The sequence below is a fragment of the Pseudomonas sp. FW305-7 genome (assembly GCF_058786735.1).
Genome location: NZ_JBYSZA010000010.1, coordinates 114,419 through 171,527, shown reverse-complemented (window position 1 = coordinate 171,527; position 57,109 = coordinate 114,419). Strand labels below are relative to the sequence as shown.

The 57,109-nt window shown below is 58.7% G+C and carries 52 protein-coding genes (2 of these 52 cut by a window edge); 17 read left to right on the top strand and 35 right to left on the bottom strand.

The window, feature by feature from the left end; translation table 11 throughout:
* The 6 genes from AC3WMT_RS14855 to AC3WMT_RS14830 form a co-directional block, all read right to left on the bottom strand.
* Positions 1–667 carry the 5' portion of an SfnB family sulfur acquisition oxidoreductase gene (locus tag AC3WMT_RS14855; protein WP_103304117.1) on the bottom strand. It extends 575 nt beyond the left edge of the window, so the window shows 667 of its 1,242 coding nt (coding positions 1–667); it begins with the start codon at positions 665–667; the stop codon falls past the left edge of the window.
* A 381-nt stretch (positions 668–1,048) separates the two neighbouring features.
* The gene (locus tag AC3WMT_RS14850) at positions 1,049–1,813 is read right to left on the bottom strand and encodes a hypothetical protein (RefSeq protein WP_103304118.1); all 765 of its coding nucleotides are present in this window, start codon (positions 1,811–1,813) and stop codon (positions 1,049–1,051) included.
* Between the two features lie 473 nt (positions 1,814–2,286).
* On the bottom strand, positions 2,287–3,036 hold the full coding sequence (gene tcyN, locus AC3WMT_RS14845) for an L-cystine ABC transporter ATP-binding protein TcyN (RefSeq protein WP_103304119.1): 750 nt from the start codon (positions 3,034–3,036) through the stop codon (positions 2,287–2,289).
* Between the two features lie 4 nt (positions 3,037–3,040).
* A complete protein-coding gene (tcyL, locus tag AC3WMT_RS14840; protein ID WP_007918741.1) occupies positions 3,041–3,706 on the bottom strand; it encodes a cystine ABC transporter permease in 666 nt (221 codons plus the stop codon).
* A complete protein-coding gene (gene tcyJ / locus AC3WMT_RS14835) occupies positions 3,706–4,506 on the bottom strand; it encodes a cystine ABC transporter substrate-binding protein (protein ID WP_103304120.1) in 801 nt (266 codons plus the stop codon). The genes tcyL and tcyJ overlap by 1 nt, the downstream gene beginning before the upstream one ends.
* 365 nt (positions 4,507–4,871) lie before the next feature.
* On the bottom strand, positions 4,872–5,882 hold the full coding sequence (locus AC3WMT_RS14830) for a D-cysteine desulfhydrase (RefSeq protein WP_103304121.1): 1,011 nt from the start codon (positions 5,880–5,882) through the stop codon (positions 4,872–4,874).
* A gap of 190 nt (positions 5,883–6,072) precedes the next feature.
* Here AC3WMT_RS14830 and epsC point away from each other — a divergent pair, with 190 nt between their 5' ends.
* Positions 6,073–6,999, top strand: a complete 927-nt coding sequence (gene epsC, locus AC3WMT_RS14825) for a serine O-acetyltransferase EpsC (protein WP_103304122.1) — start codon at positions 6,073–6,075, stop codon at positions 6,997–6,999.
* A 399-nt stretch (positions 7,000–7,398) separates the two neighbouring features.
* Positions 7,399–9,360: a choline transporter BetT gene (gene betT / locus AC3WMT_RS14820; RefSeq protein WP_177431401.1), complete on the top strand. Its 1,962-nt coding sequence runs from the start codon at positions 7,399–7,401 to the stop codon at positions 9,358–9,360.
* A gap of 23 nt (positions 9,361–9,383) precedes the next feature.
* Here betT and AC3WMT_RS14815 read toward each other — a convergent pair whose 3' ends face one another.
* Both AC3WMT_RS14815 and AC3WMT_RS14810 read right to left on the bottom strand, forming a co-directional pair.
* Positions 9,384–9,644: a hypothetical protein gene (locus AC3WMT_RS14815; RefSeq protein ID WP_103304124.1), complete on the bottom strand. Its 261-nt coding sequence runs from the start codon at positions 9,642–9,644 to the stop codon at positions 9,384–9,386.
* Between the two features lie 183 nt (positions 9,645–9,827).
* Positions 9,828–10,865 (bottom strand): LacI family DNA-binding transcriptional regulator, encoded by a 1,038-nt coding sequence (locus tag AC3WMT_RS14810; protein ID WP_103304125.1) that lies wholly within the window; start codon positions 10,863–10,865, stop codon positions 9,828–9,830.
* A gap of 205 nt (positions 10,866–11,070) precedes the next feature.
* On the opposite strand from AC3WMT_RS14810, the gene AC3WMT_RS14805 reads away from it, so the two are divergent.
* From AC3WMT_RS14805 to mgrA, 3 genes are all read left to right on the top strand, one after another.
* Entirely contained in the window at positions 11,071–13,296 is a 2,226-nt protein-coding gene (locus tag AC3WMT_RS14805) for a TonB-dependent receptor (RefSeq protein ID WP_103304126.1), read from the top strand.
* A gap of 1 nt (position 13,297) precedes the next feature.
* Positions 13,298–14,620: an LLM class flavin-dependent oxidoreductase gene (locus AC3WMT_RS14800; RefSeq protein ID WP_103304127.1), complete on the top strand. Its 1,323-nt coding sequence runs from the start codon at positions 13,298–13,300 to the stop codon at positions 14,618–14,620.
* Between the two features lie 85 nt (positions 14,621–14,705).
* Positions 14,706–15,743 carry an L-glyceraldehyde 3-phosphate reductase gene (gene mgrA / locus AC3WMT_RS14795; protein WP_103304128.1) on the top strand — a complete coding sequence of 346 codons (1,038 nt, stop codon included), beginning with the start codon at positions 14,706–14,708 and terminating at the stop codon, positions 15,741–15,743.
* A 160-nt stretch (positions 15,744–15,903) separates the two neighbouring features.
* On the opposite strand, the gene tauD is transcribed toward mgrA, so the two are convergent.
* The 7 genes from tauD to AC3WMT_RS14760 form a co-directional block, all read right to left on the bottom strand.
* The gene (tauD, locus tag AC3WMT_RS14790) at positions 15,904–16,746 is read right to left on the bottom strand and encodes a taurine dioxygenase (RefSeq protein ID WP_103304129.1); all 843 of its coding nucleotides are present in this window, start codon (positions 16,744–16,746) and stop codon (positions 15,904–15,906) included.
* A 145-nt stretch (positions 16,747–16,891) separates the two neighbouring features.
* A complete protein-coding gene (gene tauC / locus AC3WMT_RS14785; RefSeq protein WP_103304130.1) occupies positions 16,892–17,725 on the bottom strand; it encodes a taurine ABC transporter permease TauC in 834 nt (277 codons plus the stop codon).
* Complete coding sequence (gene tauB / locus AC3WMT_RS14780) at positions 17,722–18,516, bottom strand: taurine ABC transporter ATP-binding subunit (RefSeq protein WP_103304131.1); 795 nt, start codon at positions 18,514–18,516, stop codon at positions 17,722–17,724. Before tauB ends, tauC begins: the two co-directional genes overlap by 4 nt.
* A 16-nt stretch (positions 18,517–18,532) precedes the next feature.
* Positions 18,533–19,510: a taurine ABC transporter substrate-binding protein gene (tauA, locus tag AC3WMT_RS14775; RefSeq protein ID WP_103304132.1), complete on the bottom strand. Its 978-nt coding sequence runs from the start codon at positions 19,508–19,510 to the stop codon at positions 18,533–18,535.
* Positions 19,511–19,838: 328 nt separating this feature from the next.
* Positions 19,839–21,422 (bottom strand): glutamate--cysteine ligase, encoded by a 1,584-nt coding sequence (gshA, locus tag AC3WMT_RS14770; RefSeq protein WP_103304133.1) that lies wholly within the window; start codon positions 21,420–21,422, stop codon positions 19,839–19,841.
* Positions 21,423–21,739: 317 nt separating this feature from the next.
* Positions 21,740–22,123 (bottom strand): PaaI family thioesterase, encoded by a 384-nt coding sequence (locus AC3WMT_RS14765; RefSeq protein WP_103304135.1) that lies wholly within the window; start codon positions 22,121–22,123, stop codon positions 21,740–21,742.
* A complete protein-coding gene (locus AC3WMT_RS14760; RefSeq protein WP_103304136.1) occupies positions 22,123–24,447 on the bottom strand; it encodes a Tex family protein in 2,325 nt (774 codons plus the stop codon). Before AC3WMT_RS14760 ends, AC3WMT_RS14765 begins: the two co-directional genes overlap by 1 nt.
* Before the next feature lie 359 nt (positions 24,448–24,806).
* Here AC3WMT_RS14760 and ompR point away from each other — a divergent pair, with 359 nt between their 5' ends.
* The gene (ompR, locus tag AC3WMT_RS14755; protein WP_016986271.1) at positions 24,807–25,547 is read left to right on the top strand and encodes an osmolarity response regulator transcription factor OmpR; all 741 of its coding nucleotides are present in this window, start codon (positions 24,807–24,809) and stop codon (positions 25,545–25,547) included.
* 113 nt (positions 25,548–25,660) lie between these two features.
* A complete protein-coding gene (locus AC3WMT_RS14750) occupies positions 25,661–26,974 on the top strand; it encodes an ATP-binding protein (RefSeq protein ID WP_103304137.1) in 1,314 nt (437 codons plus the stop codon).
* Between the two features lie 200 nt (positions 26,975–27,174).
* Here the strand turns inward: AC3WMT_RS14750 and rimK are convergent, their stop codons facing one another.
* Genes rimK through rimA form a run of 3 tightly spaced genes read right to left on the bottom strand, consistent with a single transcriptional unit; the run spans position 27,175 to position 29,352 of the window.
* Positions 27,175–28,080 carry a 30S ribosomal protein S6--L-glutamate ligase gene (gene rimK / locus AC3WMT_RS14745; protein ID WP_007949201.1) on the bottom strand — a complete coding sequence of 302 codons (906 nt, stop codon included), beginning with the start codon at positions 28,078–28,080 and terminating at the stop codon, positions 27,175–27,177.
* Positions 28,077–28,556: a retropepsin-like aspartic endopeptidase RimB gene (gene rimB / locus AC3WMT_RS14740; RefSeq protein ID WP_016986269.1), complete on the bottom strand. Its 480-nt coding sequence runs from the start codon at positions 28,554–28,556 to the stop codon at positions 28,077–28,079. The genes rimK and rimB overlap by 4 nt, the downstream gene beginning before the upstream one ends.
* Before the next feature lie 16 nt (positions 28,557–28,572).
* Complete coding sequence (rimA, locus tag AC3WMT_RS14735) at positions 28,573–29,352, bottom strand: S6 modification regulatory phosphodiesterase RimA (protein ID WP_103304138.1); 780 nt, start codon at positions 29,350–29,352, stop codon at positions 28,573–28,575.
* Between the two features lie 116 nt (positions 29,353–29,468).
* On the opposite strand from rimA, the gene AC3WMT_RS14730 reads away from it, so the two are divergent.
* A complete protein-coding gene (locus AC3WMT_RS14730; RefSeq protein WP_103304139.1) occupies positions 29,469–29,876 on the top strand; it encodes an RNA-binding S4 domain-containing protein in 408 nt (135 codons plus the stop codon).
* A 159-nt stretch (positions 29,877–30,035) separates the two neighbouring features.
* Here AC3WMT_RS14730 and AC3WMT_RS14725 read toward each other — a convergent pair whose 3' ends face one another.
* Complete coding sequence (locus AC3WMT_RS14725) at positions 30,036–30,836, bottom strand: phosphatase PAP2 family protein (protein ID WP_103304140.1); 801 nt, start codon at positions 30,834–30,836, stop codon at positions 30,036–30,038.
* 105 nt (positions 30,837–30,941) lie between these two features.
* Between AC3WMT_RS14725 and hslO the strand changes: the two genes are divergently transcribed.
* Both hslO and AC3WMT_RS14715 read left to right on the top strand, forming a co-directional pair.
* Positions 30,942–31,844, top strand: a complete 903-nt coding sequence (gene hslO, locus AC3WMT_RS14720) for an Hsp33 family molecular chaperone HslO (RefSeq protein WP_103304141.1) — start codon at positions 30,942–30,944, stop codon at positions 31,842–31,844.
* Between the two features lie 181 nt (positions 31,845–32,025).
* Complete coding sequence (locus AC3WMT_RS14715; RefSeq protein ID WP_025110978.1) at positions 32,026–33,567, top strand: phosphoenolpyruvate carboxykinase; 1,542 nt, start codon at positions 32,026–32,028, stop codon at positions 33,565–33,567.
* A 57-nt stretch (positions 33,568–33,624) separates the two neighbouring features.
* On the opposite strand, the gene AC3WMT_RS14710 is transcribed toward AC3WMT_RS14715, so the two are convergent.
* The 8 genes from AC3WMT_RS14710 to AC3WMT_RS14675 all read right to left on the bottom strand — a co-directional run bounded on the left by AC3WMT_RS14710 (position 33,625) and on the right by AC3WMT_RS14675 (position 41,262).
* Positions 33,625–36,207, bottom strand: coding sequence for a DEAD/DEAH box helicase (locus AC3WMT_RS14710; RefSeq protein ID WP_103304142.1), 2,583 nt, complete (start codon positions 36,205–36,207; stop codon positions 33,625–33,627).
* 408 nt (positions 36,208–36,615) lie between these two features.
* The gene (locus tag AC3WMT_RS14705; RefSeq protein WP_103304143.1) at positions 36,616–37,881 is read right to left on the bottom strand and encodes a type II toxin-antitoxin system HipA family toxin; all 1,266 of its coding nucleotides are present in this window, start codon (positions 37,879–37,881) and stop codon (positions 36,616–36,618) included.
* Positions 37,878–38,372, bottom strand: a complete 495-nt coding sequence (locus tag AC3WMT_RS14700) for a helix-turn-helix domain-containing protein (protein ID WP_100846585.1) — start codon at positions 38,370–38,372, stop codon at positions 37,878–37,880. Before AC3WMT_RS14700 ends, AC3WMT_RS14705 begins: the two co-directional genes overlap by 4 nt.
* 171 nt (positions 38,373–38,543) lie before the next feature.
* The gene (locus AC3WMT_RS14695) at positions 38,544–38,705 is read right to left on the bottom strand and encodes a YhfG family protein (RefSeq protein ID WP_256583542.1); all 162 of its coding nucleotides are present in this window, start codon (positions 38,703–38,705) and stop codon (positions 38,544–38,546) included.
* A 177-nt stretch (positions 38,706–38,882) separates the two neighbouring features.
* Entirely contained in the window at positions 38,883–39,182 is a 300-nt protein-coding gene (locus AC3WMT_RS14690) for a hypothetical protein (RefSeq protein WP_103304144.1), read from the bottom strand.
* 322 nt (positions 39,183–39,504) lie between these two features.
* Positions 39,505–39,687, bottom strand: a complete 183-nt coding sequence (locus tag AC3WMT_RS14685; RefSeq protein WP_103304145.1) for an antitoxin PaaA2 family protein — start codon at positions 39,685–39,687, stop codon at positions 39,505–39,507.
* Between the two features lie 47 nt (positions 39,688–39,734).
* Positions 39,735–40,877 carry a hypothetical protein gene (locus AC3WMT_RS14680; protein WP_103304146.1) on the bottom strand — a complete coding sequence of 381 codons (1,143 nt, stop codon included), beginning with the start codon at positions 40,875–40,877 and terminating at the stop codon, positions 39,735–39,737.
* Positions 40,878–40,974: 97 nt separating this feature from the next.
* The gene (locus AC3WMT_RS14675; RefSeq protein WP_103304147.1) at positions 40,975–41,262 is read right to left on the bottom strand and encodes a hypothetical protein; all 288 of its coding nucleotides are present in this window, start codon (positions 41,260–41,262) and stop codon (positions 40,975–40,977) included.
* Between the two features lie 291 nt (positions 41,263–41,553).
* Between AC3WMT_RS14675 and AC3WMT_RS14670 the strand changes: the two genes are divergently transcribed.
* The 4 genes from AC3WMT_RS14670 (at position 41,554) to AC3WMT_RS14655 (ending at position 46,234) form a co-directional block, all read left to right on the top strand.
* Complete coding sequence (locus AC3WMT_RS14670; RefSeq protein WP_103304148.1) at positions 41,554–42,057, top strand: polysaccharide deacetylase; 504 nt, start codon at positions 41,554–41,556, stop codon at positions 42,055–42,057.
* A 393-nt stretch (positions 42,058–42,450) separates the two neighbouring features.
* A complete protein-coding gene (locus AC3WMT_RS14665; protein WP_103304149.1) occupies positions 42,451–44,379 on the top strand; it encodes a RecQ family ATP-dependent DNA helicase in 1,929 nt (642 codons plus the stop codon).
* Positions 44,380–44,486: 107 nt separating this feature from the next.
* Positions 44,487–45,710 carry a 3-hydroxyacyl-CoA dehydrogenase gene (locus AC3WMT_RS14660; RefSeq protein WP_103304150.1) on the top strand — a complete coding sequence of 408 codons (1,224 nt, stop codon included), beginning with the start codon at positions 44,487–44,489 and terminating at the stop codon, positions 45,708–45,710.
* A 104-nt stretch (positions 45,711–45,814) separates the two neighbouring features.
* Positions 45,815–46,234, top strand: a complete 420-nt coding sequence (locus AC3WMT_RS14655) for an acyl-CoA thioesterase (RefSeq protein ID WP_103304151.1) — start codon at positions 45,815–45,817, stop codon at positions 46,232–46,234.
* Positions 46,235–46,289: 55 nt separating this feature from the next.
* Here the strand turns inward: AC3WMT_RS14655 and AC3WMT_RS14650 are convergent, their stop codons facing one another.
* The 4 genes from AC3WMT_RS14650 to AC3WMT_RS14635 all read right to left on the bottom strand — a co-directional run bounded on the left by AC3WMT_RS14650 (position 46,290) and on the right by AC3WMT_RS14635 (position 51,327).
* Positions 46,290–46,772 (bottom strand): glycine zipper domain-containing protein, encoded by a 483-nt coding sequence (locus AC3WMT_RS14650; protein ID WP_103304152.1) that lies wholly within the window; start codon positions 46,770–46,772, stop codon positions 46,290–46,292.
* A gap of 390 nt (positions 46,773–47,162) precedes the next feature.
* Complete coding sequence (locus tag AC3WMT_RS14645; protein ID WP_103304153.1) at positions 47,163–49,511, bottom strand: FdhF/YdeP family oxidoreductase; 2,349 nt, start codon at positions 49,509–49,511, stop codon at positions 47,163–47,165.
* Positions 49,508–50,347, bottom strand: a complete 840-nt coding sequence (gene fdhD / locus AC3WMT_RS14640) for a formate dehydrogenase accessory sulfurtransferase FdhD (protein WP_103304154.1) — start codon at positions 50,345–50,347, stop codon at positions 49,508–49,510. The genes AC3WMT_RS14645 and fdhD overlap by 4 nt, the downstream gene beginning before the upstream one ends.
* Before the next feature lie 92 nt (positions 50,348–50,439).
* Positions 50,440–51,327: a LysR family transcriptional regulator gene (locus AC3WMT_RS14635; RefSeq protein ID WP_103304155.1), complete on the bottom strand. Its 888-nt coding sequence runs from the start codon at positions 51,325–51,327 to the stop codon at positions 50,440–50,442.
* 137 nt (positions 51,328–51,464) lie between these two features.
* Here AC3WMT_RS14635 and lysM point away from each other — a divergent pair, with 137 nt between their 5' ends.
* A complete protein-coding gene (gene lysM, locus AC3WMT_RS14630; RefSeq protein ID WP_016986405.1) occupies positions 51,465–51,905 on the top strand; it encodes a peptidoglycan-binding protein LysM in 441 nt (146 codons plus the stop codon).
* Positions 51,906–52,020: 115 nt separating this feature from the next.
* Here the strand turns inward: lysM and yrfG are convergent, their stop codons facing one another.
* A complete protein-coding gene (yrfG, locus tag AC3WMT_RS14625; protein WP_103304156.1) occupies positions 52,021–52,683 on the bottom strand; it encodes a GMP/IMP nucleotidase in 663 nt (220 codons plus the stop codon).
* A gap of 88 nt (positions 52,684–52,771) precedes the next feature.
* Between yrfG and nudE the strand changes: the two genes are divergently transcribed.
* Complete coding sequence (nudE, locus tag AC3WMT_RS14620) at positions 52,772–53,341, top strand: ADP compounds hydrolase NudE (RefSeq protein ID WP_103304157.1); 570 nt, start codon at positions 52,772–52,774, stop codon at positions 53,339–53,341.
* Positions 53,342–53,348: 7 nt separating this feature from the next.
* Entirely contained in the window at positions 53,349–54,176 is an 828-nt protein-coding gene (gene cysQ / locus AC3WMT_RS14615; protein WP_103304158.1) for a 3'(2'),5'-bisphosphate nucleotidase CysQ, read from the top strand.
* A 198-nt stretch (positions 54,177–54,374) separates the two neighbouring features.
* Here the strand turns inward: cysQ and AC3WMT_RS14610 are convergent, their stop codons facing one another.
* The 3 genes in view from AC3WMT_RS14610 to AC3WMT_RS14600 are tightly spaced (each overlapping or abutting the next) and all read right to left on the bottom strand, a layout consistent with a single transcriptional unit that may run on beyond the window.
* Complete coding sequence (locus tag AC3WMT_RS14610) at positions 54,375–54,830, bottom strand: thioesterase domain-containing protein (RefSeq protein WP_103304159.1); 456 nt, start codon at positions 54,828–54,830, stop codon at positions 54,375–54,377.
* A complete protein-coding gene (locus AC3WMT_RS14605; protein ID WP_103304160.1) occupies positions 54,827–56,206 on the bottom strand; it encodes a sigma-54-dependent transcriptional regulator in 1,380 nt (459 codons plus the stop codon). The genes AC3WMT_RS14610 and AC3WMT_RS14605 overlap by 4 nt, the downstream gene beginning before the upstream one ends.
* On the bottom strand, positions 56,203–57,109 hold the 3' portion of the coding sequence (locus AC3WMT_RS14600) for a sensor histidine kinase (RefSeq protein WP_103304161.1). The gene runs 902 nt beyond the window's last position; 907 of the gene's 1,809 nt are visible here — the last part of the coding sequence; its start codon lies beyond the right edge, outside the window; its stop codon occupies positions 56,203–56,205. The genes AC3WMT_RS14605 and AC3WMT_RS14600 overlap by 4 nt, the downstream gene beginning before the upstream one ends.

Below are 57,109 nucleotides of genomic sequence, written 5' to 3'. Positions count from 1 at the left end.
TCGTGCCGCTGGCGGTGGTGCGCTGACCGAAGCCCGACCAGTCATCAACGATGCGCAAACCCGGTGTGCCGCGACGGACGAAAGCCAGCACTTGCTTGCCTTCATCGTTGAGCGCTTTGACCGCGACCCAGTGCGCGAACAGTGCGCCGGTGGAGTAGAACTTCTGCCCGTTGATCACGTAGTCATCGCCGTCGGCGGTGATTCGCGCTTTCAGTTTCAGGGTGTTTTTGGTGCCGCGTTCAGGGCCGGCATTGCCGATGCGCCAGCCTTCCAGAACGCTCTGGAACAACTGCTTTTTCTGTTCTTCAGTGGCGCTGCCGAGCACCAGATTGATGATGCCGAACTGGTTCTGCGGGATCTGACCAAGTGCCGGATCTGCTGCGGAAATGATCGCGAACACCTCGGCCAAGGTAACGAACGAAACTTGCGGGCCACCGTATTCGCGCGGAATGGCGATGCTGCCTAAACCGCTGCGGGTGAACTGTTCGATTTCCGACCACGGCAGCTTGCGCTGGCGGTCGCGTTTGGCGGCCTGCACGCGGGCGACTTGCGCCAGCTCATGGGCGGCCTCGATGGCTTGGGCGTCGTTGCGCAAGACCTGCGCGGGCAACAACAATGGGGCGATGTCCAGATCAGACTGGATGGTTGCATCTGCCAGACTGGACATCAGTGCCGCTCCTTGGCTGCACGCAATGCCCTGGCGATCTGCACTGGGGTGATTGTGTTCCGGACCATACTACCTACCTCACATCTCATGAAAAACGCCGCAAAAGTGCGGCGAACGAAAGAATGTCCGGTGGTCCGGTTCATATACCCTAAGCGTGTATTAATTTTAAATAAACTAACTTTTAGGAATATGTATAGAAGGGGCGGTGGTCTGGATGGTTAAGAATTCCAGGGCGATGGAGATAATGAGGTGAGTCAGTATTGTGGTGAGGGGATTTCTCCCCGATGGGGCGCGTACCGGCCCCAGAAAACAGGACTGCTGCGCAGTCCATCGGGGATAAATCCCCTCACCACAGAAGCTCATTTGCCACGGAAAGGGTATTCACTCTTTGTACGATTCAGCGGCTTTGAGCGCCGGCTTCAGCGGCACCTTCAAGTAAGGATTCACACAGCCGATCTTCAATGCCCTTGGCGGTGCCCAGCGAGAGTTATTGCCGACCCGGTCGAGGATGCAATACGTCACGTCCAGGCGCAGATCCTCACCTGCTTCGACAATCACTGATGGCGGTACCCAGACCTGAATCGGCAGTTCGACATCTGCTGCCGTGATCGGCGCCAGATCCATGCGTACGTCGCCCCAACGCAAGGTGATGGCGTCGCCTTCAGCCATGTTCAGGTAGGGCTCGATAGTCAGTGGCACACCGCGTTTGATCTGGTTCGGGTTCACCCCCTGACGGTGAATCGTTTCGGGAATCGTCACTGGCGCCAGTTGCTGGTTTTCGTCACCGCACAGAGCTGACGGCAGGCCGCCGGGGCATTCGAGCTTGACCTCCACCCGCGTTGCCGCCGACAGCGCCGCGCCCTGACCGACTTGCATCACCCGGTAGTGGATGCGCGCAGTGCCGCTGGCAATGAAACTCTCCGGCACCCGCAGGCTGACCGACGCACCGACGTCCTCGGGTGTGAGCACACGTGAGGCGACATAGCATTTGTTCCAGAACAGTTCGATCAGGTCGCCGCCATCCATGTCGGGGTAGGGCAGCACGTTGACCAACAGATGTCCGGCGTCGACCAGATTGATGGCGGTTTTTTGCGCTGGCGCCAGGGTCGGCGCTGCGAGTTCGGGGGTATGCGAAGTGCGGGTCATCGATTTCTCTCCTTGAAGCCTTGCAGCGAAGTCCGTTTCTGGAAGAACAAAAGGCGTGTATCAATCAGCAATAAAGTTATGAACTTGTGCTCGTGTTTAATGCTTATTGATTTGGATTAAGTAACGCCCGTTGGCGACTAGATAAGAGTGTGGGGAGAGGGGTGTCAATAGACCGTGTTAGTTAATCCGTAAATTACCGGCTAATCAGAAAGTTCCTACGATGCCGAGTCCATATGCCTAGGTTGTATGGCGAATTGAGCCACGCATCTCAGGGCTTTTCGCTGGTTTTTCCGCGAAGTTATTTGCTACCCAGTCACCCGGCCAGCAACGTCCATCAGACATGTGTTATCTGTTGCAGAACATATACGGGTTCGGTGCGGTGGATGTTTATTTGTGTATGTTTATAAGAGGGGGGAGGCGGGATAAAGATAACTTCCGTCCGTGGAAGTTGGGGTTTGGTACGTTGAAAGTTCTCAGGCGCGATTCAGAAACTTGCTGAGGAATTGTTTGGTGCGTTCTTCTTTCGGGTTGGCAAACAGCGCTTTGGCTTCGCCTTGCTCAACAATCACACCCTTGTCGAAAAACACCACGCGGTTGGCCACGTCGCGGGCGAAACCCATTTCGTGGGTGACGATCACCATGGTGCGTTTCTCCTCGGCGAGGCCGCGGATGGTCGCCAGTACTTCACCCACCAGTTCCGGATCGAGGGCCGAGGTTGGCTCGTCGAAGAGGATCACTTCCGGCTCCATCGCCAGCGCCCGGGCAATCGCCACGCGCTGTTGCTGACCGCCGGACAGACGACGCGGATAGGCGTCTTCCTTGCCGGCGAGACCGACCTTGGCCATCAGCTTCTTGCCCAGGGCAATCGCTGCGTCACGCGGCATCTTCTTGACCACGATCGGGCCTTCGATGACGTTTTCCAGGGCGGTGCGATGGGGGAACAGGTTGAAGTTCTGAAACACGAAGCCCACGTGCTGGCGCAGATTGCGCACCAGACTTTGCTGCTGATTCAACGGGCGGCTGGTATCGATCTCGATATCGCCGACCTTGATCCGGCCGCTGGTGGGTTGCTCAAGGAAATTCAGGCAGCGCAGGAACGTCGTTTTCCCCGAACCGCTGGGGCCGATGATCGCGACCACTTCGCCTTCCTTGACCTCGAGGTCGATGCCGTTGAGCACGACTTGACCCTTGAATTGCTTGGTCAGTTTTTCCACGACAATCATCGCGTCAGGACTCCTGGTCGTGCCGATTGACCCGCTCTTCCAACTTGTTCTGGAAGTGCGAAAGCACCGTGGCCAGAATCCAGTAGATCAGCGCGGCGGCAAGATACATGGTGAAGACTTCGAAAGTCCGGGCGGTAATCAACTGCGCCTGACGGAACAGCTCCGGCACCTGAATGGTGGCGGCCAGTGCCGTGTCCTTGACCAGTGAAATGAAGCTGTTGCCCAGCGGCGGCAACGCCGTGCGCATCGCTTGCGGCAGGATGGCCCGGCGCAGCGTTTGCGCGCGGGTCATGCCGATGCTCGCGGCAGCTTCCCATTGACCGCGCTCGATCGAACCGATCGCGGCACGGAGGATTTCACAGGCGTAGGCGGCCATGTTCAGCGAGAAGCCGATCAGCGCCGCTGGCAGCGGATCGAGTTCCAGACCCAGTTGCGGCAAGCCGTAATAGATCACGAACAGCTGCACCAGCAACGGCGTGCCGCGAAAGAACGACACGTAGATGCGCGCCAGCCAACTGACCGACTTGAAGCGCGACAGGCGCATCAGTGCCAGGCCGAAGCCCAGCAACAGACCGAAGAACATGCCGCCGAGGCTGAGGACTACCGTGTAGTACGCGCCCTTGAGCAGAAAGGGCGCGGAGTCCAGTGCGAGTTGGAAAGCTTCTTCCATTATTTAGTGACGTCAGCGTTGAAGTACTTCGTCGACAGCTTCGCCAGGGTGCCGTCGGCACGCAGTTCGTCGAGGGCCTTGTTCACGGCGGCCAGCAGTTCAGGCTCGCCTTTGCGCAGGGCAATACCGGATTCCTGACGGGAGAAGGCTTCACCGGCGGCGACGGTTTTCGGCGCTTTCTTGGCGTACTCAAGTGCGGCCAGACGATCGATCAGAATGGCATCGGTACGACCATTGTTCAGGTCGGCGAACTTGGTCGGATCATCATCGTAGGTACGCACGTCAGCGCCCGGCACGTTGGCGCGGACCCATTGTTCGTAGTTGGTGCCCAGGCCTACACCGACTTTCTTGCCGGACAGGTCATTGGCGGTCTTGATGTTCAGCGCGGCTTCCTTGCTCTTCAGCACCAGCGCCTGAATCCCGGAAACGGTGTACGGTTCGGAGAAGTCATACTTCTTCTTGCGCTCGTCGGAGATGGTCACCTGGTTGACGACGACGTCCAGACGCTTGGATTCCAGCGCTGCGAGGATACCGTCCCACTTGGTCGGCTGAATCTTGGCTTTGACGCCGAGTTTTTGCGCCAGCGCTTCGGAGAGTTCGACTTCGAAACCGGACAGCTTGCCGTCGGCATCGACGAAGCTGAACGGGGGGTAGGTGCCTTCCAGGCCGACGTTGATGACGCCTTTGTCCTTGATCTGTTGCAGCTGCTCACCGGCCACTGCCTGGCTGATCAGACCGGCGCTCAGTGCCAGGCCCAGCGAACCAACCAGCAGATTGCGACGTAGTGCGGAAAAATTCATGACAAGCCCCTGTGTTTTCTTATGGAAGACGCTTAAGGAAAGTTTGGCGAATCCGGGAGTTCGACGACAGCGCTATCCTGCCTTAAAGCAGCTTATGCGTCTCCCGCGAATTCCGCCTGCGGCGAGACTATAAGATGCCTGCTTTAGACTTGAAAATACTAAATTTTCGATCCTTTAGTATTATTTGGAATATGTCGCTGATCCATTGTGGTGAGGGGATTTATCCCCGACCGGCTGCGTAGCAGTCGTAAAACCATTCACATACGCCGGCAGTGGAATAAAAAGGGGGCCGCTTCGCGACCCATCGGGGCCGTGCGACGTTTCGCTAAATCCCCTCGCCACAGGAGTCTCCGCAATCGGGAGGATTAACTTGTCAGCGAATCCTTGTACGCAAACAACGCCGGCGCGCCACCGGTGTGCAGGAAGATGATCGGACCTTCTTCGAAACGCCCGCGACCAATCCCGTCCAGCAACCCGGCCATGGCCTTGCCGGTATAGACCGGATCAAGCAGCACCGCGTCCTGACTCGCCAGCAGTTTCACCGCTGCCAACGTTCCGGCATTCGGCTCGCCATAACGTGGGCCGAAGTATTCGTCCCACAGTTCGACTTTGAAGCTTTCCGGCAGCGCGACGCCGAGCAGATCCGCCGTGCGTTCGGCCAGGCCCTGAACCTTCGGCCGCTGATCTTCTTCACTGCGCGACACGGTCACGCCGATCACCGGCAGTTGCGGCAGCGCTTCGCTTAGCGCCAGCGCGAGGCCGCTGTGTGTTCCGGCGCTGCCCGAGGCCAGCACCACGGCGGCGAAGTCGAGGCCGGTGTCCTTGATCTGCTCGGCGAGTTCAAGGCCAGCGCGCACGTAACCCAGCGCGCCGAGCGCGTTGGAGCCGCCGATCGGCACCAGATACGGCTTCTTGCCGTTGCTGCGCAGGCGCACCGCGAGGGCGGCCAATTGTTCGTCGGCGTTGTCGAGGTTGTCGACCAGTTCGACCTTGGTGTCGAACAGATCCAGCAACAGCCGATTGCCGTTGCCGGTGTAATTGCTGTCGTCGGTGCCCAGCGGATTTTCCAGCAGCGCGACGCAGCCCAGGCCGAGTTTGGCGGCGAGCGCGGCGGTCTGGCGCACGTGGTTCGATTGCAGCGCGCCAGCGGTGATCAGCGTGTCGGCACCTTGGGCAAGCGCATCGGCGGCGAGGTATTCGAGTTTGCGCAGCTTGTTGCCGCCCATGGCCAGCGGCGTCAGGTCATCGCGTTTGATGTACACGTCACGGCCGAGCCAGGTGGACAGACGCTCAAGTTTTTCCAGAGGTGTCGGTTGGCCGAGCAGGTCGAGGCGGTTAAAGCGGGCAAGCTGTTGTTTGATCGGTTGTGTGGACATGGTTCCGTACTGGCGGAGGAAGATGGAAGGACTATAGGCACGCGCTTTTGCAGGGGCAACCGCGAATCGCTTATAGCCAAATGGACTGAGTCCAGCACTATCGGTTCTTAATTCGCCCTCGCAGGCATGCCGTAAAGTGGTCGCCGTTGACGCGGCCAGACAGTCCGGCCGCCCGTGAGGAGTCTTTACCGTGAGCGAACGTTCCAGCCATTGGCAATTGCAGACCATCGTCAGCCAACTGCGCGGCGCGCGGGATCAGTGGCGTGCACAAAATGGCCGGGCTTCCGGCGAGCAGGGTGGCCGCGAGTTGCCCTCGCGGGCGGCGATGGCGGAGATTCTAGAAGCGCTGTGCGGTGCTTTGTTTCCGATGCGCCTGGGGCCGGTGGATCTGCGCGAAGAGAGTGAAGACTTTTACGTCGGCCATACCCTCGACGTGGCGTTGAATGCGTTGCTGGCACAGACTCGGCTGGAGCTGCGGTATGTCGCCCGGCACAGTGCGCAGGCCGACACCGAAGTCGAGGCCCGCGCAATCCAGATCGTTCAGGATTTTGCCCTCGCCTTGCCGGGCTTGCGCACGCTGCTCGATACCGACGTGCTGGCGGCCTATCACGGTGATCCGGCGGCGCGCAGTGTCGATGAAGTGTTGCTGTGCTACCCGGGGATTCTGGCGGTGATTCACCATCGTCTGGCGCACCATTTGTACCGCGCAGGGCTGCCGTTGCTGGCGCGGATCAGCGCGGAAATTGCGCACTCGGCCACCGGCATCGACATCCATCCGGGCGCGCAGATCGGCCGTAGCTTCTTTATCGATCATGGTACGGGTGTGGTGATTGGCGAAACCGCGATCATCGGTGAGCGGGTGCGGATTTATCAGGCCGTGACCCTGGGCGCCAAGCGCTTCCCGGCGGATGAAGACGGGCAGTTGCAGAAGGGCCATCCGCGCCACCCGATTGTCGAGGATGACGTGGTGATTTATGCCGGGGCGACGATTCTCGGGCGGATCACCATTGGCAAGGGTTCGACCATTGGCGGCAACGTCTGGCTGACCAGGAGTGTGCCGGCGGGGTGCAATCTGACCCAAGCCAATTTGCAGCATGATGACGGGACGCAGAAGTAGGTTTCTGAATCTGCGTTGCAGTATCAGGCCTCATCGCGAGCAGGCTCGCTCCCACAGTGGAACGCATTCCAAGGTGGGAGCGAGCCTGCTCGCGAATGTTTTAAGGTTGTATCGAGATAATGGCCTTCCGCCAATTCTCCAGTGAACGATTCGCCCCAAACCCACGTCATACCCCTCCTTGAGCTAGCGTAGGAAAACTACCGCCTAGCCGTACGATTAGTCCTTGCGACCCCATCCATGTTTAACTTGAACGTTCATTCAAGTTAAACCGGTGGTTCGCTGCCCGCTCACAACAGGAGGCTTGCCTTTGCTGAGTCCGATCATTTCAGCCACGTTTCAAACCCTCGAGGTGCACGTTTCATGAGTGCATCGTCTACCCCCGCCAGCGGTCTGGTGCGCATGAATCCGCCGGTGTTCTACTTCGCCGCGACGGTCATTCTGTTATTTGGTCTCGTTGTCATCGCCATGCCGGAACAGGCCGGAGCCTGGCTGCTGGAAGCGCAAAACTGGGCGGCCAACACGGTCGGCTGGTACTACATGCTCGCGATGACCCTGTATCTGGTCTTCGTGGTGGTCACCGCGTTATCCGGCTACGGCAAGATAAAACTCGGTGCCGACCACGACGAGCCCGAATTCAGTTACCTGTCCTGGGCCGGCATGCTGTTCGCCGCCGGGATCAGCATCACGCTGTTTTTCTTCTGCGTCTCTGAACCGCTGACCCACATGCTCCAGCCGCCACAGGGCGAGGCGGCCACGGCGGACGCGGCGCGCCAGGCGATGCAGATTCTGTTTCTGCATTGGGGCCTGCATGGCTGGGGCGTTTTTGCCTTCGTCGGCATGGCGCTCGCCTACTTCGCTTACCGGCACAACCTGCCGCTGGCCCTGCGTTCGGCGTTGTATCCGCTGATCGGCAAGCGCATCAACGGCCCCATCGGTTATGCGGTGGACGGCTTCGGCATCATCGCCACGGTGTTTGGTCTGGGTGCCGACATGGGCTTCGGTGTGTTGCACCTCAACTCGGGCCTGGACTACCTGTTCGGCATCGCTCACACCCAGTGGATTCAGGTCGGCCTGATCACGCTGATGATGGGCGCGGCGATCATCGTTGCCGTGTCTGGCGTCGATAAAGGCGTGCGGGTGATGTCCGACATCAACATGCTGCTGGCCTGTGCGCTGCTGCTGTTCGTGTTGTTTGCCGGGCCCACCCAGCACTTGCTCAACACACTTATCCAGAACCTCGGCGACTACCTCGGCGCCTTGCCGATGAAGAGTTTCGACCTCTATGCCTACGACAAACCGAGCGACTGGCTCGGCGGCTGGACCGTGTTTTATTGGGCCTGGTGGATCGCATGGTCGCCGTTCGTGGGCCTGTTCATCGCACGGATTTCCCGTGGTCGGACCATCCGTGAGTTTGTGTTCGGCGTGCTGTTGATCCCGCTCGGTTTCACCCTGGCGTGGATGTCGATCTTCGGCAACAGCGCCCTCGATCAGGTGCTCAATCACGGCATGAGCGCCCTCGGCATGTCGGCCATCGACAACCCGTCGATGAGCATTTACCTGTTGCTGGAAACCTACCCGTGGAGCAAAACCGTCATCGCTGTGACGGTGTTCATCAGCTTCGTGTTCTTCGTGACATCTGCCGACTCGGGCACTGTGGTGCTCTCGACCTTGTCGGCCAAGGGCGGCAATCCGGACGAAGACGGGCCGAAATGGCTGCGGGTGTTCTGGGGCGCGATGACCGCGCTGATCACAAGCGCGCTGCTGTTCTCCGGCAGCATCGACGCGCTGAAATCGGCGGTGGTGCTGACTTCGCTGCCGTTCTCGCTGATTCTGCTGCTGATGATGTGGGGCCTGCACAAGGCGTTCTACCTGGAATCGCAGAAGCAGATTGCGCAACTGCATTCGCTGGCGCCGGTGTCCGGTGCGCGGCGCGGTACAGGTGGCTGGCGCCAGCGCCTGAGCCAGGCCGTGCACTTCCCGTCGCGAGACGAGGTGTACCGTTTCATGGACACCACCGTGCGCCCGGCAATCGAAGAAGTGACGGCGGTGTTCGTCGAGAAAGGCCTGAACGTGGTCACTCAGCCGGATCCGTCGCATGACAACGTCAGCCTGGAAATCGGCCATGGCGAGCAGCATCCGTTCATCTATCAAGTGCAGATGCGCGGCTACTTCACGCCGTCATTCGCGCGGGGCGGGATGGGCTCCAAACAGCTCAACAATCGCCGCTACTACCGCGCCGAAGTGCACCTGAGCGAGGGCAGTCAGGACTACGATCTGGTCGGCTACACCAAGGAACAGATCATCAACGACATCCTCGACCAGTACGAACGGCACATGCAGTTCCTGCACCTGGTGCGTTGATCTACGGCTGAGCGCCGGGCCGTTTACGACTCGGCGCTCAGCACCATGAACAACACCAGCGCCGCCAGCGGCACGCCGAATACAGCACTGCCGATCGCGATTTCCGACCCCAGCGACTGGCCGGCATGCACCACCCCCACCGCGCCATTGATCACCGTCAACGCCAGCCACAGCGCGGCGAAGCCGTAGGCCATGGTCTGACGGCTGAAGCCGATGCGCTCGCCGATGTAGAGCATCAGGGCCAGAAGGACCAGGCCGAAGAAGATGATGATGGCGGTGTGCATGGGTGTGCCTGCGGCATATGCAGTGTTTGGTCGGACGCCTTCGCGGGCAAGCCCGCTCCCACAGGGTTTGGCGTCGTTCACAATGGTTTTATTCAACGCAGAAACCTGTGGAGTGGGCTTGCTTGCGAAGGGGCCACCTCTGTGTCCTTTAGAGCATAGCCAAACTAGCCAACCCCGTATTCGTCAGGTGCTCTCGCGCTCGATGACCTGGCACTGCAGCAGATTAAGTCGTTGCACCTCCTCGGTCGGCAACACGGCAAGGCTTTCCAGCACCCGTGTCGCGGCCAGTACGCCGATCTCCAGTGCCGGGGGTTTGATGGTGCTGAGGCTTGGCAAAAGCATCTCGGCAAACGGGTAATCGCCGAAGCCGAGGACGGCGCAGTCTTCAGGGATCTTGATGCCTGCACGCTGCCCGGCGAGCAGGCCGCCGGCGGCGAGGTTGTCGTTGGCGAAGATGATCGCGTCGGGGCGTGGTGAGCTATTCATCAGCGCCTCCATGGCTTGTTTGCCTGCTTCGAATGGAGCGCGGTCGGCGTCCGGGGCGAACACCCAGGGTTCCATTGCAAATGCTCGGACAGTCGCGGCATAACCGTCGCGGCGTTCCAGCGCACTGAAGTCGCCGGGTGCGCTGTTCTGCACGAAAGCGATACGCCGATAGCCTTTGTCGTGCAGATAGCGAGCGGCGCTGACACCGACTTCAAAATGCGAAAAACCGATCTGCATCGGCCCGCGATCCGGCTGGTAATCCCATGTCTCGATCACCGGAACATCGGCCTCGGCAATCATCTTTTCGGTGCCCGCACTGTGGAAGTGACTGGTCAGCACCAACGCTGCCGGTGACCAGCCGAGAAACGCGCGCACCGCGTTTTCTTCCTGCTCGGCGCTGAAGTAACTCGAGGCCAGGAGCAGCTGATAGCCATTGCGACTGAGAGTGTCACTGAAGCCCTGAATGGTATTGGCGAAGATTGGCCCGGAGATGTTCGGGATTACCATTCCAACGATTTTCCCTCGCGCTGAGGCCAGACCGCCGGCCACCAGATTCGGCACGTAACCCAGTTCTGCGACCACCGCCGCAATGCGTTCACGACGTTCGGGCGAGACTTGCTCCGGCTGATTGAAATAACGCGATACGGTAATCGCCGACACGCCGGCCTGTCGTGCCACCGCGTTAAGGGTTACACGACCGGCGCCACGGCGTTTGCGGGGCTTCTCTTCGCTCAAGGTTCGATCCTTCTTAAAAACCAAAACGCATATAAAAGTAATTTTTCAGTATTGGACGGTCTATGTACGGCTTGCAGATACTGGAGATGGTAGCGCTAACAAAGCGCATTGTCTGCTACTCGCTCGAGCGAATGCCCAAGACACCGATTCAGGCGCTGTCGTCGCAGAACGGCAGCGGTTAAGGGCCAATTTCGAGCGGGCAAACATGCACAACATTCCTGGGGCGACACACAAACTGGCGCAATCGATTCGCGCGGCAGGCTGGCTTTTTACCGGGTTGGCGGCGCTGCCGCTGCCCAATGCATTCGCGGCTGAGAGTGCTGATCAGGAGCCGACACTCAAGTCGGTGACCGTCACGGCGACACGCCGCGAAGAGTCGCTGCAGAAGGTGCCGGTGGCGGTCTCGGTGATCGACGGCGAACAGCTGGAACGCGATAACCGCAACGGCGTGGCGAGCATCGTCCAGCAAGAGCCGTCGCTGAATTTCCGCACCGGCGCGTCGAACAAGGACACCTCGTTGTTTGTCCGCGGCGTCGGCACGATTTCCACCTCACCCGGCGTCGAGCCGACCGTGGCCACGGTGATTGATGGGGTGGTTTATGCGCGTCCCGGTCAGTCGACCCTCGACCTCCTGGATCTGGAGCGCGTCGAAGTCTTGCGCGGCCCGCAAGGCACGCTGTTCGGCAAGAACGCCTCGGCCGGGGTGCTCAACATCACCAGCAAAGCGCCGACCGCCGAGACCCACGGTTACATCGATCAGTCCTATTACAGCGGCAACGAAAGCCGCACGCGTTTCGGCATCGGCGGCAGCCTGATTCCGGACACGCTCAAGGGCTCGATCAGCACCTTGTTCGGCAGCTACGACGGCAATGTCGACAACAAACACAACGGTCAGGAGGTCAACGGCTACAACCATCGTGGCGTGCGCGGCAAACTCGAATTAACCCCGAACGATGACGTCACCTTCACCCTGATCGCCGACTACATGCAATCCCACGATGACGGCCCGAATGGTGTGGTGAGCAAGTCACTGACTCCGGCCTTCGCCAATGCGCTGAGCCCGGTCAATGCGACCAGCCACAACCGTGACATCAATACCGACACCCGCAGCCACGTCGAAGACACCAACAAAGGTTTGTCCGGCCAGCTCGACTGGCAACTGGGCGATTACACCCTGACGTCGATCACTGCGTGGCGCGGCTGGGACAACACCCAGTATCAGGACGGCGATCGTCTCGGCACGGTGACAGCAGCGTTCCCCGGCACGGCGGACAAGGGCGATCTGGCCTTCGATCAATACTCGCAGGAGCTGCGTCTGGCATCGCCAAAAGGTGAATTCCTCGAATACGTCGGCGGCCTGTTTTACATGCACGGCAAGGACGACGAAACCTATCAGCGCACGCTGACCACGACCACCAGCGTCAACCGAGGTGTGGCCGATTACAGCACCACCAGCGACAGCTACGCGGCGTTCGGTGAAGCGACGTTGAACTTCACTTCGGACTTTCGTGGCATCGCCGGTCTGCGCTATACCCACGATGATCTGGAATACGATCACCGCCGCGTCTCCACCTCGGCGACCACCGTCAGCGGCATCCAGCCGGCGACCAGCAGTTCCGGTTCGGTGGATGAGGACGGCTGGTCCGGCCGCCTCGGCGTGCAGTACGACTTGAGCGACGCAGTCACCACTTACCTGACTTACTCGCGCGGCTACAAAGGCCCGGCCTACAACGTGTTCTTCAACATGCAGCCGCGTGACACCGAAGCACTCAAGCCGGAAACCTCCAACACCTGGGAGGCCGGTATCAAAGCGACAAGCTGGAACAATCGCCTGACCACCAACCTCGCGGTTTTCCACAGCGATTACGACAACTATCAGGCCAATTTTTTCGACACGGTGGCCGGGCAAGTGGTGACGCGCCTGATCAACGCCGGCAGCGTCAGCACCGAAGGTGTCGAACTCGATTACGCGTTGCAGGCCACCCAGCAACTGAAGCTCTCCGGCGCGCTGGCCTACACCCGGGCGCGCATCGACGAGTTCGCCTGCCCGGCGGGCGCGGCGGCGTCGTGCAATGTCAACGGCAAGCCGCTGCCGTTCAGCCCGGACTGGAAAAGCTACGTGCGCGCCGACTACAGCATCCCGCTGGATAACGGCCTGGATATCGAACTCGGCACCGATTACAGCTGGCAAAGCGAAGTGCAGTACGACATCAGCCAGAACCCCGACACCAAACAGGGCGCCTACGGCCTGTGGAACGCCAGCATCGCCCTGGCCGATTACACCAATGGCTGGCGCGTGGCGCTGCTCGGCAAAAACCTCACCGACAAGTCGTATTCGCCACTGCTCGCCAGCGGCGGCAACTACATCTACCGCGCCGTGCCACGGGATGACGAGCGCTACTTCGGCGTGCAACTGCGCAAGGATTTCTAAGATGAGCAGACAGCTGAAGCTTGGAGCGTTCCTCATGGCCACCGGGCACCACGTTGCCGCGTGGCGTCATCCGGATGTGCCGGCCAATGCCGGTCTCGATTTCGCCCATTACAAACGGCTGGCGCAGATTGCCGAGGCGGCGAAATTCGATGCGCTGTTCGTTGCCGACAGCGTCGCCGCGCCGACCCAGGACATCGCCAGTCGCATGGCGCGCTCGGATCACTTCGAGCCACTGACGTTACTTTCGGCATTGAGTGCGGTGACCGAGCACATAGGCCTGATCGCCACGGCCACCACCAGCTACAACGAGCCGTACCATGTGGCGCGTAAATTTGCTTCACTGGATCATTTGTCGGGTGGGCGAGCGGGGTGGAATCTGGTGACTTCGGATAACGCCGCCGAAGCTCTGAATTTCGGTCGCGAGGAGCACATCGGCCACGCCGAACGCTACAGTCGCGCCCGTGAATTTCATCAGGTGGTGACCGGGCTCTGGGACAGTTGGGAGGATGATGCCTTTCACCGCGACAAGGCCAGCGGTGCGTATTACGACCCGGAAAAGCTCCACGTGCTCGATCACGTCGGCGAGCACTTTCGCGTCAAAGGTCCGCTGAACGTCGCACGCTCACCTCAGGGGCAACCGGTGATTGTGCAGGCAGGCTCCTCCGAAACCGGGCGTGAACTGGCGGCGCAAACGGCTGAAGTGGTGTTCACCGCACAGACTTCATTGGCCGGCGCGCAAGCGTTCTATGCCGACCTCAAAGGACGTTTGCCCAAGTACGGCCGCAGTGCCGATGCGTTGAAAATCATGCCCGGAGTTTTTGTCGTCGTCGGGCAGACGGAAGCCGAGGCGAAGGAAAAATGTGAAACGTTTCAGCAATTAGTCGAACCCGAGGTTGGCGTCGCCTTGCTTGGGCGTATGCTGGGCAACTTCGACTTGTCGAAGTACCCGCTGGACGGGCTACTGCCCGAGTTGCCGCTGACTGACAGCGGGCAGCAGAGTCGACAAAAACTGCTGACCGAACTGGCGGGGCGCGAAAACCTCACGCTGGCTGAGCTGGGCCGCAAGATTGCCGGCGGGCGAGGGCATTACACTCTGGTGGGCACGCCGGTACAGATTGCCGATCGCTTGCAGGAGTGGTTCGAACAGGGCGCTGCGGACGGCTTCAACGTGCTGGTGCCACATCTGCCGGGCGGGCTCGAAGATTTCGCCAATGGCGTGGTGCCGGAACTGCAACGGCGTGGGCTGTTCAGAACCGAGTATGAGGGTCGGACGTTGCGCGAGAACCTTGGCCTGGCCCGGCCCCGAAACAGATTTTGTGATTGATAGAGCTGTTGTGGTGAGGGGATAAATCCCCTCACCACAAAGTGTTCGACTTCAGATGACCAAAAGACAGACAAGAGAGGATTCGATGACTTACACCGCTGCCGAAAACCGCTACGACTCCATCCCTTACCGCCGCGTCGGTCGCAGCGGTCTGGTGTTGCCGGCGCTGTCGCTGGGCCTGTGGCACAACTTTGGCGACAGCACGCCGATCGACACCCAACGCGCCTTGCTGCGCACCGCGTTCGATCTGGGCATCAACCACTTCGACCTGGCCAACAACTACGGCCCGCCGTACGGCAGCGCCGAAACCAATTTCGGTCGCCTTCTGCGCGAAGACTTCAAGCAGTACCGCGACGAACTGATCATCTCCAGCAAGGCCGGTTGGGACATGTGGCCCGGCCCTTACGGCCAGGGCGGCGGTTCGCGCAAATACGTGCTGGCCAGCCTCGACCAGAGCCTGCAGCGCCTCGGTCTGGATTATGTGGATATCTTTTATTCGCACCGCTTCGACCCGGACACCCCGCTGGAAGAAACCGCCAGCGCCCTCGCCACTGCGGTGCAGCAGGGCAAGGCTCTGTACATCGGCATCTCCTCGTATTCCGGAGTGAAAACCCGTGAAATGGCGGCGTTGCTGAAAGAGTGGAAAGTGCCGTTGCTGATTCACCAACCGGCGTACAACCTGCTCAACCGCTGGGTGGAAAAGGATCTGCTCGATACCACCGAGGAACTCGGCACGGGCGTCATCGCTTTCACGCCATTGGCGCAGGGCCTGTTGACCGACAAATACCTCAACGGCGTGCCGGAAGATGCGCGGGTCAATCGTCCGGGCGGTGGTTCGTTACAGGCTTCGCACTTGTCCGAGGCGAACATCGCGCATGTGCGCGCGTTGAACGAGATCGCCAAGCGTCGTGGGCAGAGCCTGGCGCAACTGGCGCTGGCGTGGACGCTGCGTGATCCACGGGTGACCTCGGCACTGATCGGTGCAAGCCGGCCGGAGCAGATTATCGAGAACGTCGGGGCGTTGAAGAATTTGAGCTTCAGTGCTGAAGAGTTGGCGGAGATTGACCGGTTTGCCCAAGAGGGTGGGATCAATCTGTGGGAGAAGCCTTCGACGGCGGAATAAGTGACTGGCGCCGAATGATTCGGCGCCTGCTCTGACGCTTTCGCGGGCAAGCCCGCTCCCACAGGGTTCCAGTCGTACACAAAAGCTGTGAACGGCGCTGTACCTGTGGGAGCGGGCTTGCCCGCGAAGGGGTCAGTTCAGACAACGAGGAAACCGGGTCTTATCTGAAAAACGGCACATCCCCCAAAACCGTAGCCCGCTGCATCACCCGCCGCGCCGGCCGGTAATCATCCACCGCGTAATGCTGTGTCACGCGGTTGTCCCAGAACGCAATATCGTCTTTCTGCCAACGCCAGCGAATGGTGAACTCCGGCCGCGTCGCGTGGGCGAACAGGAACTTCAGAATCGCCTCGCTCTCGGTTTCCGACAGCTCATTGATCTTCGACGTGAAGCCTTCGTTGACGAACAACGAACGCCGCCCGCTGACCGGATGCGTACGGATCACTGGATGCGACAACGGCGGATTCTTGCGTCGCGCCTCTTCCCACTGCGCCAGCGCTTCCGGCGTGTTGCCATAGCGCTCCAGCGGAAACGAGCGGGTGAAATCGTGGGTTGCGGTCAGCCCTTCAAGCAAGCCTTTCATCGGTGCCGACAGCGCTTCATACGCGGCAATGCCGCTGGCCCACAGCGTGTCGCCACCAAATTCCGGCAACAACTTGGCGCTGAGCACCGCGCCCATCGCCGGCGTCGGCAGGAAGGTCACGTCGGTGTGCCAGATCGCGTTGTCGCGCACGTCGGTGACAGCGGTGTCGAGGATCAGCACTTCCGGTTGTTCCGGCACGTTCGGGTAGATCGGATGAATGTGCAGATCACCGAAATAGTGAGCGAAGCGCGCCTGTTGCGACGGTTCGATCGGCTGGTTGCGGAAGAACAGCACTTGGTATTTGAGCAGCGCCTGCTCGATGGCGTCGCGGTGTTCCAGGCTCAACGGCTGGCTGATGTCGACGCCGCTGATCTGCGCGCCGAGGGCCGAGCTTAATGGGGTGATGTTCAGGCTGCTCATGGTCTTACTCTTCAAATTCGGGGGGGCAGAGCTTTTGTAGGAGTGAGCCTGCTCGCGATAGCGTTGCGTCATTCACAACAGCCGTTGCCTTTCACTCGGCAATCGCGAGCAGGCTCACTCCTACAAGGGATTTACATGAAATGGGTCAGTGCGCCTGGCCGTGCCACGGCACCAGTTTGCGTTGCAAAGCGCGCAAGCCCATTTCCATGGCGAAGGCGATCAGGGCGATGACCAGAATCCCCAGCACCACCACATCGGTGACCAGGAACTGCGCGGCCGACTGCACCATGAAACCCAAACCACTGGTGGCGGCGATCAGTTCAGCGGCGACCAGCGTCGACCAGCCAACCCCCAGCCCAATGCGCACACCGGTCAGAATGTCCGGCAGAGCGCTCGGCAAAATCACATGGCGAATCAGTTGTGCGCGAGTCGCGCCGAGCGACTGCGCTGCGCGCAGTTTGGCCGGGTCAACCGTGCGCACGCCGGTAGCTGTGGCGATGGCGATCGGCGCGAAAATCGCCAGATAGATAAGCAGCACTTTCGACAATTCGCCGATGCCGCACCAGATCACGATGAGCGGCAGGTAGGCGAGCGGTGGGATAGGCCGGTAGAACTCGATCAACGGATCCAGAACGCCACGGGCGATGCGGTTGGCACCGATGGCGATGCCCACCGGCACGGCGGTCAGAATCGCGAAACCAAGCCCCAGGCCGATGCGGCTGAGACTCGCGCCGAGGTGTTGCCACAGGGTCGAATCCATATAGCCGCTGGTGGCCAGCAACCAGCCTTTTTGCAGCACAGCGGAGGGCGGTGGCAGGAACAGCGGCTCGATCAATCCAGTAGCGGTCACCGCCCACCAGATCACCAGCAAGGCGAACAACGTCAGCAGGCTGATCCAGCGCGTGCTGAGACTGCGGCGCACCGGGCTCGCTACCGATGGGGTTTTCACTGCCGGGGCGGAAACGTCGTAACTGCTCATGCGCGCTCCTGCCGTTGAACGGCGCTGCGTTGCGAGAACACTTTGCTCAGCACGTGTTCACGGGTTTCGATAAAACGCGGGTCGGATTTGATCGCCCGTGCCGATTCGCCAGCGGCGTAACGCTGGCCGAAATCCAGGTGCAGACGCTCAACGATCTGCCCCGGATTCGGCGCCAGCAGAATCAGGTCGGTTGCGAGGAACACCGCTTCTTCAATGTCGTGGGTAATCAGAAAAACCGGTTTGGCGGTGCGCTGCCAGACTTGCAGCAACAGCTCTTGCATTTGTTCGCGGGTAAATGCGTCGAGGGCGCCGAAGGGTTCGTCCATCAGCAACACGCGCGGGTCGGCGGCGAGTGCACGGGCGAGGCCGACGCGTTGTTTCTGGCCACCGGAAAGTTGCCAGATACGGCGGTTTTCAAAACCGGATAGATCGACCAGCGCGAGCATCTCGCGGGCGATCTTTTCGCGCTTGTCCTTGGCGACACCGGCCAGCTCCAGACCGAATGCAACGTTGGCTAACACGTCCTGCCAAGGCAGCAACGCGTCGTCCTGAAACACCACGCCACGTTCGGCGCTCGGGCCTTTGACCGGCACGCCGTCGAGGGTGATGCGCCCGGCACTCGGTTCGACGAAGCCGGCAATCAGGTTCAACAGCGAAGTCTTGCCACTGCCGGATGGGCCGAGGGCCACCAGCAATTGCTGCGGCCCCAGGGTCAGAGAAATATCCGCCAGCACCGGTTCCGGGCTGCCCGCGTACTGTGCGCTGATGCGCTCCAGCTGTAGCAAAGCCATCGCAGTTAACTCCCGATCAGTTGGTGATGTATTTGGCGCTGACGTACGGCGCGTAGTCCGGCAGAACCGCTTCGACCTTGCCTTGCTCCTTGAGGAACGCGGCGGTGTCGGTGATGGCTTTGGTGGTCGGTGCGCCAAGGTCGCTGACCTGATCAGCCGCCAGTGGGTAGACGTTGCCTTGCAGCAGCAATGGAATGTCGCTGGCCTTGGCGCCGGAGAGTTTCACCAGTTTGTCGACGTTGGATTGATCGGCGAGCCAGGCTTTCGGGTCTTTGCGGTAATCGGCGTAGGCATCGAGGGTAACTTTGGCGAACGCCCGGACGATTTCCGGGTGCTTCTCGGCGAAATCCTTGCGCACGATCCAGGCATCGAAAGTCGGCGCGCCGAACTTGGCCAGCTCACCGGAGGTGATCAGCACTTTGCCGTTTTCCTTGGCTACTCCGAGGGCTGGGTCCCACACGTAAGTGGCGTCGATGTCACCGCGTTTCCACGCAGCGATGATTGCTGGCGGCGCGAGGTTGAGCACGGTGACTTTCGAGGGGTCGATGTTCCAGTGCTTGAGTGCGGCGAGCAGGCTGTAGTGACCGGTCGATACGAACGGCACGGCGATTTTCTTGCCGACCAGATCCTGTGGCGTCTTGATCCCGGAACCGTCACGAGCGACCAGCGCTTCGGCGGCGCCGATCTGGGTGGCGATGAGGAAGGTTTCCACCGGGACTTTGCGGGTGATCGCAGCGGTCAGCGGACTTGAACCGAGGTAGCCGATCTGCACGTCGCCGGAAGCGATGGCGGTGATCACATCGGCACCGTTATCGAATTTGCGCCAGCTGATGTCGGCTTTGGTGGCCTTCTCGTAGGCACCGTCGGCCTGGGCGACTTTCGCCGGGTCAACGGTGGTCTGATAAGCGACGGTGAGGTCGGCGGCCTGCGCCAGAAAGCTCGCGGCAGCCAGAGAGGCCACGGCCAGCAGGCGAAGCGGGAAATGCAGTTTCATGGGAGTGCTCCAGTTCAGGCGACCGAGGATCGGCGTGGAAAGGAGACTAAATGATCTAAGAATCTAAAAATAAATAACTTTTTAGACTTAGCTTATGAGCGGAAAAATCTAAGAAGGAGGGTAGAGAGAGCCTTTCGATAGTTCCCACGCTCTGCGTGGGAATTCAGCTTGTGACGCTCCGCGTCACTGGGACGCAGAGCGTCCTTTGAGGCATTCCCACGCAGAGCATGGGAACGATCATCACACGGTATTTCAGGTCGGCGTACTTCGCATCAACACCGCGGTCAGTCCCCTCTCCCACTGGGAGAGGGTTAGGGTGAGGGGCTCTTCAGTTACTGATCGCCAGAATGCTCGCCTGGTACGACCCGACAAACACATCGAAATCGCCCACTTCGTTCTGCTCCAGCTCAGCCTGCGCCGCCAGCGAAGATCGCGCCAGTTCCTCGAACTTCGCCTGCTCATCCGCCGCCAACGGCTCGCTGCGGAAGAACTCGGCATGCGCCTGGCTCTGACGCAGGGAGAACTGCGCGAAGCTTTCCTTGTGCTCAGCCATCGCCGCCAACACCTGCGCCGAAGGCGTCAGCGACGGATCGCGGACCTTGGCCAGTTGCGCATCCAGCGCCTTGCTGTGCGCGTCGCCGCCATGGCTCTGATCCAGCAGCGCGGCGAGCGGGGCAATCTGTTCCAGCAGCTCGGTCGCCCAGGTCTTCATCTCGACCGGCTCACCGTCACGCTGCAATTGCAGGCCCGGACGGCGACCTTCCTTGACCACGCTGAGGAAGTTCGAGGTGGCGTTGCCGCACGACGTGTTGGTCAGCAGCGGGCTGTCGTTCAGCGCGCAGTACAGCAGGAACGCGTCGAGGAAGCGCGACTCGGTAAGGTCGATGCCCATCGGCAGAAACGGGTTGATGTCCAGGCAACGCACTTCGACGTACTGAATGCCACGGGCCATCAAGGCCTGGATCGGCCGCTCACCGGTGTAGGTCACGCGTTTCGGGCGGATGTTGGAGTAGTACTCGTTTTCGATCTGCAGGATGTTGGTGTTGAGCTGCACCCACTCACCATCCTTGTGCGTGCCGACCTCAACGTACGGCGCGTACGGCGTGGCCACGGCTTTGCGCAGGCTGTCGGTGTAGCTCGCCAGATCGTTGTAGCACGGCGTCAGGCCGGCCTGGGCGTTGCTTTGATAACCGAGGTCGCTCATGCGCAGGCTGGTGGCGTAGGGCAGATACAGGGTGTCCGGATCGAGCTGTTCCAGCTGATGCGAACGACCGCGCAGGAAGCCTGCGTCCAGCGCCGGCGATGCACCGAACAGGTACATCAGCAGCCAGCTGTAGCGACGGAAATTACGGATCAACGCGATGTAGGAAACCGACTGGAAATCGCGGTCAGTGCCGACAAAACCCTCGGCTTCGCGCAGCAGCGGCCAGAGCTTTTCCGGCAGGGAAAAGTTGTAGTGAATCCCGGCGATGCACTGCATGGTCTTGCCGTAACGCAGGGCCAGGCCCTTGCGGTAGACGTACTTGAGCTGACCGATGTTGGAGGTGCCGTAATAGGCGATCGGGATGTCTTCCTCGGCCGGCAACGGGCACGGCATCGATGGACTCCACAGGTACTCGTTGCCGAGCTTGCTGTAGGCAAAGCGATGAATCTTGTCCAGGCTCGCCAGCGTATCCGCCGGGTCGGGCAGGGCGGGCGTGATGAATTCCAGCAGCGACTCGGAATAGTCGGTGGTGATTTGTTCGTTGGTCAGCGCGGAACCCAAGGCTTCCGGGTGCGGCGTTTGCGCCAGTCGACCTTCGCTGGTCACGCGCAGGCATTCACGTTCGATACCGTGAAGGCACTGTTCGAGCAGAGAGAGGTTGGCGCGCTCGCCGAGCAGAGCCAGGCGGCGGTTGAGAAGTTCGCTCAATTTGGATTCCTTCACGCGTCAGTCGCCCCAATATGGGGGTGGGCAGGACGGTCTACAAGGGTGAAGTTGAAACTGGCGTTTTCGCCTGGTTTTTCGGGCCTCAAAGCCCCCGTTGAAACGCCAACTTCATTCCCTGAATCTGGCTGATGCACGCGAAGAATACGCGATCCCTGTGGGAGCGGACTTGCCCGCGAAGAGGCAGTGTCAGTCAACATAATATCGCCTGACACAGCGCTTTCGCGAGCAAGCCCGCTCCCACAGAAAAGCTCGACGCTGCGATCACAGCGCCGAAATTAACTCAAAATGATGAACAACATCTACAGGACAGCGAAGGTGCCTTGCGCTTTTGCGACCAGTTTGTCCCCTTGCATTACGTCGGCTTCGACCACCAGCGTGCGCCGCCCCGGGTGGATCACCCGCGCCGTGCACAGCACCTCACCGTCGGAAACGGCACGGATATAGTTGATCTTGCACTCGATGGTCGCGCTCTGCTGGTCAAAGCCGTGGGTGCTGGAACAAGCCAGCCCCATGGCGATGTCGACCAGACTGAACAGCGCGCCTCCGTGCAATTTGCCACCGCGATTGCGCAGTTGCGGTTCCAGCCCCAGGGTGACTTGCGCCACCCCGGTTTCCAGGCTGTGCAGGCGGCAGCCCAACAGCTTGAAAAACGCGCTCTCGACGAGCCCGGCCGGAACGTCCATCAGCGTTTCTTCAACTGCTTGGCGTTGGCGAACAGCGAGGCCATCGCATTGTTCACCGGCGCGGCGGTGACGGTTTCCTTGCGTGGCGCGTTGTTCGAAGGCTGGCGCTGCGCCGAGCCCGGACGCGAGCCACGGGCGCCGTCGATCTTCTCGCCCGGGGTGTCGCCCATGCGCATCGACAGGCCAACGCGTTTGCGCGGGATGTCGACTTCCATGACCTTCACTTTCACCACATCACCGGCCTTCACCGCTTCACGCGGATCCTTGATGAACTTCTCCGACAGCGCCGAAATGTGCACCAGACCATCCTGATGCACGCCGATGTCGACGAATGCACCGAACGCGGTCACGTTGGTGACAACACCTTCGAGAATCATCCCCAGTTGCAGATCCTTGAGGTCTTCGACACCTTCCTGGAACTCGGCAGTCTTGAATTCCGGACGCGGGTCACGGCCCGGTTTTTCCAGTTCTTGCAGGATGTCGGTCACGGTTGGCAGACCGAAGGTCTCGTCGGTGAATTTCTTCGGGTCCAGACGCTTGAGGAACGCGGCGTCGCCGATCAGCGAGCGAATATCGCGGTCGGTTTCAGCGGCAATGCGCTGCACCAGCGGATAGGCTTCCGGGTGAACTGCAGAGGAATCCAGCGGGTTGTCGCCGTTCATCACGCGCAAGAAGCCGGCGGCCTGTTCGAAGGTTTTCTCGCCCAGACGCGCGACTTTCTTCAGTGCTGCACGGGTTTTGAAGGCGCCGTGTTCATCGCGGTGAGCGACGATGTTTTGCGCCAGTGTCGCGTTGAGGCCGGAGATCCGCGCCAGCAGCGCCACCGAAGCGGTGTTCACATCAACACCGACGGCGTTCACGCAGTCCTCAACCACAGCATCCAGGCCACGCGCCAGTTTCAGTTGCGAAACGTCATGCTGGTACTGGCCGACACCGATGGATTTCGGATCGATTTTCACCAGCTCGGCCAGTGGATCCTGCAGGCGACGGGCGATGGACACTGCACCACGGATCGACACGTCCAGGTCCGGGAATTCCTTGGCCGCCAGCTCCGACGCCGAGTACACCGATGCGCCGGCTTCCGAAACCATGACCTTGGTCATCTTCATGGCCGGGTATTTTTTGATCAGCTCGATCGCCAGTTTGTCGGTCTCACGGCTGGCGGTGCCGTTGCCGATGGCGATCAGGTCCACCGAGTGCTTGGCGCACAGGGCGGCCAGAATGGCGATGGTCTGGTCCCACTTGTTGTGCGGAACGTGCGGGTAAACCGTGGCGTGATCCAGCAGCTTGCCGGTCGAATCGACCACCGCGACCTTGCAGCCGGTACGCAGGCCCGGGTCGAGGCCCAGGGTCGCGCGCGGGCCGGCCGGGGCGGCCAGCAGCAGGTCGTGCAGGTTGTGGGCGAACACGTTGATCGCCTCGGTTTCGGCGCTGTCGCGCAGCTCGCCGAGCAGGTCGGTTTCCAGATGGGTGTAGAGCTTGACCTTCCAGGTCCAACGCACCACTTCGCCGAGCCATTTGTCGGCCGGACGGTTCTGGTTCTGGATATTAAATTGCTGACCGATCATGCCTTCGCACGGGTGCATGGTGCCCGGCAGCTCGTCGCCGACTTTCAGCGCAGAGCTGAGGATGCCTTCGTTACGGCCACGGAAAATCGCCAGCGCGCGGTGCGACGGCATGCTTTTCAGCGGTTCGTCGTGTTCGAAGTAGTCGCGGAACTTGGCGCCTTCCTCTTCCTTGCCGGCGATGACGCGGGCACTGAGGGTCGCTTCCTGCTTTAGGTAATTGCGCAGCTTTTCCAGCAGGCTGGCGTCTTCGGCAAAGCGCTCCATCAGGATGTATTTGGCGCCTTCGAGCGCCGCCTTCACATCAGCCACGCCTTTTTCGGCGTCGACGAAACGTGCGGCTTCGGCTTCCGGGGTCAGGTTCGGGTCGTTGAACAGGCCTTCGGCCAGCTCGCCGAGGCCGGCTTCCAGGGCGATCTGGCCCTTGGTGCGGCGCTTCTGCTTGTACGGCAGGTACAAGTCTTCGAGGCGAGTCTTGGTGTCGGCGAGCTTGATGTCGCGTTCAAGCTGCGGAGTGAGTTTGCCTTGTTCTTCGATGCTGGCGAGGATGCTGATGCGCCGTTCGTCGAGTTCTCGCAGGTAGCGCAGGCGCTCTTCCAGATGACGCAACTGGGTGTCATCGAGGCTGCCGGTGACTTCTTTCCGGTAACGGGCGATGAAGGGAACGGTAGAGCCTTCATCGAGTAGCGCGACGGCCGCTTCGACCTGTTGTGGGCGTACGCCGAGTTCCTCGGCGATGCGGCTGTTGATGCTGTCCATAAAACCACCTGACATATTGTGAAAGCAGGCTCGCAGGCACGGAAATAAAGGCCCGGAGTCTGGTTGAGCGGCTTGAAGATTGCCGCTGCCTGGGTCAAAAGGCAGCCCATTGACCCGTGAAATCGAACAATTACTGCGCCGGGCAGGAAAAAAAGGCCTGCCACCTGCGGTAACGATTCAGACGTTGCCTGGCACAAAACGCCGCGCATTATAACCAGCGTTCTGTCATTCGGGGGCGTTGCAGTCTGTAGGCATAAACCCCGGTTTTCTGGCAGTGAAGGAAAAATCTGCTAACAATGCACACGGTGCGTATAACGGCAGCTACGCCATAATGCGCGCCGAGCTAAAAGGAGCATCCAATGAGCAGCACTGCACAAACTGCTGAAGGCGAAAAAATTCTCATCGTTGACGACGATCCGGGGCTGAGCAGCCTGCTGGAACGGTTTTTCGTCAGCAAGGGCTACCGCGCCCGTACCGTACCGAACACCGAGCAGATGGATCGTCTGCTGTCGCGTGAAGTTTTCAATCTGGTCGTACTCGACCTGATGCTGCCTGGCGAAGACGGTCTGACCGCCTGCCGCCGTTTGCGGGCGGCAAACAACCAGATTCCGATTATCATGCTCACCGCCAAGGGCGATGAGATGAGCCGCATCAAGGGCCTGGAGCTGGGCGCCGACGATTATCTGGCCAAGCCGTTCAACCCGGACGAGCTGATGGCTCGGGTCAAAGCGGTGCTGCGTCGTCAGGCCGCACCGGTACCGGGCGCACCGGGCAGCGAAGACGAAAACGTCACTTTCGGTGATTACGTATTGTCGCTGGCCACTCGCGAACTGAAGCGCGGCGACGAAGTGCACATGCTCACCACCGGTGAGTTTGCGGTACTCAAGGCCTTGGTGATGAACGCGCGTCAGCCATTGACCCGCGACAAACTGATGAACCTGGCCCGTGGCCGCGAGTGGGATGCTCTGGAGCGTTCCATCGATGTACAGATCTCCCGTCTGCGCCGGATGATCGAGCCTGATCCGTCGAAACCGCGCTATATCCAGACTGTCTGGGGCGTGGGCTACGTGTTCGTACCGGATGGCGCCGCCACCAAGTGATCGGCGATTTGTAGGAGCGGGTCTGCGGGGGCTGGTCGAACGGCCATGCCCGCAGACTCGCAATCCGCAATATGCGAGCATTGCTCGCTCCTGCAAGTGTGTAGCGGTTATAGATGAAAACCCCCGTCTGGTTCCCCCAAAGTTTTTTCTCCCGCACCCTCTGGCTGGTGCTCATCGTCGTGCTGTTTTCCAAGGCGCTGACCCTGGTTTATCTATTGATGAACGAGGACGTGCTGGTGGATCGCCAATACAGCCACGGCGTCGCCCTGACGCTGCGCGCCTATTGGGCCGCTGACGAAGAAAATCGCGCGAAGATCGCTGACGCCGCCACCCTGATCCGGGTGGTGGGTGCCGGTGTGCCGGAAGGCGAACAGCACTGGCCCTACAGCGAAATCTACCAACGGCAAATGCAGGCGGAACTCGGTGCCGACACCGAAGTGCGATTGCGCATGCACTCGCCGCCGGCATTGTGGGTTCGCGCGCCGAGCCTGGGCGATGGCTGGTTGAAAGTCCCGTTGTATCCGCACCCGTTGCGTGGTCAGAAAATCTGGAACGTGCTCGGCTGGTTCCTGGCGATCGGTTTGCTGTCGACCGCCTCGGCGTGGATTTTCGTCAGCCAGCTCAACCAACCCTTGAAGCGTCTGGTCTACGCTGCCCGGCAACTCGGTCAGGGTCGCAGCGTGCGCCTGCCGATCAGCGATACGCCAAGCGAGATGACCGAGGTGTATCGCGCCTTCAACCAGATGGCCGAAGATGTCGAACAGGCCGGCCGTGAGCGTGAATTGATGTTGGCAGGGGTTTCCCACGACTTGCGTACACCGTTGACCCGATTACGCCTGTCGCTGGAGTTGATGGGCGACCGCAACGACCTGACTGACGACATGGTGCGCGATATCGAAGACATGGACGCGATTCTCGACCAGTTCCTAGCGTTCATCCGTGATGGTCGTGATGAGTCGGTGGAGGAGGTCGATCTCAGCGATCTGGTGCGTGAGGTGGCGGCACCGTACAACCAGAACGAAGAGAAAGTGCGCTTGCGCCTCGAACCGATCCAGCCGTTTCCGCTACGTCGGGTGTCGATGAAACGCCTATTGAACAACTTGATCGGCAACGCCTTGAACCATGCTGGCAGCAGTGTGGAAGTCGCCGCCTATGTGTCCGGTGATGTCAGCGCGCCGTATGTGGTGCTGAGCGTGATGGACCGTGGGGCGGGGATCGATCCTTCCGAACTTGAAGCGATTTTCAACCCGTTTACCCGAGGAGATCGGGCGCGGGGCGGCAAGGGCACCGGGTTGGGGCTGGCGATCGTCAAGCGGATTGCTTCGATGCATGGGGGCAATGTTGAGTTGCGTAACCGGTCTGGGGGTGGGCTTGAAGCGCGGGTGCGGTTGCCGTTGGGGCTGATGTTGCCGCGGGATGCCGTTTAAAACATAAACCCTCACCCCAGCCCTCTCCCAGAGGGAGAGGGGGCCGACCGAGGTGTCTGGCGTTGTACATCGACCTGAAAGACTGGCTCGATTGTGGATTCGGCACAGCAGGATCAGGTCGGCGTATCTCTTAAGCATCTCCCTATCAGTCCCCTCTCCCTATGGGAGAGGGTTAGGGTGAGGGGCTCTTGCTCTTCGCTCTAGCCCTTACCCTTGGTGCGAGTCATATTCGGCCCGCCATTCTTCTCAAGGTGCTCGATGATGATCCCCGCCACATTCTTCCCTGTGGTGGTCTCGATCCCCTCCAGCCCCGGCGACGAGTTCACTTCCATCACCAGCGGCCCATGATTGGAACGCAGGATATCCACACCCGCCACCGCCAGGCCCATGACTTTGGCAGCACGCAACGCGGTCATGCGTTCTTCCGGGGTGATCTTGATCAGGCTGGCGCTGCCGCCGCGATGCAGGTTGGAACGGAATTCACCCGGTTTGGCCTGACGCTTCATCGCCGCGATCACCTTGTCGCCGACTACAAAGCAGCGGATGTCCGCGCCGCCCGCTTCCTTGATGTATTCCTGAACCATGATGTTCTGCTTCAGGCCCATGAACGCCTCGATCACCGACTCCGCAGCGGTCGCGGTTTCGCACAACACCACCCCAATGCCCTGAGTGCCTTCCAGCACTTTGATCACCAGTGGCGCGCCGTTGACCATGTCGATCAGGTCGGGGATGTCATCCGGCGAGTGGGCAAACCCGGTCACCGGCAAACCGATGCCGCGCCGCGAAAGCAACTGCAGCGAGCGTAACTTGTCCCGCGAACGGGCAATCGCCACCGATTCGTTGAGCGGGAAGACACCCATCATTTCAAACTGACGCAACACTGCGCAGCCATAGAACGTCACCGACGCGCCGATCCGCGGGATTACCGCGTCGAAACCTTCCAGCGGTTTGCCGCGATAGTGGATCTGCGGCTTGTGGCTGGCGATGTTCATGTAGGCGCGCAAAGTGTCGATCACTACCATTTCATGCCCGCGTTCGGTGCCGGCTTCGACCAGACGACGGGTGGAATACAGACGCGGATTCCGCGACAGCACAGCGATCTTCATGCAACACCTGTGGAGGAGGTAGATACCGGGAACACCGGCTTGTCTTGTACATATTTGATGCCCGGATTGACCACCAGATGGCCGTCAATCAGGGCTTTGGAACCGAGCAACAGGCGATAGCGCATGGATTTGCGGCAGGCGAGGGTGAACTCGATCGGCCAGACCCGATCACCCAGGGCCAGGGTGGTGCTGATCACATAGCGCTCCTGGGCATGGCCGTTGGAGCTTTTAATGGTTTTGCGCGTTACCAGCGGCGCTTCGCAACGGCGGTGACGCAACTGCACCACCGTGCCCAGGTGCGCGGTGAAGCGCACCCACTTCTCGCCGTCGCGCTCGAACGGCTCGATATCGGTGGCATGCAGGCTGGAGGTGCTGGCACCGGTGTCGATTTTCGCCCGCAGGCCGGCGACTCCCAAATCCGGGAGCGCCACCCACTCGCGCAGACCGACAACGGTCAAATGGTCAAATGTCTTCAATGGATAAAACCAACGATTAACGCGTCCACGCCTCAGGTGAAACCTGGGCCAACGCTTTGAATGCAGGTTTGGCGAACCAGTACCCCTGCATCAGAAATATTCCACAGTCCGCCAGGAAATCCCGTTCACCGGCGCTCTCGATGCCTTCGGCGATGACTGTAACGTCCAACTCCGCACAGATTGTGACAATACCCCGGACGATAGCCTGACGAACGCGGTCTTGATCGACATCGCGGATCAGCGCCATGTCGAGTTTGATCAGGTCCGGTTGGAAATCAGCCAGCAGATTGAGCCCCGAATAACCGGCACCGAAATCGTCGATGGCGGTCTTGAAGCCGAATTCGCGGTATTCACGCAGAATATTGGTCAAATGGCGATAGTTATCTACGTGCTCGCTTTCCAGGGTTTCGAAAATCAGTCGGTCGATCGGGAAACTGTGTTTTTTGGCGGCCTCCAGGGTGCTGCGAATGCATAGCTCTGGACGATAGACGGCGTTGGGCATGAAGTTGATCGACAAGTGTGTCTGCATATTAAGGTTGGCCGCGCCTTCGATGGCGCGGGTCCGGCAGAGTTGGTCGAAGCGGTAGCGGTTGTCTTCTGTAACCTGATCTAACACCGTCAATGCGCCTTCACCAGCCAGACCACGGACCAGCGCCTCATGGGCGAAAATCGACTGGTCGCGCAGATCGACGATAGGTTGGTAGGCGAAGTCAAAATCAAAACCCAGCGGTTCGCTTTGCTGGCAGCCCTGGCAACCGGCCTGTGGCGAGGTCAATGAAGACGGAAATTTAGTCACTCGATCACTCCATGCCGCTGAACCGGCGAAGATCACAGTCTATCTGGAGGGCCGAATTCTTGCGCCCGACAGAAACGGTAGTACAGTTCCGACTACTGGCAGAACGAGGAATTCATATGGCGCAAAAACAGGAAGAAGACGACAAGGTCCGTCTCGATAAATGGTTGTGGGCTGCGCGTTTTTATAAAACCCGGGCCTTGGCCAAAGCAGCGATCGAGAGTGGCAAAGTGCATTGTCGGGGCGAGCGCTGCAAACCAGGCAAAGAGCCACGCATCGGCGATGAATTCGAGATTCGTACTGGTTTCGAAGTGCGTACGGTGAAGGTCGAAGCCTTGTCGATTGTGCGTCGTGGCGCGCCTGAAGCGCAGACGTTGTATGCGGAAACCGAAGCGAGCGTGGCAAAACGCGAAGCGGCTGCGGCGATGCGCAAGGCGGGTGCCTTGGGCGTGAGCACCGATGGCAAGCCGAGCAAGAAGCAGCGGCGGGATCTGTTTAAATTTCGTGGGAACAGTAACGACGAGTAGAGCCGTAGTTGCTGTGTTGTCTGTGCTGACGTCATCGCGGGCAAGCCCGCTCCCACAGGTATTTCAGATGCTCACAAAATTTATGTTCACTGAATATCACTGCGGGAGCGTGGCTTGCCCGCGATCGAGTGCGCAGCACTCGCCATGGACGACGCGGTATCAGGCGCTACGCACCACACTCATCCGCGAAACAAGCGGCAACTTGCCCAGCAGATTGAAGATCGGCGAAGTCACCTTCAGCCAGAAATTCGCGGCGTGATAGGCAAACGGCGTGTAGTAACCCCAGCCCAACGCCCACACCGCCAGCAACACGCCGCCGATGTAATCGTCCTGACCCCAATGCGCGCCGGCCACCAGCCGCGGCAGCATGAACAGCAGCGCCAGGCCCCAGATCACCAGGAACTGGCCGACCGTACGGCTGAACACGCCCATGAACAGCGCCCAGATCAACAGCACCGAAGCATGGTCGCCAGGGAAGCTTTGGCTGGAGCGATCCTTCAGCTCCCAGGTCTTCTCCAGATGTGGGAAGTAGTCGCTGATGTGCACCGCGCCTTCAAGAACCATCGACGGGCTGCTGTGCTGCCAGTCCATGTGGTCGGCGAACTTGGAAAACAGCGTGCGGATCACCACCATCAACAGCAGGATCGAGAAAAATCCGAAAAAGGCGCGACGCACATCAATCGCCTTGAACACCCAGTCGCCCTTGATCAGCAGCGTCAGCAGAATCAGCCCGACCACAATGTCGAAAGGACGCAGACTTGCAATTGCCCAGATGTGGAGCCATATCGGGTTGCTGGCCAGCGGTGCGTTGAGTGAGCGGAACAGCCACTCGTCGAAAAACACACACAGCGCGTTGCCCGTAGGCCATAACCAGAAAGCCAGTAGCGCCAATGGCACCACATTGCACAGAACCAGCCGGCCGAGGTTCCACCTTTGTTGGAACAAACCCGGATTGTTCATAAAATGCCTCCCATGGCTAAGCAGTCGGCACCAAAAAAAGTGCCAAGAAGCGCAAATTTTCATTCTTTGTAACCATTTTGTCACCTCATTCAGATACCCAGACCTATGACCGACCTACCGGATACCGATTACACCCAACGCTTCATCTTTGATGACAGCGACACGCGCGGCGAACTGGTCGCGCTGGAGCGCAGCTACGCCGAAGTCCTCGCCAAGCACCCGTACCCGGAACCGGTCGCGCAGTTGCTCGGCGAATTGATGGCGGCGGCCTCGTTGCTGGTGGGCACCTTGAAGTTCGACGGCTTGCTGATCCTGCAGGCACGCTCCGAAGGCCCGATCCCGATGCTGATGATCGAGTGCTCCAGCGACCGTGAAATCCGTGGTTTGGCGCGTTACCACGCCGATCAGATCGCGGCGGATGCGACCCTCAGCGACTTGATGCCGAACGGCGTCCTGGCTCTGACCGTCGACCCGACTGTCGGCCAGCGCTATCAGGGCATCGTCGACCTCGACGGCGAAACCCTGTCCGAGTGCTTCACCAATTACTTCGTCATGTCGCAACAGGTCGGCACCCGCTTCCAGCTGTTCGCCGACGGTCGTCGTGCCCGTGGCCTGCTGCTGCAGCAACTGCCCGCCGATCGCTTGAAAGACGAAGAAGACCGCGCCGCCAGTTGGCAGCACATCACCGCGCTGGCCAGCACGCTGACCGCCGATGAACTGTTGAGCCTGGACAATGAAACCGTGCTGCACCGTCTCTACCATGAAGAGCAGGTGCGCCTGTTCGATGTGCAGAAACTGCGCTTCCATTGCAGCTGCTCGCGGGAGCGCTCGGGCAATGCACTGGTAAGTCTGGGTCAGGAAGATGCACAGGCTCTGGTGGTGGAAAACGGCGGCAACATCGAGATCGATTGCCAGTTCTGCAACCAGCGCTACCTGTTTGATGCGACCGATGTAGCTCAATTGTTCGCTGGCGCAGGCGTCGACACGCCGTCAGATACCCGGCACTAAAACGGTTCAGCGCAGGTAAATTCACTGCGTAACGACGGAATATCGCCGTTACGACGGGAGGACCCTACTCTTTTTGGGCTTTTCTGGCATAATCCGGCCCACTTTTTTCGCGGTAGTAGTGCACGACTTTCTACTACAAAACGTTTGGAGCACACTCGGCCACTGGCCGACGGGGAACCTCATGACGCAAGCCAATAACGCCGTGTACACCGATCTGAGTGTTGATGATCTGGTAAAAGAAGCCCTGAACCGCGGTGAGGGCGAGCTTGCCGATACCGGCGCTCTGGTTGTTCGCACTGGTCACCGCACCGGTCGTTCGCCTGTTGACCGTTTCATCGTTGAAGAGCCTTCCACCCAGGCCGCTATCGCCTGGGGCCCGATCAACCGCAAGTTCCCGGCCGACAAGTTCGATGCCTTGTGGGCTCGCGTCGAGGCGTTCAACAACGCGCAAGAGCACTTTGTTTCCCACGTGCATGTAGGCGCGGCCGAAGATCACTACCTGGCCGTGAAAATGACCACGCAGACTGCCTGGCAGAACCTGTTCGGTCGTTGCCTGTTCATCAACCCGGCCCAGTACAACCCGGCTGGCCGTGAAGAGTGGCAAGTGCTCAACGTGGCCAACTTCGAGTGCGTGCCAGAGCGTGACGGCACCAACTCCGACGGTTGCGTGATCCTCAACTTCGCACAGAAGAAAGTGCTGATCGCCGGCATGCGTTACGCCGGTGAAATGAAGAAAGCCATGTTCTCCGTGCAGAACTTCCTGCTGCCGGCCGCTGACGTGCTGCCAATGCACTGCGCCGCCAACATCGGCGAAGAAGGCGACGTGACCCTGTTCTTCGGTCTGTCGGGCACCGGTAAAACCACGCTATCGGCCGACGAAAGCCGTTACCTGATCGGTGACGACGAACACGGCTGGGGCGAAGGCGTTGTCTTCAACATCGAAGGCGGCTGCTACGCCAAGTGCATCGACTTGTCCGAGAAGAACGAGCCGGTCATCTGGAAAGCCATCAAGCACGGCGCCGTTCTGGAAAACGTCGTCATCGACGACGCCAAGCACGCCGACTACGCCGATGTCAGCCTGACCCAGAACAGCCGTGCCGCGTACCCGCTGGAACACGTTGCCAAGCGTTCCGAGAAGAACCTGGGTGGCGAGCCAAACGCTGTGATCTTCCTGACCTGCGACCTGACCGGCGTGCTGCCGCCAGTGTCGATCCTCAACGAAGAACAAGCGGCCTACCACTTCCTGTCCGGCTACACCGCGCTGGTGGGTTCGACTGAAATGGGTTCGGGCAGCGGCATCAAGTCGACCTTCTCCACCTGCTTCGGCGCACCGTTCTTCCCGCGTCCGGCTGGCGAATACGCAGAACTGCTGATCAAGCGCATCCGCGGCTTTGGCTCCAAGGTCTACCTGGTCAACACTGGCTGGACCGGTGGCGGCTACGGCGTCGGCAAACGCTTCAACATCCCGACCACCCGCGCGGTGATCGCAGCAATCCAGAGCGGCGCGCTGATCGGTGCCGCCACCGAGCACCTCGACACCATCAACCTCGACGTGCCACTGGCCGTACCGGGCGTTGAAACCAACCTGCTCAACCCACGCAACACCTGGGCTGACAAGGCTGCGTACGACGAGGCTGCCAAGGCATTGGCCGGTCTGTTCATCGAGAACTTCAAGAAGTTCGAAGTGAGCGACGCGATCAAGGCTGCTGGGCCTAAGTTGTAAGATCTGTCGTGAATGAAGAAGCCGCCTCTTGGGGCGGCTTTTTTGTAAGTGAGGGAACTATTGTTCTTTTAACTCGCTTTGAGCTTTTCTAGTTTTGAAAAAATCTCTTATCGAAAGAGGAGTTAATTGTTGCGCCTCTAATGTAGCCATTGTTTGGGCCCGCCAATCTAGGTCGCCTTCTTGTCTTAAGGATTTTCTAATCTCAATTATGGTTCCTAGTGCGCGGGCGGCCCAATCCCTGAATGCGTCAGGCTTCAAGATGAAAACATCTTTTAAGTGTTCAACCCCTCCGGGCGATACGTAGTTCACGGGCGTAATCAGTACTTTTATTATCTCCGTCCCTTCGTGTACACCACCCACATTTTCTCTAATCCAGTTGTCGTGACAAAATACCTGTCGTGCTTTCTCCACTGACAGAACATCATTAGTAGCGTTTGTATGATCTTCGAATACGATGCACAAGTCATTGCTAAGCAGCCACCAAGGATCTGGTGCTGCTCTGAGTTCAGTGTTACCTGCCTCGCAGCCAAGCATTAATCCTAATTCAAATTGACCTTGTTCAAATTTTTGTGCTTCCGAACTTGCCAAGGCACTTATTATTTCGGAATGTTTTCTATTGAATCGACTGTTATTTTTTACGCCAAAACTAAGCAGGTGATTTTCTAGGCGCTCAACTGTTTTGGGAAGGTAAGGATCTTGGGTGTTGAATTGAGATAGTTCTACTCCGGCGGATTTTGCTAGATCTACAAGCCATAGAATAGCCATGGTCGCTTTCATGGCTTCTGCGTAGTAATCCTTACTAGTATCTTCAGAAATCTGTTTTGCTTCGAATGCCATGCTCAGGCACGAACCAGCAAGATAATTCCATAATGCCCTGTACCCCTTTAAGTTAGGGTGTTTTATTACTCCCAAGATATTCCTACATTCATCAAATGCAGAAAGATAATCAGCCCTCCATAGATGATTTAAGTATTTGATTTCAAACGCCACTGACTTTTCTAGCTCCGCCATTTCTAGGGGAATTTTGCGAGTTTTACTACTCCTGTTTTGAACGATGGAATCGTTCGCTTCAACCCAATCATCATTTTGAGATCTAAATGCTAGGAGATTTTCCACTATGTCAGAGATCTCCGCAGATGATTGAAATTCTCCAAAGTCAATTTCAGCTTGTATTTCAGGATGAAGATATTGGGTGTTATCCTTTGTTAGCAAATAATCTAACCATTCGTTGCCTTTTACAACAACAGCCGCGTAATCACTATTGGCCCTAGTGCAGCGTCCTACAGCTTGTACGATCCTAGTTTGAATTCGATCATTTAATAGTACGCCACATCCCATTTTTGACATTAAGAACTTTTCTTGTAAGTTGGCAGACTTTGGAAGTCCCTCTAACACTAGCAGACGACATTCGTCATGAGGGAAATCCATGCCGTCATATCTATTTGCAATTACGGCAGCTGCAAAGGTACAGCTTGTAAAATCCTCTTTTGATGCCTCGATCTCTTTTGCACCGAATAGTGTGTATTTCCCAAGTTTTTGTATCTTTTGCTTCCTGTCTTCGGTTGCTCTGTCGCTAGGCGTTATAAACAAAGCTCTACCAAAGATAGATAAAGATTTCTCGATCAAGTCTTCTGTCTTGGTCTCATCATGTGAAACTTCAGGGAAGATAAAGAAGCGTCTTCCTATGCCTTGTTCATCAGTTTGAGATTCTGGAGTCAATCTATAAATATTAGCTCTGCCAGTTATCCGCTCTAGATCTCCGCCATTCCCCAAGGTGGCTGACATGTAAATTCTTTGCTTTGCGTTACTAAAAGGAACGTGGGTATGGGTTGGAGGAATTATTGGTCTAATTAAAATTTGAGTTGCTGAAATATAGCAGTGGCAGGCTTGAATATGATCTCTTAATAATGACCATGGATAATATAATGAGTTGTCCGTTGTTTCGATATCTAATAGATTTATGATTTGATCTTTTAACTTGTAGAATGTAGTTGTAGGTATTTTTTCCAGCCAGCTAAGAGATTGAAGGTCTAGTTCTCTTTGAGCTCTTGTTAGATTGGGTGTGTCTTTGTGGCCGTCGAGCAAAGTTACTAGAGCGTTGTAAGTGCTCGAGTTGTTTTTTCTGTCGATAAGCAGGGAGAACATTGAAGAGATATAGTTTTCGCAGGAGTGGGCGTCATCTAGGATTATTACGTCCGGGTTTTCAAAGAACGGGTTTGTATTGAATAGGGCGCTATAGGATGTAATGGCGATTTTTTCGATTCGTCGATACGAATTCTTTGACTCAAATGAATAGTCTTGTTTGGCGCCGGTGAATTCAGCGACTTCAATTCCATAAATGTCACGGGCTTGTTTGACTACTTGGTGTACTAATTGATTTGTTGGGCACAAATATACGACTCTATCTTGAAATTTTCTCCGGCGCCATTCAGCAAGCACAATTCCAACTAAGGTTTTCCCACTGCCGGTAGGAAGTCTTATAGCTACGTCCGGTTTTTCTAGCGCTTTGTCTGTATATTCCCTCCAAACATCAGCTTGTCTCGCTAAAGGACCTTCGATCTTTTTTGTTCTTATATCATGTAGCATTGACTCAGGCGTCGTAACTGAAAGCGTTACATTTGTTTGTTTTTTAAATGCCATTTCAAAATTCCATTTTGCTAACGGTTTAAATTAAAGTCAGAAGTCTGATGGATGATTCGGTGGATTTACCTTCAGTGCACTTTTCAAATGTCAGTAAGATTCAAAGCTAAGCTTGATGGACTGATTCCTAAGACTAAAGGTAGTTATAGATTTCGGTTTTCTCAAATCCAATTCGAAATTATTCTTCCCGCGAGCACGTTAAGCGTCAATTCATCGGCTCCATTGGCGTTATGAGTGATCTGGCGGTTTGATCGAGAGGGCTCGCGCCATGATCAATCAGTATCGCTGATGGAGCTAATGACGCGGTATTTGGTAGGAGTGTGGTTGTATTTTCTCTTCAGGCTAGAAGTACTCGTAAGGTTTTATCTGGATTACATAGAATTGAATGCTCGACTATTCGTATCAAGATCACCAATTCTTGAATGCAGGCATCATGGTTTCCTGTTCTTGCCTGGACAACCCAATTGCCGCGGCCAATCTCGGCCATTGGCTAACCACTTCTTGAAGATGCTTAATGATGCTTTCAGCATCCGAGCGGCTAACTCGAAAATACTCCGCCACTTCCCTCGCCAACTCCAAATCCAAGGCGTTGTCAGAGTCCGTGATGTTCAGCTTCAACCCATCCGCATGCGCCACCGGATTCATGTCATACGCTGCCGACAACCGCCACCCCCGACCAGGATCCAGAATAAAACCATGGTTTCGCAGGTGGTCGTCGGTGTTGGAGACCAGGATGTTGAAGACGATTCGCGACCAGAGTTCGCGGAGGTCGGTGTTGGGTTCCGAGCCGTGTTCCATGATGACTTCCGCCAACTCTAGATAGCTGGCGCCGGTTGAGGCGTCGTCGCCGTCGACGCGGTTGGTCATGGTCATGGCTGATGCGAAGTGATGTCGGCCGCCGCGCGCGGTTCGGTCGAAACGCTTCACCAGGAAGCAGTGGTGATCGCTTGCGTAGCGTCGGGCCATGCCGGTCGCAACACGTAGTCCACAGTTGACCGCCAAAGCGTTTACTACAAATTCCCAACCACCAACATCGTAGTCATCTCTCGTACTTGGGAATTTGGCGATCCACAGTTGGCCGAACTCGTCGACGACGCTGGCTTTCGGTCTGGCGCCGCCCAGCGAGCCGCCAGGTGCGATGAGCATTCTTAGCCATTCGCGGCCCTCGGTGGCTGTGTTGTCCCTATCGTTTTCCAGGGCGAGACTTGCCTGCTCTAACGCGCGTAGCTCGACAAAGGGTGGGGCGGCAACGCCGTCGCGGTCGTCGAGGAATTTGCCTTCGTCATTGAGTTTGTAGCGAAGGGCGCCGACACGGAATAGGTCGTGGACGCCAAGCAGGTAATCGGATTCAAACAACTTGCTGTTGCTGGGAAGCAAGCCGTCGCGAATGTCCCTTTCCAAGCGGCGTTTCATCAGCAGTTGGCCCCAACGATCGGGGCTTGAGTCTGCAAAGACGCCAAAGCGGCTCTGATGTTCGCCGGGGAATTGGCGGCCTTCGAAGGGGCCGATGCGCGGGTCTAGAGTTATGGAACTCAACTCGGGATCGGCCAACGCCTTAGGGTCGTACTCAAATTCGAACACGTTGGTGTTGCGTGTTTTCCTTGCGTGTAGAAATCCGAGGCGTCTGGCGCCTTTCAAGGATTCCCAGTCTGCATAAACAGCAATCAGCGTCATTCTTCACCTGTTGGGGGGCCGGCCTTTTTCTTCTTGTTCAAAAGGCTGGAGAGTGAGTGTGTGTTGAATGGGAAGTCAGCCGGAATTTTCGTGGTAGTGGCGGCATCGATAACGTTTGAAGTCTCGACGTGTTCGGATGCGCCCTTTTTTGCCGCACTGACTGCTCGTACTCGCTGGGGCTTTTTCGCTGCGGATCGTGTTGCAGGCATTAACTGCGCATCCTGCAATTGGCGACCCATTTCATCGGCTGCAGCCAGTTTGTTCAGGTCCTTTTCCAGCCCCAGCACTTGCATGACCGACAAGTAGGCCCCGATGGTTACGCCTGAGCCTCCGGACTCCAGATGGCGCAAGGTTGTCAGCGACATGCCTGATCTTTCGGCGACCTGCTTGGCCGTCAATTTGCGGCGTAGGCGAGCCAGCTTCAGTCGTTCACCAAGGTCGACCAAAAGTCGAGCAGTAGAGGGCAAGAGCGGCGCTGTTTTCTTGGCCATGTGGCAGTATTCCTTCATTTTTTAACCTTAACTGCCAGAATAATAGCACTTAAGATGAAGGATACTGTTTGCCGTAAGATCCGTGAAAAACGAAGTTAAGTGGCATTATTCCATCTGTTTTCGGTTCATATAGCTAGAATACTGCCACTTGAACGTTAGCGCTTCCTCTAGTCAGCCCGGTTTTTGCCGGTACTTTTCGAGAACCTGCATACGTGAGGAAAGTGGCTTTTCAGCATCGGCAGGGGTGGTTTCAAAACCTTCAATGTGTAGGCTGGCCAAATAGTTTGATCGGCGAACCTTGTCGTAATGGGCCTGCTTTTGCTGAAACGTCAAAACGCTCGTATCAGCATTCGAGTCTGAATCGCGATACTTTTTGCGTAAGATCTCGTCCATCTCGATAACGCTTTCCATCAGCCCATCAAAGAATTTGCTCATGGTTGCTCCCATGTTTGATTACCGTTCTTTTGATCGCTCTCACAGAGTGCATAAGAGCGATACGATCACTCGATTTCAGGCTGGAGCCTTCCAGTTGAGCATCTGCTGCTGTGCGACTTGCAGCAGGTCACAGCCATCCTGCGTCAGCAGATAGAGGGCGTGGGTGATGTGGGGGATGTCTTCGACGTCGGCTTGTTTGAAGCTGAGGCAATAGAGGGTTTTTAGCAGATCGCTTGAAGCGCGCAGGCGCTGGACGGCGCATTCGAGGATGTCTTGTGGATTGGCCGTTGTGTCGATGATCAGGGGCTTGGTGTCAGTGAGGTTGGATTCGAGTGGGCGGTAGCGATCGGTGGTGAATTGATTCCATGATTTCATTATTTTTTGCCTCGTTATGCGTCATGAGAATCCGCACCCACCGTGACCAAGCGATAGGTGGCGGACTGCGTTCGGGTTGGTCAACCGATGAGGCATTCACAACCGGCACACCCGAAGGTGTCCCGAACACAGCCGCCATAAAGCGTGCTGACACAAAAAAGCGCCAGCAGCATACAACGACTGTGAATGCACATCTAATACGGGTGACCAAGCCCGAGCCGCTGATTTGGCAGCGACAGTCACGACTATAGAGACGAGCTACACGACGGCGATAGAAGACAAGGAGTCTGTCCTTGTAGGAACAGGACGTAGATTCAATAGGTCATTGCTGACAATCCTTCAGACGTCTTAAACGAGCGCGTTTATCTGCCATCAGTTTCCTGCTTACTTCATCGGAAATGCTTGGCCGAGGATCATCAATGCTGGCTTGGACCTGCCGGATGAACCATGCCTCGTAGGTTTCCTCGTCGCTAGCCTGTTCCGATTCACCGCTCGTACTGTTCATCGTTCTATTTCCTTCTTGGTTAAAAACCTATCGGTCGCCGCTCCGCCTCAGCCAATAACCCGATACGCCGCCACATCCAGCACACTGGTCGTCAGCCCCGTCGCAGGGGTGTAGATCGAGCCTTTCACCGCCGAGAACGGTACGCCTTTGCTGCCTAAAGACACGTAGCGCTCGCCTTTATCCAGTTCGGTGAAGTAAGTGTAGGAAATGTTGTGCATCCGTTTGTACCGGGCCTCATCGCGGACGATGCCGTCGGTGAGGGTCTTCAGATCGGTCGCGGTCAGATTCAGGGTTTTGTTCAGTTGCACGCCCCAGCGCTTGAGGCAGGCTTCGGCGAAATGACGGACGACGCGGCCCGGTTCCACCAGGGTTTTCAGGTCACTGGCGCTGACAGGGACGCCGCCGTCGGCGGTGGCGTTGCCGGCCATGGTCGCGTGACGGCCGGCCATGGGATAGATGCAGGTTTTGGTGCCGGTGGCGGTTTGCGGGATGACGCAGCTGAAGCCTTTGGAGCGTTCATCGCGGGCGTAGAAGGCGATGTATTCTTTGACGTTGCTGCCGAGTTTGACCCGATCTTCCTGGAAGTTACCGATTCCCGGAACGGGGTCCAGGGCAAAGATGTTCACCGGAATATTTTTAAGTTGAGTATCTTTCAACATTGCATTGGCCAGCATATGGCAACTTACACCGCCTCGGCTCCAGCCCACCAGGTTGACGCGGGTGGGAATAACACCGTCTTTGCGGAACGTCTTGATAATGCCCTCCTGCAACTTCTGTTGGGTGATGCTGCGGTCGCCATAGTTGTACTTGCGCCAAAACCACGAGCCCTCGGCTTTGACATCTTCAATGGGAATGCCGGCGGCTTTGAGGCGGTTGTATTCGGCTTCGGTCAGTTGTTCGCGTTGCCAGTCGCATTTTCCTTTGATGATATTCAGCGCGTGCTGTACGTTTTCTTCCCAGCCCTTGCCGAACAACGTGCCGCTGAGACCGTACTCCTTGGTTTTGGTAAACAGGTCATCCGCTTGCAGGTTGCCGCTGCCCGGCCCATCGACCACGATCCATTCGGCAAACTCGCGACCGGAATGGTTTGCGGCCAAGGTGGAGATCAATTCGCCGTTCCAGAAGTTTTCATGGGTGGTGTCAAACTTGTTGGAACCCGTACCGCAAAAAAAGATAGTTAAAACAGTCATGTTTATTGCTCTTGTTTAATGAAAGAGCAGTCAACGTAGTATTGTTCTTTTAAAAGGCAAAGAAGTGGGTTGTTTCGAGATTTGTTGGTTGTTGGGTTTAATTGCGCTGGGCGATTTTAAGTTTTGCAACTTCCAGTAGTTCGCAACCGTCTTGAGTCAATAAGTAAAGCGCCTGAACAATGTTCGGGATGTCTTTGACGTCTGCTTGTTGGAAACACAAACAGTAAAGAGTTTCCAACAGATTGCTGGCAGCGCACAGACGTTGCTGTGCGGCATCCAGCAAGTCTTCATGGCAGGCGTCCGTGTCGATGACCAGCACCGGATTCTCGCTGTAACTGGTTTTCAAACGGCGGTAGCGGTTGAGGGGCGGGTGCAGTGAGTTCATGGATTAGGCTGTCCTTTGAGAAGTCGCTACGGTGCGATTCAGTCGCGTCGGCCACTATAGGAGGGCATCGGGCTGTGGGACAAGACGGCTGCAATGGACAGAGTTCGTAGGGGTTTTTCCGGTGTTCGGGTATTTGCCCTACGTGTTTTCATGGGCTTTTCAAGGCAAAACCCTTAGCTCGGAATTTTCCTACGGGTTTGTCAGGCGCTTCTGAACAAACCTCTGTATGGTGCGCGCCAGAATCTGTGGGACGTTTCCAGACGTCCTATACGCGTATAAAGGGAATTAGGTATGCAGTGGCTACGAATGGCCTTGATTGTGGTGCTGTGGGCCAGTGGTTGCCGTGTAGTAATGGCGGTTGACCTGGATAACGCGCTGGTTCTCGATCATCTGGATCGAACCGGTTGGCCGGAGGCGCTCACCAGCCCGGCGAACGTCGACACGGCCTCGCGCGCCGAAGTGCTGATGTTCGGCAAAGCTCTGCTCGCCAGCGAAGCGCTCGATGAGTCAGGTCTGAAACAACGGTTGGGTGTGCCGCAAGTGCAACTCAAGTCGATCCGGCAAGTGCGCGACGGTTTGTGGGATCACCTGCTGAGCACTTATCGCAACGCCAGTCAGGACTGTGGCGAACAACCCTTTTGCCCTCAGGTGCGCAGCGTCGCTGACCTGCGGCAGTTGGCGGCGGCGTTCACTGGCGACATCAGCCCGGCCCATGCACTTTGGGCAAGTAGAAGCCAGAGTGTGCATGAACAGGCATTGAACGAGCAGTTGCGAGTGGCCGTACTGCTGCCGTGACCTCTGCTGATTGACGTCTAGGCCACAGCGGCTGCCTGCATCGTCGCACCGGCCGCGAGTTGGGGAAGTTCGTCTGGAAACCGCATGCATCCGCCTAGCAGCAGGGCGGAGAGGGTGAGGGCGAGTATTAGCTTCAATCTAGAGTGCATGATCATTCCTTTGAGAATTTTTCACGCATCCGCCGTCCGGGCGTGATGCGGGCGAAACAGTGGGTGGGACTTTATCGCGATGCCGGAAAAGACCGCGATAAACAAATTGTGGCGTTTGTTTCAGCCTGTGACCCAGCGTCAGGGGCTGTATCATTCCGAATCGATTTGGCCCCGACCTTTTCTCGACTCGCTGCGATCGCCCGCTAGGCTGTTGGCATGGCAGCAGTCAAAGGAGTGACAGCGAATGCACAACACCCTGGAACAGGTTTTTGGTTATCCACAGTTTCGCCCCGGACAAGAAACAGCGATCAGTGCGGTACTGGCCGGGCGTTCGGCAGCCGCGATTTTCCCCACCGGTTCCGGCAAGTCCCTCTGTTATCAATTGCCGGCGCTGATGCTGCCGAACCTGACGCTGGTGGTCTCGCCGCTGCTGGCGTTGATGCAGGATCAATTGGCATTTCTGCAACGCCACGGCATTTCGGCCGGCAGCATCGATTCGGCGCAGAGCCGCGAGGATGCCAATGACGTGATGGCCCGCGCCCGTTCGGGTGAATTGAAGATCCTGATGATCTCGGTGGAGCGTTTGAAGAACGAGCGCTTCCGCAATTTCTTGCAGCAGGTGCCGATCTCGTTGCTGGTGGTGGATGAGGCGCATTGCATCTCGGAGTGGGGACACAATTTCCGCCCCGACTACCTCAAGTTGCCGGACTATCAGCGTCAGTTCAACATCCCGCAGACCTTGCTGCTGACGGCCACGGCAACCCCGCAAGTCATCGCCGACATGCAGGCGAAATTCTCTATTGCCGCCGAGGATGTGGTGACGACCGGTTTCTATCGGCCCAACCTCAATCTGCTGGTGGAGCCGGTGCGTGGCCAGGACAAGCGTCGGCGGCTGGTGGAGTGGATGGCCGAACGGCCGGGTCAGCCGAGCATTGTCTACGTGACCTTGCAAAAAACCGCTGAACACATCGCCGAACATCTGGAGCGCAACGGCATTCAGGCCGAGGCCTATCACGCCGGTCTGCCCCACGATAAGCGCGAGGCCATCCAGAAGCGCTTCATGGCCGGGCAGTCCAATTGCATCGTTGCGACCATCGCCTTCGGCATGGGCATCGACAAGAGCGACATCCGCAATGTGGTGCACTTCGATCTGCCCAAATCCATCGAAAACTACAGCCAGGAAATCGGCCGTGCGGGGCGTGATGGAGAACCGTCGGACTGCCTCGTGCTGGCCAATCGTGACAGCCTCAACGTGCTGGAAAACTTTGTCTACGGTGACACGCCGGAGCGTGACGGCATTCGTTATGTGCTCGATGAGTTGAAGGCCTCGGCACCGGAAGGGCAATGGGAGTTTCTGCTTGGTCCGCTGGCGGATCAGAGCAACATACGCGCGTTACCGCTGAAGACCTTGCTGGTGCAACTGGAGCTGCGTGGTCTGATCGCGCCGCGCTATGCGTATTACGCCGAATACCGCTTCAAGTATTTGCTCGAACCCGAGGCATTGCTCGAGCGTTTCGAGGGTGAGCGCCGGGACTTCGTTGCGGCGATCATCCAGACGTCGAGCCGTGCGCGTACCTGGGCCACGGTCAGTTTCGAGGCGATGTACACGCAATATTCGGCTGAGCGCAATCGGGTGGTGAAGGCGCTGGATTACTTTCAGGAGAAGGGCTGGGTCGAGCTTGAGAGCAAGCAGATGACCGAGGTCTACAGCTTGCTGCACAGCGACTTTGACAGTGATGTGTTGAGTGGCGAGCTGCACGATTACTTCACTCGCCACGAACAGACCGAAGTCGCTCGGATTCACGCGATGCTTGACGTGTTCACCACTGAACGCTGCCTGGGTTATCGACTGGCGGAGTATTTCGGCGATCACGATGCCCCCGAGCGTTGTGGGCATTGCTCGGTGTGTCACGGACAGATTGCTCGTTTACCAGCACCTCCGGAACTACCGGCGCTTGTGGATAAAAACTTCGCAGCCCTGTGCGGTGAATTTATCCACAGGCATGAGCAGCACACGGGCAGTGTGCCGACAGCGGAGCGATTGACGCGGTTTCTGTGCGGCATCAGTGTGCCGCTGTTCACCAAGCTCAAGGCGCGGGCGATTTCCGGGTATGCGACGTTGGAGGAGTATCCGTATGCCGAGGTGCGTGGGTGGGCCCAGGAACACCTTTGAGGTTGCATCCATCCGCTGAATGTCGATCATCACGGTAATAAACTTCAAAAACCGTCGATGGCTGACTATGGTGAGACCAGTCTTTGGATCGCCAACAAGAGAACAACATGAGCCAGACATTCGATATTCAGCAGGCGGCGGTAATCGGTGCAGGCACCATGGGCCGGGGCATTGTCATGTGCCTGGCCAATGCCGGCGTGACGGTGCAATGGGTGGATAACAATCCACAGATGCTGGCGCAGGCGCTCGCGACCGTGGCCGATACGTACGCACACAACGTACGTCAGGGTCGTATTGATCAGGCCGAAGCCGATGCGCGTCTCGCCCGGATCAGCGCAGCGCCGGATTACGTGGCGATCCGTAATGTCGATCTGGTGATCGAGGCGGTGTACGAAAACCTTGAGCTCAAACAGAAAATCTTCCGTGAACTGGATGGCGTGCTCAAGCCTGAAGCGGTGTTGGCGAGCAACACCTCAGCGCTGGATATTGATGCGATCGCGGCGGCTACCCAGCGTCCCAAGCAAGTGCTGGGTCTGCATTTCTTCAGCCCGGCGCACATCATGAAACTGCTCGAAATCGTTCGTGGCGCGCGAACTTCGCCTGCGGTATTACAAGCGGCTTTGGCGCTTGGCAAGCGCATGGGCAAAGTCAGTGTGGTGTCGGGCAACTGCCACGGCTTTATCGGCAACCGCATGCTGCATCCGTATGTACTGGAGGCGCGCAAGATGCTGCTCGAAGGCGCTTATCCACAGCAGGTGGATGCGGCGTTGCAGGGGTTCGGTTTTGCGATGGGGCCGTTTCGCATGTACGACGTGGTCGGCATTGATCTGGAGTGGCGTGCGCGTGAGCTGGCTGGCAAGGGCCAGGATGCACCGGAGGTCCAAGTGGATAACCGCTTGTGCGAGATGGGCCGGTTTGGTCAGAAATCGGGCAATGGTTATTACCACTACGAGCCGGGCAGTCGTCAGGCAGAGCGTGATCCTGAAGTGGATGCACTGGTGTTGCAGATCAGCGCGGGGCTGGGTTTTCAGCGTCGTGAGATCGGCCCGGAAGAGATTCTTGAGCGTTGCCTCCTGGCGCTGGTTAACGAAGGCGCGAAGATTCTGCAGGAAGGCATCGCCGAGTCGGCCCATGACATTGATCTGGTGTATCTGAACGGTTATGGCTTCCCGGCGGACAAGGGTGGACCGATGGCGTGGGCGGATCAGCAGGGGCTGGCGGATATTCATCAGCGTTTGCTGGCGCTGGAGACGCGGCAGGGTGATCACTGGACGCCGGCGCGGTTGATTGCTGAGTTGGCGGCGCAAGGCAAGGGGTTTGCTGACCGTTGAATGAAGTGGCGCCTGTATCAGCGCCTTCGCGGGCAAGCCCGCTCCCACAGGTAAAGTGGTCGTTCTCACGGTCAGCGTTAGAACGATCAATACGAGAACTACGCATGAACCAACGCACTGACTATCCGCACTTCCAGCCCATCACCACACGCTGGCACGACAACGACGCGTACGGCCACGTTAACAACGTCACTTATTACAGTTTCTTCGACACCGCCGTGAACACCTACCTGATTCAGGTTGGCGGGCTGGATATTCATGATGGCGAGGTGGTCGGTTTTGTGGTCAGTTCGGCGTGCGATTACTTTGCCTCGATCGCTTTTCCGGATCTGATCGAGATCGGCCTACGGGTCGGCAAGCTGGGCAATAGTTCGGTGCAATACGAACTGGCGGTGTTCAAGGTTGGCGAAAGCGAGGCTTGTGCGGCCGGGCGTTTCGTCCATGTGTTTGTTGATCGTGCGAGCAATCAACCGGTGCCGATTCCTGCCGGGTTACGCGCAGCGCTGGAACGGTTGGTGGTGTGAAAAAGGCAAAAAAAATCGCAGCCCGAGGGCTGCGATTTTTGTTCAAGCATTCGCCTTAACGGTGGCGATAGTACTTGTGATGCTTGCGATGGCCATAGGCATGGCCGCGACCACGGTGGTCGTCGCGATAATAGCGACGGTCGTCACGGCCGCGATCATAGCGACGATCGTCGTCATCGCTCTTGTTGCCCATGTAGTTGCCCAGCGCGCCACCGGCACCGCCACCTGCTGCGGAGCCGATCAGGCTGCCGGTGGTGCCGCCCATGCTGCGGCCGACTACGTTACCGCCGGCCGCGCCCAACGCACCGCCAATGGCGGCTTCGCCACGGCTGCGTTTGTCTGCGCCGACCGCACTACCACCCGCGCCGCCCAGGGCTGCGCCGATGGTGGAACCTGTATTGCCGCCTAAAGACTGACCGACGACCGAGCCAAGAACCCCGCCCAATGCGCCGCCCACACCTGCTTCGGTGGTGCCTCCGGCAGAAGCGAAGCCACTGACCAGGCCAAGGGACAACAAGAGAATCGAGGAGAACTTCATAGATGAGCCTCAAAGGGATGACGGCGCCGATCCTGAGGCTGTGGAACAAGGCTGACAATCAAAATCCGACGAATAACACGACTTGTATACAATTGTGCAAGTTACTGTTTTTTATGCGGAACTTAACCGATTTTCGCCGGTCTTTAGCTACTTCGGACAGGCCACTTTTGTGAAAAAGCGGCCTTTTTTGTGGGCGATGGAAACGCAAAAACAAGAGCTGATCGTAACCACGCTCTGCGTGGTTATGCATCCTTGGACGCTCAGCGTCTGCTATTGGGGCGCGGAGCGTCCCGGTCTGCGTTCCCACGCGGAGCGTGGGAACGATCAACAAACAGGAGTCCTTCGGCCTCCAGCGGGAGCAAGCTCCCTCGCCACAGTGGTCCGTGTGTGTCAGGCCGACTTGGCCATGATCAACCCAGTCTCACTCGCCGCTTCCAAGCGGATCGCAATGAACTTCGACGTCGGTGTATGGCTGCCATCCCCGGTGCTTTCCAGCGGCACCAGCGGGTTCACTTCCGGGTAGTACGCAGCGGCCTGCCCTGCAGGGATATCAAACGCCAACAACGTGAAACCCTTCACCCGACGCTCACGACCATCATCCCAGATCGACACGATGTCAGCCTTCTGCCCCGGCCGGAAGCCCAGGCGAATGATGTCGGCCTCGTTGGCGAACAGCACGTCGCGCTGGCCTTTGACCCCGCGATAACGATCGTCGAGGCCATAAATCGTGGTGTTGTACTGATCGTGGGAGCGCATCGATTGCAGGATCAGATCCGGCAACTGTCCGGTGGCGCGGGTGCGTTCGTGGACCAGATCTTTCGGCAGCAGGTTCGCACGGAAATTGGCGCGGCCTGACGGCGTATTCCACTTGCGTGCGCCGGCGCTGTTGCCGAGGTAGAAGCCGCCCGGGTTCTTGATCTTCTCGTTGAACTCCTTGAAGTTCGGGATGGTGTCGGCAATCAGTTCGCGGATACGCCCGTAATCGGCCACCAGCCAGTTCCAGTCCACCGGTTTGCTGCCCAGGGTAGCGGCGGCGATGCCGGCGATGATCGACGGTTCCGAGCGCATCTGGTTCGACAGTGGCTGCAACTGACCGTTGGAGGCGTGGACCATGCTGAACGAGTCTTCCACGGTGACCGCTTGCGGGCCTTCGGTCTGGATGTCGATGTCGGTACGCCCGAGGCACGGCAGGATCAGCGCGTCTTTGCCGTGAGCCAGGTGGCTGCGGTTGAGTTTGGTGCTGATCTGCACGGTCAGGTCGCAATTGCTCAGTGCCGCGAACGTGCGTGGGCTGTCCGGCGTGGCTTGGGCGAAGTTGCCGCCCAGACCGATAAAGACTTTGGCGCGGCCCTCGGCCATCGCATGGATCGCCTCGACCACGTTGTGGCCGTTGTGACGCGGCACCTTGAACTGGAAGCGCCGTTCCAGCGAATCAAGGAACGCCACGGGCGGACGCTCGTTGATGCCCATCGTGCGGTCGCCCTGCACGTTACTGTGGCCGCGCACCGGGCACAGGCCCGCGCCTGGCTTGCCGATGTTGCCGCGCAGCAGCATCAGGTTGGCGATTTCCTGAATGGTCGGCACCGAATGGCGGTGCTGGGTGATGCCCATCGCCCAGCACATGATCACGTTTTTGCCTTTGGCGTACATGCGTGCGGCTTGTTCGATCTCCACGAGGGTCAGGCCGGACTGCGTGACGATCTGCTCCCACGGCGTATCGTCGACGACGCCGAGGTACTCCAGCACATTGGCGCTGTGGGCGTTGAGGAAGTCATGGTCGAACACCGCCGGGGTGCCGGCCTTCTGCGCATCACGCTCCCACTGCAGGAGGAATTTGGCCATGCCGCGCAGCACGGCCATGTCGCCGCCCAGTGCCGGGCGGAAGTAGGCGGTGTTGGTCGGCTTGTCGCCGTTGGTGAGCATTTCGATCGGGTGTTGCGGGTGCTGGAAACGTTCCAGGCCGCGCTCTTTCAGTGGGTTGACGCACACCACCTGAGCGCCACGTTTCACTGCTTCGCGCAGCGGTTCGAGCATCCGCGGGTGGTTAGTGCCGGGGTTCTGGCCCCAGACGAAAATCGCGTCAGCGTGTTCGAAGTCGTCGAAGGTCACGGTGCCTTTGCCGACGCCGACACTTTGCGCCAGTGCAACACCGCTGGCCTCGTGGCACATGTTCGAGCAGTCAGGGAAGTTGTTGGTGCCGTAGGCGCGCACGAACAGTTGATAGAGGTACGCCGCTTCGTTGCTGGCGCGGCCCGAGGTGTAGAACTCGGCCTGATCCGGGCTCGACAAGCCTTGCAGGTGTTTGCCGATCAGCGCGTAGGCGTCGTCCCAAGCGATCGGCTTATAGCGATCAGTCTCGGCGTCGTAAACCATCGGCTCGGTCAGGCGACCCTGATACTCCAGCCAGTAATCGCTCTGTTCCAGCAGCGAAGTGACGCTGTGCTTGGCGAAGAATTTGGCATCGACGCGGCGCTTGGTCGCTTCCCAGTTCACCGCTTTGGCGCCGTTCTCGCAGAACTTGACCATACCGCTTTCCGGCGAATCGCCCCACGCGCAACCCGGGCAGTCGAAGCCGCCGTTCTGGTTGGTCTTGAGCATCATGCGCAGGTTTTTCAGCGCGTTGTCGCTGGTCAACCAGGCCTGAGCCACGCTGATCAGCGCGCCCCAGCCGCCAGCTGCGCCTTTGTAGGGCTTGTAGCGCGGGACAGGTTTCTGGTCGGCTTGATGATGTTGGCTCACGCTTGATTCTCCATCGCGGGGCTATACACCCGCGGCGCACTTTTCTGCGGCAGGTGGATGAGATTGAGGTTGTGTCGCCGGGCCCATTGCACGGCAAGGCCGGTCGGCGCGGACAGGCTGACCAGGGTCTGGATGCCGGCGCGCAAGACTTTCTGGATCAATTCGAGGCTGCAACGGCTGGTGACAATCGCCAGGCCGCCGTCTGTAGATATCTTCTGGCGGATCAGCCCGCCGATCAGTTTGTCGAGGGCGTTGTGCCGGCCAATGTCTTCTCGGCCCAGCAGCAATTCGCCGCTGGCGTCCATGAACACCGCTGCATGTACCGCGCCGCAATGCTGACCGAGCGGCTGGAAGGCGCCGATGCGCTGGCGCAAACCGTCAAGCCAGGCAATCGGTGGCAACGGCGCACCCGGCAATACCTTAAGGTCGGGCAGCGCCTGTTCCACGGCTTCGACGCCGCACAGGCCGCAACCGCTGGTGCCGGCCAGTTGCCGACGCTGGGTCTTGAGATTCCAGAAGGCGCGGTTGGCAATCGTCACTTGCGCGTATTGCGCTGAGCCTGCGCCGGTCAATTGCAGGTCATAAATGTCGCTGGCGTCCTCGATGATGCCGCTGCCGAGGCTGAAACCGACGATGAAGTCCTCAAGGTCGGTCGGCGTTACCAGCATCACGGCCTGACTGATGCCGTTGTAAGCGATCGCCAGCGCGACTTCCTCGGCCAGCGCGGTGCTGGCCGATTCCACAAGGGGTAAATCGCTGTAACTGTAGGTCTGGCTGGCGGCGGGCGCGGGCGTTTCGAGTGCTGGCGCCGCGCAGGCTGGGCGCTTGGCGTTCATGGCATCACCGACGGTTTGATCAACGTTAAGACTAGGCGCGGCAAGATGTCGCGTCTAATCGCTAATGTTGATCTACCGATAGATGCCGTCGATCAAGAATCGCCTGGCGATTTTTGATACAGGGCGAAACAGGCCTCGGCCAGTGCTGAACGCGGCGCACCACGGCGCATGATCAGCCCCAATGGCGCAAGGGTTTGCGCGTTTTCGATGGGCTGCAGGCGCAGGTGATCGGTGAGTTTTTCCAGGCCGCCGTCCAGTGGCATGATCGCGCAGCAAAAGCCTCCATGCACGGCTTGTAACAATTGATGGACAGCATCGGTTTGCAGCAATGGCTGCGGGGTCAGACCCCGGCTGTGGAAGTTGTGGTCGATGGACTGGCGAAAGTGCATGCCACTGGTGAGCATGCCCAGCGGCAGTTCGATCAGCGATTCCCAGCTCAACGGCGCCTCGCCGAAGGTGAAAGAGCGCTGATCGTAGAGCAGACCCATGCGCGTTTCGCTGAAGGCCAATGATTCGAAGCGCTCGTTGTCGAGACGATCGAGATAGGAAACGCCCAAGTCGATGCGGTTGTTCGCCAGGTGTTCAAGGATCTGCTCGGAGCTCAACGCCGACATTTCAAAGCGCAGGTTCGGATGCGCGGCATACAGGCGTTGCATCAGCGGTAACGGATCGAAACTCGACAGCGGCACCACCCCAAGCCGCAGTGTGCCGATGAGGTTGCCGCGACACGCCGCCGCCTCGGCGTGCAACCCGTCATAAGCCGCCATCACCGACCGCGCCCACGCCAGCACGCGCTCACCAGGTGCGGTGAAGCCTTCGAAACGCTGGCCACGGTTGACCAGTGGCAGGTCGAGTTCTTCTTCGAGGCTGCGCAAGCGCATCGATAACGTTGGCTGGGTGATGTGACACCGCGCGGCGGCCTGGCCAAAGTGGCGGGTTTCGTCGAGGGCGATGAGGAATTTCAGCTGCTTGATGTCCATCTTCGCTCCGGAGGGTGTTGGCGGGGTAGGCGATTCTACCGCTTGGGGGTGGCAGGGTCATTGGTCGGCTTGGAACCGGGTTTGTCTGGCGTGGTCTAGGCTTGGACGTCTGGAACCCAAATCAAGGAGTGTGCGCTATGAGTCTTTTGAGTTTTGTGAAAGAAGCCGGTGAAAAGCTGATCGATCTGCTGACCCCGGGCAATGCCAATGCCAGCGAGCAGTTGAAGGAACACATCAGCAAGGTCGGACTGGGCAATCCGAATGTTCAGGCGACAGTGGACGGCGACAAGGTGACGGTCACCGGTGAGGTGGCGAGCCAGGAAGAGAAAGAGAAGATTCTGCTGGCGGTGGGCAACATTGCCGGGGTTGGCAGTGTTGATGACCAGATCACCGTGAGCGGGCCGGTTGTGACTGCCGCACAGTTTGTTGTGGTCAAATCGGGCGATACCCTCAGCGCGATTTCGCTGCGTGTGTACGGTGATGCCAACAAGTACCAAAAGATTTTCGATGCCAACAAGCCAATGCTCAAGGATGTGAACAAGATCTATCCGGGGCAGACGCTGCGTATTCCTGAGTAACCCGCAAGATCCTGTGGCGAGGGGATTTATCCCCGATGGGCTACGTCGCGGCCCCTGCTTTTTTTCGACTGCTGTGCAGCCGATCGGGGATTAATCCCCTCGCCACAATGGATTTTCATAGGTTGCAGATGAGGTCGCGGTAATCCTCGACCGCGGAAAATTCGGCCGTGTCTTTCGGGCCTTTGCGGCTGTCCGGCTCTTTGACCGCGAGCAAATGCGCCACACCGAAATCCCGCGCACTGCGCAAGATCGGCAGAGTGTCGTCGATAAACAGGCTGCGTGCCGGATCAAAGCGGATATCCGCTTGCAGTGCATCCCAGAACTGCGGGTTCTCCTTCGGAAAGCCGTAATCGTGAGAGCTGATCAAACGCTCGAAATAGGGCGCCAGTTCAATCCGCTCCAGCTTCAACGACAACGAATCACGGTGCGCGTTGGTGATCATGATCACCCGTTTGCCAGCCCGTTTGAGTGCCTCCAGAAACGTATCCGCATCCGGGCGCAAGGCGATCAGGTGCGCGGTTTCCTGCTTCAGTTCGCGCACCGAAAGCTTCAACTCCGTGCTCCAGAAGTCCAGGCAGTACCACTGCAATTGCCCGGCATGGCGCTCGAACAGCGGCTGCAACTCCATTTCCGCCATTGCCCGGCTTACCCCGTGCAGCTCGGCGTAGCGCTGGGGCAGGTGTTCCAGCCAGAAATGGTTGTCGAAGTGCAGATCCAGCAGCGTGCCGTCCATGTCCAGCAGAACGGTATCGATGTCGGACCAGGGTAATGAAGGCATGGCAACGTCTCGAGCGGTAGAAAGATATCCGACATAAACAATCGGGAAAGCCGCGTTATAGTAGCGCGTTCACGCCAAGGAGCTTTGCATGCGCCAGAAACCCACCGTACTCGCCCGCGAGATCGTCGCCACCAGTCGCCTGTTTTGCGTCGAAGAACTGAAGCTGCGTTTTTCCAATGGCGTCGAGCGCACCTACGAGCGTCTGGTCGGTAAAGGTGCGGGCTACGGCGCGGTGATGATCGTGGCGATGCTCGATGCCGAGCATGCAGTGTTGGTCGAGGAGTATTGCGGCGGCACTGACGAATACGAATTGTCCTTGCCCAAAGGCCTGATCGAGCCGGGTGAGGATGTGCTGGCGGCGGCCGAGCGTGAGCTCAAGGAAGAAGCCGGTTTCGGCGCGCGGCAACTGGAGCATCTGACCGAGCTGTCGTTGTCACCCGGCTACATGAGCCAGAAGATTCAAGTGGTACTGGCCACTGATCTTTATGAGGAACGTCTGGAGGGCGACGAGCCCGAGCCGATGCGCGTCGACAAGGTCAGTCTGCGCGAGTTGTCGGCGCTGGCGCAGAATCCGCAGTTTTCCGAAGGTCGCGCATTGGCGGCCCTTTATTTGACCCGTGATCTGCTGAGTCAGCGCGGCGTTTTCAGTTATGAGTGAGCACTTGATGAATTTCCCCAACCCGTTGATGGCCCCGGTAGTTGAGCTGGCATTGCGCGCGGGCGAAGCGATTTTGCCGTTCTGGCGCTCAGGCGTTGAAGTCACGGCCAAGTCCGATGACTCGCCGGTGACCGCCGCCGATCTGGCGGCGCACCACCTGATCGTCGCCGGACTGACAGCGCTCGATCCGAGCATTCCGATCCTGTCCGAAGAGGACGCCAATATCCCGCAAGGCGTGCGGGCCGGTTGGCAGCGCTGGTGGCTGGTGGATCCGCTGGATGGCACCAAGGAGTTCATCAGCGGCAGCGAAGAATTCACCGTCAATATCGCGCTGATCGAACACGGTCGGGTGGTGTTTGGCGTGGTGTCGATGCCGACTAATGGTCGCTTCTATGTCGGTGGTAGCGGGCTCGGTGCCTGGCGTTGCGATAAGGGTGGCACGCCGGTTTCGATTCAAGTGCGTGACGTGCCTGGGCCAGGTGAAGCGTTCACTGTGGTCGCCAGCCGTCGACATTCCAGTCCCGAGCAGGAACGCCTGCTGGCCGGATTGAGTGCGAATCTGGGTGAGCTGCAATTGGCGAATATCGGCAGTTCGTTGAAGTTTTGTCTGGTGGCTGAGGGCGCGGCGGATTGCTATCCGCGACTGGCGCCGACTTCGCAGTGGGACACGGCGGCGGCGCAGGGTGTGCTGGAAGGCGCGGGCGGTGAAGTGTTGGATTTGCGCGGTAATGCGTTCTGTTATCCGGCGCGGGAATCACTGCGCAACGAGTTCTTTCTGGCGCTGCCGGCGAAGGCTGCGTGGCGGGCGAGATTGTTGGAGTTGGCCCGGGGGTAAGTGGCCTGATCCTGACGCCAGACCCTCACCCCAGCCCTCTCCCGGAGGGAGAGGGGGCCGATTGGGGGATATTGGAGGGATACACCGACTTGAGCGAGCTGTGCTGAATCCATAACCGCCGCCGATCTTTCAGGTCGATGTCTGCCGCAAGACCCTTCGGTCAGTCCCCTCTCCCCCCGGGAGAGGGGCTCTTGGGCTTTACCGATGCAGGACGTACTGCCCGCTGAACCTCACCGCATCCTCATCACTGCGCGCATTAACAATCCGCGTATTCAGTGTCAGCCGCGCCCGCCCATATCGCCGATACATCGCCAGAAACTTCTGCCACATCGCTGCATCCGGCGCCGGGCAAATCGCCGTGGCATCCCCCGTCACCGGCAGCGGATAGCTGATCTGCCCCTCCTGAATGACGATGTGCCCGTCCTCGATCCCTTCTTCCTTCAAGCGCAAATGCAACCAGCCCCAACCGGCCAGCACCGCGCCGCAATAGAGGCTGCCGCCGAACATGGTGCTCTTGTGATTGACGTTGGGATCCAGCGGCAGGTGCAGACTCAACTGCTGCTCACGCCAGTCGAGCACTTTCAGGCCCATGTCCCGGGTCAACGGGATGTCGTGATGGAGAACGGACTCCAGATATTGTCTGTGATCGGTCATTCGTTCTCTTCCCCATGGCTGCTGTCGCCGAAGTTGAGACCATGCTTGCGCAGTTTGTCGTGCAAGGTCTTGCGCGGAATGCCCAGGGCTTCGGCGAGGCTGCGCACGGAGCTGTGCGAGCGCGCCAGTTCGGCGGCAATCAACGACTTCTCGAAGTTTTCCACTTGCTCGCTGAGCCCGCCGCCGATGACTTCCACGGTAGCAACGCCGTCGGATCCACTGTTGTCCAGCGCCAGTTCCAGGCCGAGGGCGAAACGCTCGGCGGCGTTTTGCAATTCGCGGACGTTGCCCGGCCAGGTGTGGCGCAGGAGCAAAGCGCGTTGTGCCGGTTGCAATTCGTGGGGCGGCAAACCGTGACGGGCGCTGGCTTCATCGGCGTAATGCTGGAACAGCACCAGCGCATCTTCGCCACGCTCGCGCAAGGGTGGAATGCGCAGCGGTGCGACATTGAGGCGGTAATACAAGTCGGCGCGGAAACGGCCCTGATCGGCTGCTTGACGCAAATCTTCCTTGGTCGCGGCGATCACGCGGATGTCCAGCGGGATCAGTTGATTGCCGCCCAGGCGTTCGACGACGCGCTCCTGAAGCATGCGCAGCAACTTCACTTGCACGTCCATGCTCATGCTTTCGATTTCATCAAGGAATAGCGTGCCGCCATTGGCGAATTCAAACTTGCCGATCCGGCGTTTTTGCGCACCGGTGAATGCGCCCGGCTCATGCCCGAACAGCTCGCTTTCCACCACCGATTCGGCCAGCGCGCCGGCGTTGATCGCCACGAACGGACCGTTACGGCGGCTCGACAAATCATGCAGTGCGCGGGCGACCACTTCTTTGCCGGCGCCGGTTTCGCCAAGGATCAGCACGTCAGCCTTGGTCGCTGCCAGTGCGCCGATCTGCTCGCGCAAGCGCAGCATCGGCGTCGAATGGCCGACCAATCGCGCGCTCAATTCGTTGCGATCACTGAGGGCCAGACGCAGGCTGCGGTTGTCCAGCACCAGGCGGCGCAGGGCCAAGGCGCGGCGCACGCTGTCGAGCAGGGCATCGCTGGCGAAGGGTTTTTCGAGGAAGTCGTAGGCACCAGCGCGCATCGCCTGCACGGCCAGCGGCACATCGCCGTGGCCGGTGATCAGCAGCACTGGCAGTTCAGGGTCCTGAGCGTGCAATTCGCTCAACAATTCCAGACCGTCCATGCCCGGCATGCGAATGTCACTGACCACCACGCCGGGCCAGTCACGCTCCAGTTGCGCGGCGAGGCCTCTGGCTTCGGACAACTGAAGAATTTTCAGGCCGGCCAGATCCAGGGTCTGGCCGAGGGCCTGACGCAGGTGCGGATCGTCGTCGATCAACACTACCTGAATGCGATTGTCGATGGTCATGCACTTCGATCCTCGGACGGTTGCAGGCTGACCCCGGGCGCACCGGCGCGCAGCCGCAGGGTAATCAAGGCGCCGCCCTGTTTGTGGTTGGCGAACGACAGTTCACCACCGAAGGCGCGCATCAGCGTTTCACAAATGGCCAGCCCTAGACCAAGGCCCTGCGTGCGGGTCTTGGTGGTGTAGAAAGGTTCGCTGGCGCGGCCAAGAGCTTCCATGCAGAACCCCGGGCCATTGTCGCGAATGTACAGATTGACGCCCTCGGCGGTGGATTCGGCACTCAGCCACAATTTACGCGGCGGGCCTTTTTCGGTGAGGGCGTCGAGGGCGTTGGCCAGCAGGTTGCCGAGCACCTGGCGCAAACGGGTTTCGCCGGCCTCGACCCACAGGGTGGCGGCGGGCAGATCACGGATCAGTTCGACCTCCATGCTGCGGCGACGTTTCGCCAGCAGTGCCAGCGCATCGTCCAGCGCCGGTTGCAGGGCGACGCTTTCCGGGGCGTGGCGATCGCGGCGGGCGAAGGCGCGCAGATGCGCAATGATCGAGGCCATGCGCCCGGTCAGTTCGCTGATCAGCTTGAGGTTGCCGCGCGCGTCATCAGTGCGCTGATGATCGAGCAGCACTTCGGCGTTTTCCGCATAGCTGCGGATCGCTGCCAGTGGCTGATTGAGTTCGTGGCTGATACTCGCCGACATCGTGCCCAGTGCCGAGAGTTTGCCGGCCTGCACCAGATCATCCTGGGCGCGTACCAGTTCCTGTTGGGCTTGTTCACGCTCCAGCACTTCCTGTTTCAAGCGGCGGTTGAGGCCTTCGAGGTCGCTGGTGCGTTCGGCGACCCGACCTTCCAGCTCCCGTCGCGCCTTGGCTTCGAAGGCGATGCGTTCCAGATAGTGACGGCGGCGCTGC

Bases quoted from the DNA above. Each gene is read 5' to 3' on its own strand.
- mgrA (WP_103304128.1), top strand. From the start codon at position 14,706: ATGACTTACACCGCTGCCGAAAACCGCTACGACTCCATCCCTTACCGC.
- AC3WMT_RS14750 (WP_103304137.1), top strand. From the start codon at position 25,661: ATGAAAACCCCCGTCTGGTTCCCCCAAAGTTTTTTCTCCCGCACCCTC.
- AC3WMT_RS14710 (WP_103304142.1), bottom strand. From the start codon at position 36,207: ATGGCATTTAAAAAACAAACAAATGTAACGCTTTCAGTTACGACGCCT.
- nudE (WP_103304157.1), top strand. From the start codon at position 52,772: ATGCGCCAGAAACCCACCGTACTCGCCCGCGAGATCGTCGCCACCAGT.
- AC3WMT_RS14730 (WP_103304139.1), top strand. From the start codon at position 29,469: ATGGCGCAAAAACAGGAAGAAGACGACAAGGTCCGTCTCGATAAATGG.
- rimK (WP_007949201.1), bottom strand. From the start codon at position 28,080: ATGAAGATCGCTGTGCTGTCGCGGAATCCGCGTCTGTATTCCACCCGT.
- AC3WMT_RS14665 (WP_103304149.1), top strand. From the start codon at position 42,451: ATGCACAACACCCTGGAACAGGTTTTTGGTTATCCACAGTTTCGCCCC.
- AC3WMT_RS14715 (WP_025110978.1), top strand. From the start codon at position 32,026: ATGACGCAAGCCAATAACGCCGTGTACACCGATCTGAGTGTTGATGAT.
- AC3WMT_RS14655 (WP_103304151.1), top strand. From the start codon at position 45,815: ATGAACCAACGCACTGACTATCCGCACTTCCAGCCCATCACCACACGC.
- tauC (WP_103304130.1), bottom strand. From the start codon at position 17,725: ATGAGCAGTTACGACGTTTCCGCCCCGGCAGTGAAAACCCCATCGGTA.
- fdhD (WP_103304154.1), bottom strand. From the start codon at position 50,347: ATGAACGCCAAGCGCCCAGCCTGCGCGGCGCCAGCACTCGAAACGCCC.
- AC3WMT_RS14725 (WP_103304140.1), bottom strand. From the start codon at position 30,836: ATGAACAATCCGGGTTTGTTCCAACAAAGGTGGAACCTCGGCCGGCTG.
- hslO (WP_103304141.1), top strand. From the start codon at position 30,942: ATGACCGACCTACCGGATACCGATTACACCCAACGCTTCATCTTTGAT.
- tcyL (WP_007918741.1), bottom strand. From the start codon at position 3,706: ATGGAAGAAGCTTTCCAACTCGCACTGGACTCCGCGCCCTTTCTGCTC.
- AC3WMT_RS14765 (WP_103304135.1), bottom strand. From the start codon at position 22,123: ATGGACGTTCCGGCCGGGCTCGTCGAGAGCGCGTTTTTCAAGCTGTTG.
- AC3WMT_RS14675 (WP_103304147.1), bottom strand. From the start codon at position 41,262: ATGAACTCACTGCACCCGCCCCTCAACCGCTACCGCCGTTTGAAAACC.
- tauB (WP_103304131.1), bottom strand. From the start codon at position 18,516: ATGGCTTTGCTACAGCTGGAGCGCATCAGCGCACAGTACGCGGGCAGC.
- AC3WMT_RS14635 (WP_103304155.1), bottom strand. From the start codon at position 51,327: ATGGACATCAAGCAGCTGAAATTCCTCATCGCCCTCGACGAAACCCGC.
- tauA (WP_103304132.1), bottom strand. From the start codon at position 19,510: ATGAAACTGCATTTCCCGCTTCGCCTGCTGGCCGTGGCCTCTCTGGCT.
- AC3WMT_RS14815 (WP_103304124.1), bottom strand. From the start codon at position 9,644: ATGCACACCGCCATCATCATCTTCTTCGGCCTGGTCCTTCTGGCCCTG.
- AC3WMT_RS14605 (WP_103304160.1), bottom strand. From the start codon at position 56,206: ATGACCATCGACAATCGCATTCAGGTAGTGTTGATCGACGACGATCCG.
- lysM (WP_016986405.1), top strand. From the start codon at position 51,465: ATGAGTCTTTTGAGTTTTGTGAAAGAAGCCGGTGAAAAGCTGATCGAT.
- AC3WMT_RS14830 (WP_103304121.1), bottom strand. From the start codon at position 5,882: ATGTCCACACAACCGATCAAACAACAGCTTGCCCGCTTTAACCGCCTC.
- AC3WMT_RS14650 (WP_103304152.1), bottom strand. From the start codon at position 46,772: ATGAAGTTCTCCTCGATTCTCTTGTTGTCCCTTGGCCTGGTCAGTGGC.
- AC3WMT_RS14685 (WP_103304145.1), bottom strand. From the start codon at position 39,687: ATGAACAGTACGAGCGGTGAATCGGAACAGGCTAGCGACGAGGAAACC.
- AC3WMT_RS14760 (WP_103304136.1), bottom strand. From the start codon at position 24,447: ATGGACAGCATCAACAGCCGCATCGCCGAGGAACTCGGCGTACGCCCA.
- AC3WMT_RS14670 (WP_103304148.1), top strand. From the start codon at position 41,554: ATGCAGTGGCTACGAATGGCCTTGATTGTGGTGCTGTGGGCCAGTGGT.
- AC3WMT_RS14610 (WP_103304159.1), bottom strand. From the start codon at position 54,830: ATGACCGATCACAGACAATATCTGGAGTCCGTTCTCCATCACGACATC.
- ompR (WP_016986271.1), top strand. From the start codon at position 24,807: ATGAGCAGCACTGCACAAACTGCTGAAGGCGAAAAAATTCTCATCGTT.
- AC3WMT_RS14805 (WP_103304126.1), top strand. From the start codon at position 11,071: ATGCACAACATTCCTGGGGCGACACACAAACTGGCGCAATCGATTCGC.
- AC3WMT_RS14680 (WP_103304146.1), bottom strand. From the start codon at position 40,877: ATGACTGTTTTAACTATCTTTTTTTGCGGTACGGGTTCCAACAAGTTT.
- tauD (WP_103304129.1), bottom strand. From the start codon at position 16,746: ATGAGCAGCCTGAACATCACCCCATTAAGCTCGGCCCTCGGCGCGCAG.
- AC3WMT_RS14660 (WP_103304150.1), top strand. From the start codon at position 44,487: ATGAGCCAGACATTCGATATTCAGCAGGCGGCGGTAATCGGTGCAGGC.
- yrfG (WP_103304156.1), bottom strand. From the start codon at position 52,683: ATGCCTTCATTACCCTGGTCCGACATCGATACCGTTCTGCTGGACATG.
- AC3WMT_RS14690 (WP_103304144.1), bottom strand. From the start codon at position 39,182: ATGAAATCATGGAATCAATTCACCACCGATCGCTACCGCCCACTCGAA.
- AC3WMT_RS14800 (WP_103304127.1), top strand. From the start codon at position 13,298: ATGAGCAGACAGCTGAAGCTTGGAGCGTTCCTCATGGCCACCGGGCAC.
- tcyJ (WP_103304120.1), bottom strand. From the start codon at position 4,506: ATGAATTTTTCCGCACTACGTCGCAATCTGCTGGTTGGTTCGCTGGGC.
- AC3WMT_RS14850 (WP_103304118.1), bottom strand. From the start codon at position 1,813: ATGACCCGCACTTCGCATACCCCCGAACTCGCAGCGCCGACCCTGGCG.
- betT (WP_177431401.1), top strand. From the start codon at position 7,399: ATGAATCCGCCGGTGTTCTACTTCGCCGCGACGGTCATTCTGTTATTT.
- cysQ (WP_103304158.1), top strand. From the start codon at position 53,349: ATGAATTTCCCCAACCCGTTGATGGCCCCGGTAGTTGAGCTGGCATTG.
- AC3WMT_RS14700 (WP_100846585.1), bottom strand. From the start codon at position 38,372: ATGGCCAAGAAAACAGCGCCGCTCTTGCCCTCTACTGCTCGACTTTTG.
- tcyN (WP_103304119.1), bottom strand. From the start codon at position 3,036: ATGATTGTCGTGGAAAAACTGACCAAGCAATTCAAGGGTCAAGTCGTG.
- AC3WMT_RS14705 (WP_103304143.1), bottom strand. From the start codon at position 37,881: ATGACGCTGATTGCTGTTTATGCAGACTGGGAATCCTTGAAAGGCGCC.